This window comes from Methanosarcina sp. Kolksee, from assembly GCF_000969945.1.
GTDB classification, from domain to species: Archaea; Halobacteriota; Methanosarcinia; order Methanosarcinales; family Methanosarcinaceae; genus Methanosarcina; species Methanosarcina vacuolata.
The window spans coordinates 4440106-4497776 of record NZ_CP009524.1; the positions used below are offsets into that span (position 1 = coordinate 4440106).

General features: G+C 39.5%; 40 protein-coding genes (2 of these 40 only partly in view). 20 read left to right on the forward strand and 20 right to left on the reverse strand.

All coding sequences use genetic code 11. From position 1 onward, the window contains the following. From MSKOL_RS18370 to ppk1, 3 genes are all read left to right on the forward strand, one after another. On the forward strand, positions 1-406 hold the final stretch of the coding sequence (locus MSKOL_RS18370) for an alpha/beta hydrolase (RefSeq protein ID WP_231592314.1). It extends 566 nt beyond the left edge of the window; the window shows 406 of its 972 coding nt (coding positions 567-972); its start codon lies beyond the left edge, outside the window; it ends in the stop codon at positions 404-406. Positions 407-459: 53 nt separating this feature from the next. Then, the gene (locus tag MSKOL_RS18375) at positions 460-2619 is read left to right on the forward strand and encodes an endonuclease MutS2 (RefSeq protein ID WP_082091197.1); all 2160 of its coding nucleotides are present in this window, start codon (positions 460-462) and stop codon (positions 2617-2619) included. A 543-nt stretch (positions 2620-3162) separates the two neighbouring features. After that, the gene (gene ppk1 / locus MSKOL_RS18380; protein WP_082091198.1) at positions 3163-5349 is read left to right on the forward strand and encodes a polyphosphate kinase 1; all 2187 of its coding nucleotides are present in this window, start codon (positions 3163-3165) and stop codon (positions 5347-5349) included. Between the two features lie 300 nt (positions 5350-5649). Here ppk1 and MSKOL_RS18385 read toward each other — a convergent pair whose 3' ends face one another. Further along, positions 5650-6006, reverse strand: a complete 357-nt coding sequence (locus MSKOL_RS18385; RefSeq protein ID WP_231592315.1) for a cytochrome b5 domain-containing protein — start codon at positions 6004-6006, stop codon at positions 5650-5652. A gap of 671 nt (positions 6007-6677) precedes the next feature. On the opposite strand from MSKOL_RS18385, the gene MSKOL_RS18390 reads away from it, so the two are divergent. Together MSKOL_RS18390 and MSKOL_RS18395 are read left to right on the forward strand one after the other, a co-directional pair. After that, a complete protein-coding gene (locus MSKOL_RS18390) occupies positions 6678-7175 on the forward strand; it encodes a hypothetical protein (protein ID WP_048158031.1) in 498 nt (165 codons plus the stop codon). After that, positions 7132-7926, forward strand: a complete 795-nt coding sequence (locus MSKOL_RS18395; RefSeq protein WP_231592316.1) for a winged helix-turn-helix transcriptional regulator — start codon at positions 7132-7134, stop codon at positions 7924-7926. The genes MSKOL_RS18390 and MSKOL_RS18395 overlap by 44 nt, the downstream gene beginning before the upstream one ends. Positions 7927-8588: 662 nt before the next feature. Here the strand turns inward: MSKOL_RS18395 and MSKOL_RS18400 are convergent. After that, the gene (locus MSKOL_RS18400) at positions 8589-10418 is read right to left on the reverse strand and encodes a PGF-pre-PGF domain-containing protein (RefSeq protein ID WP_052725609.1); all 1830 of its coding nucleotides are present in this window, start codon (positions 10416-10418) and stop codon (positions 8589-8591) included. A gap of 789 nt (positions 10419-11207) precedes the next feature. On the opposite strand from MSKOL_RS18400, the gene MSKOL_RS18405 reads away from it, so the two are divergent. After that, positions 11208-12857, forward strand: a complete 1650-nt coding sequence (locus MSKOL_RS18405; RefSeq protein WP_048158032.1) for a Ppx/GppA phosphatase family protein — start codon at positions 11208-11210, stop codon at positions 12855-12857. A 92-nt stretch (positions 12858-12949) separates the two neighbouring features. Here the strand turns inward: MSKOL_RS18405 and MSKOL_RS18410 are convergent, their stop codons facing one another. Next, entirely contained in the window at positions 12950-15706 is a 2757-nt protein-coding gene (locus tag MSKOL_RS18410; protein ID WP_048158469.1) for a CHAD domain-containing protein, read from the reverse strand. A gap of 1129 nt (positions 15707-16835) precedes the next feature. Between MSKOL_RS18410 and MSKOL_RS18415 the strand changes: the two genes are divergently transcribed. Beyond that, the gene (locus MSKOL_RS18415) at positions 16836-17957 is read left to right on the forward strand and encodes an ORC1-type DNA replication protein (protein ID WP_048158033.1); all 1122 of its coding nucleotides are present in this window, start codon (positions 16836-16838) and stop codon (positions 17955-17957) included. 637 nt (positions 17958-18594) lie between these two features. Here the strand turns inward: MSKOL_RS18415 and thsB are convergent. Then, positions 18595-20250 carry a thermosome subunit beta gene (thsB, locus tag MSKOL_RS18420; protein WP_048123398.1) on the reverse strand — a complete coding sequence of 552 codons (1656 nt, stop codon included), beginning with the start codon at positions 20248-20250 and terminating at the stop codon, positions 18595-18597. Positions 20251-20462: 212 nt separating this feature from the next. On the opposite strand from thsB, the gene MSKOL_RS18425 reads away from it, so the two are divergent. Then, positions 20463-20660: a hypothetical protein gene (locus MSKOL_RS18425; protein ID WP_048158034.1), complete on the forward strand. Its 198-nt coding sequence runs from the start codon at positions 20463-20465 to the stop codon at positions 20658-20660. A 621-nt stretch (positions 20661-21281) separates the two neighbouring features. Next, the gene (locus MSKOL_RS18430; RefSeq protein WP_048158035.1) at positions 21282-22304 is read left to right on the forward strand and encodes a serine hydrolase; all 1023 of its coding nucleotides are present in this window, start codon (positions 21282-21284) and stop codon (positions 22302-22304) included. Between the two features lie 473 nt (positions 22305-22777). Here the strand turns inward: MSKOL_RS18430 and MSKOL_RS18435 are convergent, their stop codons facing one another. From MSKOL_RS18435 to MSKOL_RS18450, 4 genes are all read right to left on the reverse strand, one after another. After that, positions 22778-23539: a DUF169 domain-containing protein gene (locus MSKOL_RS18435; RefSeq protein ID WP_048158470.1), complete on the reverse strand. Its 762-nt coding sequence runs from the start codon at positions 23537-23539 to the stop codon at positions 22778-22780. A gap of 44 nt (positions 23540-23583) precedes the next feature. Beyond that, entirely contained in the window at positions 23584-25203 is a 1620-nt protein-coding gene (gene sepS / locus MSKOL_RS18440) for an O-phosphoserine--tRNA ligase (protein ID WP_048158036.1), read from the reverse strand. A 477-nt stretch (positions 25204-25680) separates the two neighbouring features. Next, positions 25681-26316 carry a haloacid dehalogenase gene (locus tag MSKOL_RS18445; protein WP_229396490.1) on the reverse strand — a complete coding sequence of 212 codons (636 nt, stop codon included), beginning with the start codon at positions 26314-26316 and terminating at the stop codon, positions 25681-25683. A gap of 716 nt (positions 26317-27032) precedes the next feature. Then, complete coding sequence (locus tag MSKOL_RS18450; protein WP_229396491.1) at positions 27033-27314, reverse strand: UPF0147 family protein; 282 nt, start codon at positions 27312-27314, stop codon at positions 27033-27035. A gap of 271 nt (positions 27315-27585) precedes the next feature. Between MSKOL_RS18450 and MSKOL_RS18455 the strand changes: the two genes are divergently transcribed. Then, the gene (locus MSKOL_RS18455; RefSeq protein WP_048158037.1) at positions 27586-28281 is read left to right on the forward strand and encodes an Sjogren's syndrome/scleroderma autoantigen 1 family protein; all 696 of its coding nucleotides are present in this window, start codon (positions 27586-27588) and stop codon (positions 28279-28281) included. A 302-nt stretch (positions 28282-28583) separates the two neighbouring features. Here the strand turns inward: MSKOL_RS18455 and MSKOL_RS18460 are convergent, their stop codons facing one another. Further along, the gene (locus MSKOL_RS18460) at positions 28584-31397 is read right to left on the reverse strand and encodes a DEAD/DEAH box helicase (RefSeq protein ID WP_048158038.1); all 2814 of its coding nucleotides are present in this window, start codon (positions 31395-31397) and stop codon (positions 28584-28586) included. Positions 31398-31549: 152 nt separating this feature from the next. Continuing rightward, on the reverse strand, positions 31550-33373 hold the full coding sequence (glyS, locus tag MSKOL_RS18465; protein ID WP_048158039.1) for a glycine--tRNA ligase: 1824 nt from the start codon (positions 33371-33373) through the stop codon (positions 31550-31552). A gap of 428 nt (positions 33374-33801) precedes the next feature. On the opposite strand from glyS, the gene MSKOL_RS18470 reads away from it, so the two are divergent. The 5 genes from MSKOL_RS18470 (at position 33802) to surE (ending at position 38214) form a co-directional block, all read left to right on the forward strand. Beyond that, complete coding sequence (locus MSKOL_RS18470; RefSeq protein ID WP_231592318.1) at positions 33802-34266, forward strand: pentapeptide repeat-containing protein; 465 nt, start codon at positions 33802-33804, stop codon at positions 34264-34266. After that, positions 34229-35404 carry a pentapeptide repeat-containing protein gene (locus tag MSKOL_RS18480; protein WP_231592680.1) on the forward strand — a complete coding sequence of 392 codons (1176 nt, stop codon included), beginning with the start codon at positions 34229-34231 and terminating at the stop codon, positions 35402-35404. Before MSKOL_RS18470 ends, MSKOL_RS18480 begins: the two co-directional genes overlap by 38 nt. A gap of 49 nt (positions 35405-35453) precedes the next feature. Beyond that, positions 35454-35888, forward strand: coding sequence for a nucleotidyltransferase substrate binding protein (locus MSKOL_RS18485; protein ID WP_048158043.1), 435 nt, complete (start codon positions 35454-35456; stop codon positions 35886-35888). A gap of 549 nt (positions 35889-36437) precedes the next feature. Further along, complete coding sequence (locus MSKOL_RS18490; RefSeq protein WP_048123415.1) at positions 36438-36626, forward strand: hypothetical protein; 189 nt, start codon at positions 36438-36440, stop codon at positions 36624-36626. Between the two features lie 784 nt (positions 36627-37410). Next, on the forward strand, positions 37411-38214 hold the full coding sequence (gene surE / locus MSKOL_RS18495) for a 5'/3'-nucleotidase SurE (protein ID WP_048158044.1): 804 nt from the start codon (positions 37411-37413) through the stop codon (positions 38212-38214). A 305-nt stretch (positions 38215-38519) separates the two neighbouring features. Here surE and MSKOL_RS20825 read toward each other — a convergent pair whose 3' ends face one another. The 6 genes from MSKOL_RS20825 to MSKOL_RS18525 form a co-directional block, all read right to left on the reverse strand. Beyond that, positions 38520-38684: a hypothetical protein gene (locus MSKOL_RS20825; protein WP_197078794.1), complete on the reverse strand. Its 165-nt coding sequence runs from the start codon at positions 38682-38684 to the stop codon at positions 38520-38522. A 49-nt stretch (positions 38685-38733) separates the two neighbouring features. Continuing rightward, entirely contained in the window at positions 38734-39732 is a 999-nt protein-coding gene (gene moaA, locus MSKOL_RS18505) for a GTP 3',8-cyclase MoaA (RefSeq protein WP_048158046.1), read from the reverse strand. A 558-nt stretch (positions 39733-40290) separates the two neighbouring features. Further along, the gene (locus MSKOL_RS21710; protein ID WP_156151170.1) at positions 40291-40479 is read right to left on the reverse strand and encodes a pentapeptide repeat-containing protein; all 189 of its coding nucleotides are present in this window, start codon (positions 40477-40479) and stop codon (positions 40291-40293) included. Positions 40480-40919: 440 nt separating this feature from the next. Next, positions 40920-41441, reverse strand: coding sequence for a chemotaxis protein CheW (locus MSKOL_RS18515; protein ID WP_048158048.1), 522 nt, complete (start codon positions 41439-41441; stop codon positions 40920-40922). Between the two features lie 28 nt (positions 41442-41469). Continuing rightward, entirely contained in the window at positions 41470-43539 is a 2070-nt protein-coding gene (locus MSKOL_RS18520) for a methyl-accepting chemotaxis protein (protein ID WP_048158472.1), read from the reverse strand. A 542-nt stretch (positions 43540-44081) separates the two neighbouring features. Beyond that, a complete protein-coding gene (locus MSKOL_RS18525) occupies positions 44082-44456 on the reverse strand; it encodes a response regulator (RefSeq protein ID WP_048123420.1) in 375 nt (124 codons plus the stop codon). Positions 44457-45556: 1100 nt separating this feature from the next. Between MSKOL_RS18525 and MSKOL_RS18530 the strand changes: the two genes are divergently transcribed. From MSKOL_RS18530 to fhcD, 5 genes are all read left to right on the forward strand, one after another. Further along, on the forward strand, positions 45557-45922 hold the full coding sequence (locus tag MSKOL_RS18530; protein WP_048123422.1) for a response regulator: 366 nt from the start codon (positions 45557-45559) through the stop codon (positions 45920-45922). Between the two features lie 255 nt (positions 45923-46177). Continuing rightward, complete coding sequence (locus tag MSKOL_RS18535; RefSeq protein WP_231592681.1) at positions 46178-46669, forward strand: response regulator; 492 nt, start codon at positions 46178-46180, stop codon at positions 46667-46669. Between the two features lie 157 nt (positions 46670-46826). After that, the gene (locus MSKOL_RS18540) at positions 46827-48704 is read left to right on the forward strand and encodes a chemotaxis protein CheA (protein ID WP_048158049.1); all 1878 of its coding nucleotides are present in this window, start codon (positions 46827-46829) and stop codon (positions 48702-48704) included. Between the two features lie 335 nt (positions 48705-49039). Then, positions 49040-49960, forward strand: coding sequence for a protein-glutamate O-methyltransferase CheR (locus MSKOL_RS18545; protein WP_048123426.1), 921 nt, complete (start codon positions 49040-49042; stop codon positions 49958-49960). A gap of 1222 nt (positions 49961-51182) precedes the next feature. Beyond that, entirely contained in the window at positions 51183-52076 is an 894-nt protein-coding gene (gene fhcD / locus MSKOL_RS18550) for a formylmethanofuran--tetrahydromethanopterin N-formyltransferase (protein WP_048123428.1), read from the forward strand. A gap of 212 nt (positions 52077-52288) precedes the next feature. Here fhcD and MSKOL_RS21715 read toward each other — a convergent pair whose 3' ends face one another. The 4 genes from MSKOL_RS21715 to mfnA all read right to left on the reverse strand — a co-directional run. Then, complete coding sequence (locus MSKOL_RS21715) at positions 52289-52456, reverse strand: pentapeptide repeat-containing protein (RefSeq protein WP_082091265.1); 168 nt, start codon at positions 52454-52456, stop codon at positions 52289-52291. A 284-nt stretch (positions 52457-52740) separates the two neighbouring features. Next, the gene (locus MSKOL_RS18555; protein ID WP_048158050.1) at positions 52741-54291 is read right to left on the reverse strand and encodes a TraB/GumN family protein; all 1551 of its coding nucleotides are present in this window, start codon (positions 54289-54291) and stop codon (positions 52741-52743) included. A gap of 514 nt (positions 54292-54805) precedes the next feature. Further along, positions 54806-55900, reverse strand: coding sequence for a CBS domain-containing protein (locus MSKOL_RS18560; RefSeq protein ID WP_048158051.1), 1095 nt, complete (start codon positions 55898-55900; stop codon positions 54806-54808). A gap of 727 nt (positions 55901-56627) precedes the next feature. Continuing rightward, positions 56628-57671, reverse strand: the 3' portion of a protein-coding gene (mfnA, locus tag MSKOL_RS18565; RefSeq protein WP_048158052.1) for a tyrosine decarboxylase MfnA. The gene runs 144 nt beyond the window's last position; the window shows 1044 of its 1188 coding nt (coding positions 145-1188); its start codon lies off the right edge, out of view; the stop codon is at positions 56628-56630.

Genomic DNA, 57671 nt, shown 5'->3' on the forward strand with positions numbered 1-57671 from the left:
TCAACCTGAAATTAACCCGGAAAAGCTTGCAATCCTTGGAGAAAGTAACGGTGGAAGATTTGCAGTCCTTGCCTGCGCTCTTAATCCTTCCCTTAAAGGAGTTATCGGTATCAGCACTGCGGGGTACGGCACTGAAGAAATTGATTCTTCCCTTGCAAGTGATTCTGAAGCTTATCAGTTCTATCGTTCAATTGATCCGGATACCTATCTCTCTACCCTGCCGCCTGCAAAATTAGTGCTGATTCATTCTTCTAATGACCCGGTAATCTCCCACGATCTGGCGCTCCGGACCTTTGATCTTGCAAAAGAGCCAAAAGCGATGTATAATGTTACTGAGGCAACGCACGGATATACGGCCTCAATGCGCCCTTATCTTGAAAAAGAACTTGCCCTTCTTTTGAACTAAATAACAAGGGCTTAATACCCAGTTGAATTTATTGAAACAAGAGTATCTTGCATATGAAAAGTATTTTGGGTATGAAAACTTCTCAGCCGCTCTCAAGCCTGCGGGAAATTCATGGAATCGGTGATCGGGTAGCCGATAGGCTGATTGAGCATTTCGGAACTGAAGAGGCGGCTCTTCAGGCTATTTGCGAGGGTGATATAGCTTCGCTTTCTGAAGTCAACGGGATCAGCCGCAATTTTGCCCTTTCCCTTGCCCGGTATGCCAAGTCCAGGGCTGAAGGCTGCTCAATTTCCGATTTTCTCAGGACAAAAGAAGCTCTGAGTCTTTATTCTCACCTGCTTGAGCTGATAAAAAGTTTTGCCCATACAACGCATGCCAGGGATAAGCTAAACCTTTTTTACCCATTACCTGCTTCGCGCATGGATCTTATCCAGGAGAGGCAGGCTTTCGTAAGAGAGTATCTTGAACTGGGAAATGCATTCCCCGAGAATTCCGAATTTCTTAAATTGCTTACTAGAGTCAGTGAACTTAGGCCTGTTCCCGGGAACCTGAGAGTCAGGGACCGGATAATTCTTTGCGGAGATTCAAAGACCCTTGAAGCAGCCAGAGAAAAGTTCCAGGGCTTCTTGCCTGTACAGGCTGTAGAAAACCTATCGGAATTCGTGGATCTTGCAAGAGGTTATTCCAGCGTAATTGTTTTTGATGATACTTATCTTGGTTTTGATCTACCTGAAGACATTGAACCCGAATATTTCCATGACCTTTCCAGAGCTGAACTCTGGCAGGTCTTGCCTGAAAAAGAACTGGCGTTTTTTGCACGGAATCTTGACTGTATCCACGCCTGCCTGAGTATCGTATCAGCTCTCCGCTCAGAAAACTTTGAGCTCTTTGAGGAGTTTTCAAAAGAGAAGCTTGATACACTCGATACCGCACTCTCAAAGCTCGGTGAGGATGGTAAACCTGTTGAAGGTTTTGACCCTGAACTTGACAGGCTCGGAGCAGCCCTGCAAAACCTGGACCCCACATTGACTTTGGCCCTGAATGAGGCTAACCAGCGCATGAACCATGCCCTTGAGGCAAGCTCGCTTACTCTAAGCGGGCAGGAACTTGTCAGGCTTGTGAGCGGGGGAATGGAGGTTAAAGACCTTCTTACAAAGGAACTTAATAGAATCTATAAAACTGAAACTGAAACCGTCAAAGAAGAGCTTGCTGAAAAGTTAGGGCTTCAAAAGCAAGAAAAACTAATGCTTGATTCACTTTTTCCTGATGAAATTTCCTACCCTCTATATGCAGAACAGTCCCAGTTGCAGCTTCTCAGGCAAAAGTTGAACAATAGCCTTGAGAAAACAAGGCTTGCCAGGAAAAGGGAACTTGCAAAAACGCTTTCAGGTTTTCACCAGCCTGTAGAAAAACTTGTCAGGAAAGTTCTGGATTTTGACCTTGGCTTTTCAATTTCCTGTTTTTCAACAAAATTCCATCTTAATCTGCCCGAGCTGATTCCCGAAATCGGAATAGGTTTTACAGACGGAGAAAACCTCTTTTTAAAAGCTCGTTATGGAAAGATCGATCCTATCAGTTATTCCATCGGAAAAACCGGATTTTCCCCGGCAGGCCTGGAAAACAGGGTTGTGCTCTTGAGTGGAGTAAACTCAGGCGGTAAGACTTCCCTGCTCGAGCTCCTTGCCCAATGCGTAATTCTTGGGTACATGGGCTTTCCGGTTCCTGCAAAAAAACTTGAACTCGGGCCTGTAGAGGAATTCTACTATTTTGGAAAATCAAAAGGAACTCTCGATGCAGGAGCTTTCGAGACTACCCTCAAGCAATTCTCGGTGCTCTCCGAAGCCTCAGAAAAACTGGTGCTTGCGGACGAACTGGAATCGATCACTGAGCCTGGAGCTTCTGCACGAATTATAGCAGGAATTCTTGAATATCTGTCCAGAAATGAACAGAGTCTTGGAGTTTTTGTCTCTCATCTTTCGGAACTTATCCTTGAAAATACCGGAACGGAAGTAAGAGTAGATGGGATTGAGGCAGATGGACTGGACTCCAACCTTGAGCTAATCGTAAACCGGAATCCTGTATACAACCGTATTGCTCGAAGCACTCCCGAGCTGATTGTGGAACGGCTGTTCAGAAAGACCACTGGAAAAGAGCAGGAGTTTTACTCACATTTAAAGGATAAATTTAAAACTGGCTCAAAAGTAAACCTTTAGAGAAATTTCAGTGAATTTCCTAAATATATTAATAGAAAATTTACCTGGAAACTTCCAATCTTTTCTTGTAATCTTCCAGTACTTTTTCCTTCTGACGTAGTATCTCTTTTTTGTTTTTGTCAATAATTGGCTTCAAGAGATAATATTATAAATCTTTAGTTCTATATACTAATAAATAGTAGTGAGTTGGAGGAGATTCCTTAGATCCCTGAAATCCAGCCGATACAAAAGTTTATATATGTTTTGGTGTCAATGCATGTCCGATAACTTAATAAGGAGATTGCGCTTCCCTTATGTAAGGAATTCAAAACTCTAATCGGCTAACAAGGTTGATGTTGTCAAGGAAAAAGTTCTCTAAGGCTAACTATATGCTAAGTTGTTTGAGTGAACCCGGGGGATATCTTCTTTTCAACCCAGTAAAACCGGGTGACAATCAAGTAATGAAATTGAACATGAGATCTACAGAGATCCTATCTTCAGATCTTTTATTATTTTTAAAGACGAGTCTGAATAAATGCAAAACCCAGGTCACGCGTGATAGCAATGGAGCGGAACTTCCCCATTCAGTGTGCAGATTTTGATAGGCTGATGATGGATAACGTTGAAGGAACTCGGGTAGAAGTTTCCGGTATGCCTGACCTAAGCGATCCATGTTTATATACGGACCGCGAGTACAGCTGGCTTCAGTTCAATGACAGAGTACTCGAAGAGGCTTTTGATGATCGCAATCCTCTGCTTGAAAGAGTCAAGTTTCTTTCGATCTTTGGAAGTAATCTTGATGAATTTTTCATGGTCAGGGTTTCAGGCGTCGAGAAAAGAATAGTGGAAGCTATGAAAGAGGATCAGACAGATGAGACAGCACAGGAACAGCTCCGCGTCATCCGGGAAGAGCTTCTCAGGCAGCTTCCTCTCAATGACAGTTGCTGGAATGAAATGCTTGAGCCTGCTCTCAGGAAAGAAGGAATTGAAGTCCTTAATTACTTTGAACTTTCTAAGAAAGAAAGAGAAAAGTTGAGAGATTATTTCGAGAGAAATATTTTCCCTTTACTTACTCCTCTCGGTTTTGATTCAGGACATCCTTTCCCTCATATTTCCAACCTCAGCCTTAACCTTGCAGTATTAATTGATGATCCGGATTACGGGGAACGTTTTGCCAGGGTCAAGATCCCTCCGATGTTTATGCGACTAATCGTTGTTCCTGAAGGAGAACAGGAGAAAATAACTTTCAGTCTGGAAGATCTGAAAAAAGGGCGTTTTGTCTGGCTTGAACAGCTTATCGCTGCAAACCTTGACCTCCTGTTTCCCGGACAGCGCATCCTTGGAGCTTATCCGTTCAGAATCACACGCGATGCAGACCTTGGGTTTGATGAGGATGGAGACAAAGATCTTTTGACCGCTGTAAAACAGAGAGTCGGAAGGAACTACTTTGGGTCGGTTGTCAGACTTGAGACCGACTATACAATGCCAACAAAAGTCTCGGATATTCTTCTTAAGAACCTGGAACTTTCTCCTTCCCTTATGTTCAGGTCTGCAGCTCCGCTAGGACTTTCAAATCTTATTAAACTTGCACAGATCAACCGTCCTGACCTTAAGTATGAACCCTTCGAGCCAAAAAAACATTCCCAGCTAGCAAACAGGGAGAAAATTTTTACAACTCTGAAAAAACGAGATGTTCTTCTCTATCATCCATATGACAGTTTCGAATCTGTAATTGATTTCGTGGAAGAGGCTGCCGACGATTCTGATGTTCTGGCAATCAAAATGACCCTTTACAGGGTGGATGATAATTCCAGAATAATTCAGGCCCTTATGAAAGCTGCAGACCGGAGAAAGCAGGTAGCAGTTCTTGTGGAGCTTAAAGCTCGTTTCGATGAGGAGAACAATATAGGCTGGGCAAAAGAACTTGAGCGCAAAGGGGTTCATGTAGCTTACGGCTTCCCGGGACGTAAGACTCATGCCAAGATGTGCCTGGTAGTCAGAGCCGAAAAAGAAGGTATCAGGTATTATGTGCACATGAGTACAGGTAATTATAACGCAGCCACAGGAAAGCTGTATACCGATATGGGCTACTTCACAAGTGACCCATGCATAGGTAAAGATGTCTCTGACCTTTTTAATGCCCTTACCGGATATTCAAGAAAGGACCATTATATCAAACTCCTTGTAGCTCCCCAGACTCTAAGACATCAGATTTTGGAGCGCATCAGGCGTGAAATTGATCTTCACGAAAAATGTGGGAACGGGCATCTGATCTTCAAGATGAATTCCCTTGTGGACTACCAGTGCATCCGGGAACTTTATAGGGCTTCTCAGGCCGGAGTGAAGGTAGACCTTATTATCCGGGGAATTTGCTGCCTCAGGCCAGGTATTATTGGACTCAGTGAAAATATTAGGGTTACCTCGATAGTTGGCCGTTTTCTCGAACATTCCAGGATATATTATTTCAGGAACGGAGGAAAAGAAGAGATCCTTATGGGAAGTGCAGATCTTATGCCTCGCAACCTGGACAACAGAGTAGAAACTCTCTTTCCGGTATCTTCCGAATATATTCCTGTCTTGAGAGATGTAATCCTTGGCATTCACCTCAAAGATAATGTAAAAGCTCGCCTTCTGCTTCCTAACGGCAAGACTGAGAGAATCTACCCGCAGCCTGAAGAAGAAGAACTGGACTCTCAGTTGTGGATGCTTGAGAATAGCAGAAGCTGGGATTTAAGCTTTAAGAAAGACTGAGAAAAGAATTTCTTCTTTTCTTTTTTCCTTACTTTTTTCACCTGTTTTTCCTGAAATAATTTCGCTTTGAAACTGTTTTATCCTGAAATAATTTCGCTTTGAAACTGCTTTATCCTGAAATAATTTCGCTTTGAAACTGTTTTATCCTGAAATAATTTCGCTTTGAAACTGTTTTACTTATATTCATCTTAAGGATGTGCCGGTTGTGTTTACTGACATATAGGCAAAAAGTGATAGCATGAGACAAAAAATTTGACGAATGGGCGTAAAAAGCTGTTATAAAGTTATCATAATTTTGTATTATTCCTTCAGAGTCCCGACAACAGGATATTTCTTTAATATTTCAGCCCCGTGTGGTGTCCTGTCCAATTCTTCAGTTATATCTTTCCCTGCAGGGCATCCTTCATGATTGCCATCTTTCCAAAGATAACTATCAGAAGAGACATCATAGACCTGACCTTGATAAGCGACATATATCGTTTCATTTGTACCGTCGTACTTTGCGAGTTCTTCAACTGTATATTCTTTTATTCCTGTCTCTGTCACATTTTGTGTTTCAGTTGTGTCTTCTCCATTTGGAGTATCTGCATCAGCTTGAGTTACAGCCTTTTCTGGAGTTACCAGTTCATTTCCCACGCATCCTGTTGCGAGGAACATGCAACACAAAACTAGCAATATAATTAGTTTTTTTCTCATTATTTTACCCATCCAATATCTGGTACTGTATTTGTTCCTGATCTCAATTTGTTCCTGATCTCAATTCATGTAGTTGGTATCTAAATAGTTGTTAAGTTGTCAATCTATTGTTTCAGTTAGCTTATTGACTTATAAGTCTAGAGTGTTAATCGTCTGAAAAAGAGATAAACATACTTACCGAATAGAGGTAATAAAAGCAGTTTGATTAAGCTTTATAATTCAGTTAATCTTTAAATAAAGCTTAATTATGGATTTTTAAATTTAAGAAAAATTTTTTAGTAGAGTTGCACTATGTGTTTCGTTTTTACATTGATGAATCATGGTTATCGAAGAAAAAATAATATATGCGCTTAAAAAGACGGAGATTAGGCTGTAAAACAATAACTACCAAAGAGTAATTGATTTTGTTAGTTTACTTTATAAGTTTATCGGACATCCTGGTTTTAGAAAAAATAAGACTATTTGCTTGAAAAACAAAAACCGTATGCTAGGCACCTTTGATAAAATTTAGATATTAACCGTTAAATATTATATATTTTATATATAATATAATAATATTGGTCGCTTTAATATGAGAACTATTAATCAAAATATTTATATTTCTATCTTCCTACATCTTTTTTGATGATTTTATGACGACCTCATATAACGAAAACCCAGACCAGGAAGTTAATTTGACTCCTCCAGAACAAGAATATATTGTTGAACTTTTGAAAGATGATTTTGTTTGTACCCAAAGTGCTTCATCTTCAATATCAACTGAGGAAGATGTAGAACTGCTAGAATTCACCGAAGCATCTGAAAACATCTTTGAAATATCCTTAACAGGAATCTCCATAGTGAAAGGACAAACAAGATATAATAAAGCATACGTAGGCTCAAAAGCACTTTATCTTGACATATCTTTGAGTTGGGGAAGTGCGAGAAATATCCTGAGCCTTACTATATATTCTCCTACAGGCGTCTCTTATGGGGCTTATAAACCACAATCAGGCTCAAATTCAATAGTCTTACGTGTAAGACCAAAAACAGGGACATATCTACAAGGAGGATACTGGAAACTCAACGTGTTCGGAGCATCAATCAGTGGAACTGAGTACTATACGCTTAAAGCTGCCTATCATACCTAAGCTTCAAAATGTAGTAATTCTTTTTTTATTATTTATCTTTTTAATAGCAACAGCTGAGGCTACTGAATATACTGTAGAACCCATTTCAAGTGATCAATTTGGGGTTCCAATTAATGGAGAAAAGGTTGTAGAAGTTCAAGTTATCGAAATACCCTACTGGCAGTTTCTTTTGTGGCTGGTCACAGTGAACATCTTAGCGGCAGTTGACTTACTATATTCTAAAAGAATAATTTTCTCAATAGCGGGATATAAAATTGTAAACTCTAAAAACGTACTTGACAATCCCAGCCGTCTTAACATCTACACCTATATTAAAACCAATCCTGGAGCATATATTAGTGAGATTGTAGGAAATGTCGGTTTAGACAGGGAAAGTATAAAATATCACATAAAAGCCCTTGAAGCTCAGAACAAAATCGAAGCCTATAGAGAGGGTGGGAAGACAAGATTCTTCGAAAATAATTTTACTTATAATGAGAAAGAGATAAGAGTTATTTCTGTCCTTCAGAACGTAATGAATCAAAGAATTATTGCAGAAATATTAACTTGTAATTGTAATACAAATATTGCTCTTGCACGTGAACTTGGAGTTTCTAGGGCTACAATCAGCTGGTATATAAAAAATCTCAGAGAAATTGGCCTTATAACAGAAACAAAAGAAGGAAGAAATACGATTTACAGAATAAATCATGTATATGAACTCGTTGTTGAAAAACATATTAAGCAGTTACAGAGCTCTTACAATAACTAGTGTCGAGTCAACCGCAAAACGTCGTATAAAACCGATTATTTACTTTTTTTCTAGAACATTTTCCAATATATGTTACTGACCGCCCTTTCTTTTTTGGTTCTATTTCGGATATTTACGGGCATATTGTACTTAATTCCTCTTTTTCGGTTATTTTTCTGGCTCTTCGTTGTTTTGTGTGGATATCCTCATAATATTCTCATAAAAACCAATACGGTCTTGAGTTGAAAATCATCTTATCCATACGGAATAGCGGAGGGCCATTTTCTGGCATTACCGATTCTGATCTCTCAGGAGGGTTCAAGATTTGACTCAATTACAAAATTAGTCTTCTGTTTACGGGTTTCAACAATTCACCTTCACTAAAAAAAATCAAATTGCGGGCGGCCACCCCACCCTAAAGGATGGGGTATGCTTCGGGCCGCCCGCCCGGTTACTTGGAGACAGATGATTAAGTATCCTTTAACAAGGTTTCCTTAACATAAGTGATTGAAATTTTGACCCTCGGTTTCCTATCAGATTTGATGTATCTATAAAAGGAAGCTATGGTTTAGATATTCAAAGAGAAATACGAAGAGGCGAGGGTTCACTTCATCCCCAATCTAAAGAATGGGGTATTCGTGACCCTCTGCGCTCCCGTTGTAATAAAATCCGGTAAAAAATTATTAGATTTTTTTCTTTATCACAAAGTATTCCACAAGAATCAAGAACAGGGGCAGAGAAATTGCCAGAACTATTTTGGCTTTCCCCATAGGATTTTCGGTTTTGCCATCCGTTTCTGCGCTTCCGTTGAAGGCGCTCGTGTTTGTTTCACCATTCCAGCTTCTCAACACTTCCTCTTCTGCTAGTCCATTGACTTCCGATATCTTTTCCGTATCTGTGGAATAACTGGTTATTGCAAAGCAGGAGAAACCAGGTGTTTTCGATTTAAAATAAACGTAATCCGTATCTTCTTTTACTTTTTCGGTATCTAGACGCTCCCAGCCTTCGTTATACCATTGAAGAATTATCTGGGACTGACTAATGTTATTCTCTTCAAGCCATGACTTTTCAACTTTGAACTCTATAAACCCATTTTCAAAATAATTGGCGACTCCTGCTCCATAATTTCCTACCCAGATATTCACATATTTATATATCTTACCAGAAGGGGCTCCTGAGACAAAAGTAGATTTATCTTTGAGCATTTCTACAGTTGTAATTGTCTTCTTTAATGTCTTTAGTGGGTCAAATTCGATATATGTAATGCATGTGGCACCTTCCAGAAAATCGAACTTGATATGATAGCCACTTTGAACGTTCCCGGTGGCAAGCTCCTTTGCCTCTACATTGCTTACTGGTTCTTTAGAAAGACTGACGCCTCCTGAACCGCCGCTGGAAGATCCTGAACTCTTACTTCCGGAGCCGCTGCTGGAGGAACCTGAACTTTCACTTCCTCCGTCATCGCTTGAAACTGTTTCTTTATATACGGTTGCTGTTTTTGTGAACTCATTATTGGTTTCATTGCTTTCAGATACAACGCTTCCTGAATCTGCGGTTGCTTTCACTTCGATTTGCCCTTCGTTTCCGGGAGTCCAGAAAAAAGTGCCTGTTCCGGCCTCACCTGCTGCAAGAGCTAGTATCGTTGTAACTCCGGTATAACTTTCATTGTTTCCCTTGATGTCATACTTAATTTCACTGCTTTCAGCAGCTGCAGAACCATTATTCTTCACTGTTACCGTAAAGGTTATATTCTCCCCAGGATGCGGTTCTTCAGGACTCAGAGAAATCGATTCTATTTTCAGGTCTGGAAGCTCACGTTTTACGCTTATGGTTTTTGACATTTCATTGTTGTCTTCATTACTTTCACTAATGATATTCCCAGAATCTGCGACCGCTGTTACACTCATGTTCTCTTCATTGCCAGGAGTCAGCGAAAATCCTGTAATTGTACTTTCTCCCGCTGAAAGTTCAGGGATAGAGAGTTCTCCTGAAGTTCCGTTACTACTGTATTTTGCAGTACTATTACTGGCAGTTGCCTCTCCCACATTCTTTATTTTCAAAGTAAAGTTCAGAAGTTTTCCGGTTTCAGGTTGTGTTGATGATTCTGGATACAGGTCTTCAATTATCAGATCCGGAAGTGAGTCCTGTACTATATCCACAGAAATTTCTTTCTCACTATTCTCTACGTTTTCTAAAGAAACCTTTATTGTTACAGTTCCTTCATTGTCAGGAGTTGTCCAGGTGTGGGAAATTAATATTTCTGATCCAGCCTCTATTGCCGGGACTTCTTCTTTTTCTTCGGTTTCATCAATGATATATATTATATTCGTTGGCTCTGAGGTTTTATTTCCTGTGTTTTTAACTAATGAATTAATAACAACCGTACTGTCGGGTTTTGGATAATCAGGATCAGTGGAGAGTTTTTCCAATATAAGATTGGAGGTTAATGTACTATTTGTTGAATTTCCGTTGTCTGCAAATTGTCCATCTGCAGCAGATACTATACAGGGCATTAATCCAGGAATTATTACTAGTCCTAATAATACAGAAATTAAAGAATTTAAAAAATGAGATTTCATTTTAACTGGCCTCCTCCCTTAGCAGTGTCACGAATTAGTTGCAAATTTGAAGTCAAATTTTTGCGTAGGATGGGAAAATTGACCTTCAGATATGGAATTGCTACATTATAACTTCTTGATATCTATGATTTATAGCATGAAAGTTCTTTCAAGTACTTTCATTTCTTTGTGCCTATTATTCGAAGAATTTTATGTGTGTTAGCATGAAAATACTGCCATCTGCAAGTACTTTCATTGGTTGTGCATGTTATTCAAAGAGTATCATGTTCGTTTAGTTAAACTGACACACTGCCCAAAAAACAAAATGACAAAACTAAAAACTAAATTTTTGCAGCCTTAATGTGTCTATAAACTTAAATGGCATCTAGTTTATATTAATACAGGGGTTCCTGCCCGCTAGTTCGACACGAAATATAAAAATCATTATAAATTTGTACATATACGCGTTTTTTCAATAATAACTGGCTTAATTTTTCCTTAATCAAAATACAAAAAAGCCTGAAAAAGAGCTCTCTTAATATTTTTTATATATTATGTATATAAATAATCAATTGTTACATTATATAGAAAGGACGTGTACAGAAATAATAACGATTACAAATTTTCGGCACACTGCCAAATACTCTAAAATAGAATAAAAATATGAACTAATAATGCGAAGCTTATTTTGAGTTTCTCGATTCCTTCGAGAAAAACGAAAAACAGGGCTTTCAGGTGGTAATAATGGAACCCGAGAAAATCTCCGAAGGCAGAGTTGTTGCGTTTATCGATATAGGCACTAACTCTATCCGGCTTCTCCTGGTCCGGATCAATCCCAATGGGTCTTACCTGCCCCTGACTAAGCAGAAGGAAACAGTCAGGCTCGGGGACGGAGAATTCATAGACAGGATTCTGCAGCCAAAGGCAATGGAACGCGCAGTTGTTGTCTGTAAAAAATTCATGGAACTTGCCAGGGCCTACAGGGCAGAAGAGGTCATAGCTGTGGCTACCTCGGCAACGCGAGATGCGAGTAATAAGGTTCAGCTTCTCGAAATGTTAAAACAGGAGGCAAACCTGGAAGTCTGTACGATTTCCGGAACTGAGGAAGCTCGCCTCATTTACCTCGGGGTTTCAAGCGGGCTTCGGCTCGGGAACTCAAAAGCCCTGTTCATAGATATCGGAGGCGGGAGCACTGAAGTATCAGTAGGGGACCAGACCCAGTGTTATTATCTTTATTCCTTTAACCTTGGAGCGGTCAGGCTGACAAATATATTTCTACCGGACGAAACAGGGCCTGTTTCCGAGGAACAGTATGAGCAGATTAAATCCTACATTCGGCACAAAATTGCAGATATAATAAAAGACCTTTCCGAGTACGATATCAGCTGTTCAATTGGAAGCTCGGGAACAATTGAAAACCTTGCCAGGATCGCTTTTGTCTACCTGCGCAAAACAACCAGTGAAAGCTTTGAGAAACTGGAGTATGAAGACCTGAAGAAAATAGTCAGGGCAATGTGCGCCATACCCCTGGAAGAGCGGCGCAAATTCCCGGGAATCAATGCACAAAGAGCAGATATTATTATCGCAGGGGCTGCAATTATTGAGACTTTTATGGAAGAGATGGGGCTTTCAGAAATCAGGATAAGTAAACGCGGGCTTCGAGAGGGGCTGCTTGTAGACTATATCTCAAAGAGTGAATTCTCCTACATGATTACGCAGATGTCTGTAAGAAAACGCAGTATCATGCAGCTTGGGCTTACCTGCAATTTCGATGAAGAACATGCTCATATCGTTACCAGACTTGCCCTTGAACTCTTTGACAGTATTCAGGCACTTGGGATTTATAAGTTCAGGGAAGGGGAAAGGGAACTTCTTGAATATGGTTCCATCCTGCATGACATAGGGACATTTCTATCATATGATACTCATCAGGCCCATGCCTATCATCTGATAAGAGAGAGCAGTCTTCCAGGTTTCCAGCCTGAAGAAATCGAAATAATAGCTAATCTTGCCTATTTCCACAGGAAAAATACGCCTAAAAAGAAACATCCCAATCTTGTCGGGCTTAATAAAGACATAGTAAAAAGTATAAAAGTTCTCAGTGCTCTGCTCCGCATCGCTGAAGGGCTGGACCGTTCTCACAATGGAGTTGTTTCCCACGTCCGGTTTTACATAGCTTCTACCGACAGCCTGGTCCTGGAAATTCATGCCCAGCGGGAGTGCCAACTCGAAATCTGGGAGGTAGAGAAGCAGAAAAAATATTTTGAGAAAATATTCGGATACAATCTTCAGTCTAAAGTCCTTATAAAGCAGGATGCTGGAGTTCCCTTTGTCCTTGAAGGAGACGCTGAGCTTGAGGAACTTCCAGAGGTCGAAATGTCCTCAAAAAGTTAAGTTAACAATTCTGTATTAGTACAGGTTACTGCATTACGGTTACTGCATTAGTACAGATTTTTCACTTACGTTAATACAGATTTTTCACCACGTTAGTACAGATTTTTCACTATGTTTTCAATTCTTTCCCTGAAATTTCCATTACATATCTTTTCCCAGGCATCGGGAAAGGCATTGAGCAGATTCTGGAGTTCTTCTTCTCTGTATACAAGATAGGCTTCGATTCCTTCTGCACTTCCTTCTGCACCTTCGAAAAATTTATTTTTCCCGGAAGCTTTTTCGCTCTCGACCGAACCCCATTCCCCAGTTCTCAGGTAAGAACCCAGCAGGTCAAGTGCAATTACTGTATCGTGAAGGTTTCCTAGCTGGTCCTGGAAGGCTTTAAGCTCTTTGATCAGGGTTTTTGAGTCTTCTCCAAGTACGCTCTCAAAAAATTCAAGGATATAACGCATTCCCTTGACTGCAATCCTGAGCCTGTGCAGGCGTTCAACAGGAAGATAAAGCCCTTCCACCCATTCGGAGTAAGCCCTGATATCTGCTAAACGTGCGTAGAGAATTGAAGGAAGAACTTCTCTTACCCTATGGGGTAATGAATCATGTTTTTTGTTAGTCGCAGGAAGTATCAGGGTTTCTGGAGAGGTAAGTGCATCTGAAAAGTCTCTTTTGAAAGCCAGGTATTTTTCACTGTCCAGATAATCAAGCATGTTTTTCCTGGCTTTTTTTCGCTCTTCCGTAAGCACTGCAAAAAGAGAATCAAGATCATGTTCATGTTCTGGAGGCAAGGTTTTCAGGTACTTTTCGGCTTTCTCGCGGAAAACGTCCAGATCCCTGACTTCCCCAAGTAAACCAAGCGTTCTCCTGAACCCTTTGAGATGAGGCTCAAGCTGCTCGGAATCAAGATAAGCCTCAAAAACCCTTGCTGCAGCTCTCATTCTGCGGACTGCAACCCTCATATCGTGCAATTCTTCGATATCCTCCCCTTTTATAGTTCCTTCTTCATGAGAGAGCATACAGGAAAATTGATGGGAAAATATTCTGCAGGCAAGCTGCGCCATAGAGTCAGTCGGTTTGATAATTACCTCTCCACCCAGCATACACTTCTTCTTTGCAGCCTGTTTTTCCTTTGCAGCCTGTTTTTCCTTTGCAGCTTGTTTCTCCTTTGCAGCTTGTTTCTGTTCTAGTTTTTTCTCTTCTTCAGCCTGTTTCTCCTTTGCAGCCTGTTTTTTTTCTAGTCTTTTTTCCTCCTTTACTTGCTTTTTTTCTGGCTTTTTTCCCTCTCCGGCCTGTTTCTTTGTTTCTATTTCTTTTGTTTCGGATTCTTTTTCAATTATAACTTTTTCGTACTCAGTAGCCTGAGAAAACAGGAGTTTGTTTCCGTAGAGATATTTCCAGAGTTTACTTTGTGTCTCAAACTTTTTTGCAGTTTTTTCAGTTACATCCCCTATTATTTCTATATCCAGAACGTTTTCAAGCGACCTTATCTTTCCTGGCTGGATTTTGAGGGATTCGAAAAGGTCTGCAATTGACACAATAGCTGCAAGCATCAGAGATTTGTTCTGTAGACCTGGAGGCAGCCCCGTGTGGAAGCCTTTCAAGCTTGAGATTAAACTTTTTTCGCTTATGTAATGGCTTACAAAAAGATCCTGAAGTTCAATGATCAGGGTGAGCATTAAAATTTCGTGAAGCCTGAATCCTTTTACAGGATGTGTGAGAAGAATTTCCCTGCTCATACGTGAACTCTCGCCAGGAAAAATGGAGTTTCCGGTATCCTTCAGGAAGGCTGCAAGTTCAAGGATTTTTCTATCTTCCTGTCCCAGTTCATGGTATACAGACAGACCATCAAAAAGCTTAAGAGCATATTCCCTGCTTTTTTCTGCCCGTTTTTTATTTACTCCGTAATACTCGAGCAGGCTTTCCGGGTTCCATTGTTTAAATTCTAACGCTTTCTTTTCCTTTTTCGAAATACAACTTTTCCCTGCCTGAAAATGAAATTCAGGATCTTTTTCTTTGTAGGTTGTAAAAGGAAAAATAAGAAGCCTCTTTTCTTTAAATTCTGAACGCAGAGCTTTTATTTTGGTTTGGGAAACTTTTAAAAGCGGGCTGAGCTCTTCACAGCTCTGTCCCCTATCAAGTCCCATCAAAATCTGAGCCTGCTTACCATACATGTTTTTCTGGTCTGCAAGCTGTGTGCAAAAAGCTCTTTCTCTCAGGTTAAGGAAGGTTTTTTCAGGAAGGTTCTCCATGAAAAGAAAAGCTCTTTCGAACTTGGAAAAAGGGCTTTCTTCCAGGTTGTAATGCTTGAGCAGGAAAAGTCGGATAGTTTCCAGGTCTTCCAAGCTTCCTTCGCTTTTAAGCTCAACTTCAAACTCATTATAGTGCTTTTCCCTTCCTTTACTTTTCAGGTTTACCTGGTCTAGGTAAGTCTCAGCTATAAGCTTTTTTCCCATTTTTACCTGGCGAATTACCCTTTTCTGTTTGAGGGACAGCAGTGGAAAAAGGTCAAGTCCTGCCGTAAATTCAAAAATCAGATCTCTAATACGGGAATCAGGACATGCGAGTACTGAGATTCCATCAGGCAGGAAACTTACATACTCTTCTCGCCTGTGAGTTCCACCTTCAAAACCTCCCAGGCTTTTAATAGTAACCCAGCTTCCGTCTTCCCCAGATGACTTCCTGACACGCAGGTAGTAACCCGAAGCCATAATAGCCCGATCCTCAGTATCAAAGAAAATATCCTCATTTAACTGGATTTTCGCTTCCAAAAGAGAGTATGAAGCAAGCTTTGAAAGGCTTTCAAGAGCCTGAAAATCCGTTTCTTCCATTACCAAAAATTTTGATTCTATCTCCATACTCTTATTCTCCCACCCAAATCCCCAACTTTTTGTGAAATAGTTTGTCCGGAAGCCTTTTGTAAAATGGTTTGCCTGCAAGCCTTTTGTAAAATGGTTTGCCTGCAAGTCTTTTGTAAAATGATTTGCCTGCAAGCCTTTTTAAAAAAGGCTTGAGTGAAAACCCCCAGAAGGGGGCATGGTTAAGCAAACGATTTAGCAAACGATTTAGCAGACGATTTCATAAATAAAGACTATAAATTTCGCTCTTTCCAGCACGTCGTTATTTCCTGTAATTAAAGGATTATAATTAAGTTAAATGTATAGATGTATGTTTGAAGCTACAATTAAATTAGTTTAGATACTATAAACCACAGGATTTCGATAGAGTTATTTTTTCTAAATTATTCCTCTCCATTGTTTTTATATAATTACTGCTCAAATCCTTATAAATAAATCTAATGTTATTCTTTTTACCTGTTATAGTTTATCAGTGATTGTTACTTTTCAAACTAATATTAGTTGAATCGTCCTATAAAATTGTTTTAATATTTATTTCCTGAAAATAACTACTTCATCAAATAAAATATCTCGGAAATTAGCCTTTTCGAGATTCCTGCCCCATATATTTGGCTCATACCACTGATTCTTATTATTGGCTCGAACTAATAGCTTGTATTACTGGCTCATTAATCCGGCTGAAATATTTCAATTGAGTAACATTGAGTAAACAATTCAAAAAAGCTAAATGCAGTAAAACATATCTACTAAAAATTTAAAAAATATTAGGGAATATTCTCAAAATCCGGCTTATCAGGAACTTAGTTTATTAATACTAAATCTGAACCGATCTTACTAAATAAAGTTTATTCATGTGAAATCTTGTTTGGTTGTTTAGAAATCCTTGCTTGGTTGTTTAGAAATCCTTGCTTGGTTGTTTAGAAATCACTTAATTCAGAATGCAGAACCACCTTATTACTGACTTTGTAACTCGGCAATCCAGGTTCCAGACAAAAATACTTTTACAGTCTCGAACTTTCATATTACTGAGCTTTCAATATTATCGAAGTTTCAATATTATCGAAGTTTCAATATTCGAGCTTTCACTTATTAATGATAAATAGATTAATAACTTATGGAGTAACTTCCTTTGACAGGTAATGATATACTACTCTGGGATGAGACCCTATTTAAGGACCCGTCTGTGCTTGAGCCTGACTATCTCCCTGAATATTTTCCTCACAGGGAGTCACAATTAAATGGGCTCAGATTTGCGCTCAAGCCAGCCCTTCGCGGTATGCGGCCTTTGAATTGTTTGCTTGTAGGTCCTCCCGGAACAGGAAAAACCAGTGCAGTTATGAAGGTATTCGGGGAAGTTGAAGCCCATGCAACTGGTGTCGTTACTGTTAAAGTTAACTGTCAGATTGATTCCACACGTTTTGCAGTAATGTCCAGGATTTACAGGAAGCTTTTTGGAATCTCTCCTCCCAACTCGGGAATTGCTTTCAGGAAAATCTTTGAGGCCGTTGTTAATTTTCTAGTCTCTTCGGAGAAAATTCTGCTTGTTGCTCTGGACGACCTTAATTATCTCTGCTATGAAGGGCATGCTAATGAAGTAATGTACTCGCTTTTAAGGGCACATGAGCAGTACCCCGGAACAAAGATAGGGGTAATTGGAATTGTAAACGATGCTTCGGACCTCTATTGCCTGGATTCCAGAGTGAATTCGGTATTCTTACCTGAAGATATTCCATTCCCGAGGTATGAAAGTGCCGAAATTCTTGATATTCTCAAAGACCGGGTAAAATACGGCTTTTATCCTAAAGTGATTTCTGACGAGTTACTTGAACTCGTGGTCTCGTATGTAGAACAGACAGGAGACCTCAGGGTTGGAATTGACCTCCTAAAACGTTCTGGTTTTAATGCCGAACGCAGGGGAAGCCGAACAATCTCGTCTGAAGATGTGGAAAAAGCGTATGAAGCGTCCAAACTGCTTCATCTATGCAGGGGTATCAGCCTCCTTTCAGGGCCAGAGAAACACTTGCTTGAGCTAATAGCAAAAAAAGGAGAAATCCAGGCAGGTGAACTTTACAAGTCCTTCCATGAATTAACTCAGCTTGGATACACTCGTTTTTATGGAATTGTCAATAAGCTCCAGGTGCTTAACTACATAGATGCGGATTTTACCGGCAAGGGCCAGAGAGGCAGGACGAGAATTATAAAAACAAAATTCAGGGCTGAGGACGTTCTTAATTGTCTTAAGAAAGATTAAGCCCCAAACACGCCAACCCGCAATGAATTGCGGGGAATCCTGGCTTATATATTTAAAATTATCTTTTATCCGATGTTTTTAGTTCCATTTTTTAGTTCCATTAGTTCCATTTTTTAGTTCCATTTATACTTCGTATTCTATTTCCTGATTAATCGATACCAAAGGGCATCTTAAAGTGGAAGGGTATATAGATAATTAAGAGTGTAAACTACCTCTCCCCTCCGTCGGAGTCGAGGAAGGGGACTTACTGCCTGGAAGTAAAACAGTTTTTTGCTTATTATAATACCTTAAAAGCTTTCAAAAGAACTGAATATAGGCTGAAATGAGACTGAAAATAAGCTGAAAAGGGGCAAAATAAGCTAAAACGGGGCTGAAAAGGGCAAAATAAGCTGAAAAAGGAGCGAAATAAACGGAAAAGAAGCTGAAAAGAGATATAAAAAGAGGATTAAACGAAATTTAAAAACAAGCCTGAAAAATGAGAACGGAGATTCACATGGATTTCCGGGAAAACCGAAAATACATGTTTTTCAGGCTTGAAATCTTTCCCGACTAAATATTTTAAAAAAGGAGCAGTGAGAAAAATGCACCTTTTTCGGGTTTAGCCAGTACTTGATTTATCGTCTTATTTTTCAGGAATTTACATCATTCCTGGGGGCATTCCGCCCATTCCGCCCATTCCTGGAGGCATTCCACCTGGCATTCCGCCCATTTCTTCAGGGCTTGCTGCACGGGTAGAAGCTATGATATCGTCAATCCTGAGAATCATAACTGCAGACTCGGTAGCCGCATTGATAACCTGGGTCTTGACTCTGAGGGGTTCTACTACGAAGTTTTCCCACATGTCAACGACTTTGCCTTCGAAAACATCGAGTCCTGCGGTCTTTACACCTTTCTCGTGCTGAGAACGAAGCTCCATAAGCATGTCAATGGGGTCAAGCCCTGCATTTTCTGCAAGAGTCCTCGGAATAACTTCGAGAGCTTCGGCATAGGCTTTGACTGCAAGCTGTTCTCTGCCTTCAAGGGTTGCTGCGTATTCCTGGAGCCTCAGTGCAACCTCAACTTCAGGGGAACCGCCGCCTGCAACAAGCTTTCCGTCCTCGATTGCAACTCCAACCACACGAAGTGCATCCTCAAGAGCGCTGGTGATACTGTCAACTACATGCTCTGTGCCGCCGCGCAGCAGGATTGTTACAGCCTTCGGGTTGTCGCAGCCTGTGACAAAGGTCATGCTGTCGCCGCCAACCTTCTTCTCTTCGACGAGGCCTGCATATCCGAGGTCTTCGGGAGTAATTTCATCCATGTTAGTGATGAGTTTGCCGCCTGTTGCTCTTGCGAGCTTTTCCATGTCGCTCTTTTTAACTCTGCGGACAGCAAAGATACCTGCTTTTGCAAGGTAGTGCTGGGCAAGCTCTTCAATTCCTTTCTGGCAGAAGACAACGTTTGCTCCGCTGCCGATAACTTTCTGGACGATCTTCTTGAGCATCTGTTCTTCCTGGTCAAGGAAGGACTGGAGCTGGTCAGGAGAAGTTATGGAGATTTCCGCATCTACTTCGGTGTCCTTCAGTTCGATTGCGCTATTGAGAAGAATGATTTTTGCGTCCTTAATTTTTTCAGGCATGTTGGGGTGGATTCTTTCCTTATCAATGATCATGCCCCGGATAAGCTCGGAATCCTCTACTTTGCCGCCGACTTTCTTAACAACGTTGATATTGTCTCTGTCAACAGTATTCTTTCCATTTGTGTCCACAACGCTTGTTACAGCATCTACGGCAATCCCTGAGAGGAGCTTTTTGGAGGACTCTGCACCCTTTCCAGTCATTGCGGTTTCAGCAATGCTGACAAGCAGGTCACGGTTGGACATTTCTACTGTCATTGCAAGGGAGTTCAGGACTTCTACGGCTTTATCGGCTGCAAGCCTGTACCCTGATGCGATAATTGTCGGGTGGATTTCCTGCTCGATTAAGTCTTCTGCTTTCTTTAAGAGTTCACCTGCGACCACGGCTGCACTGGTAGTGCCGTCTCCGACTTCTTCATCCTGGGTCTTGGCTACTTCTACTACCATCTTTGCTGCAGGGTGTTCGATGTCCATTTCTTTGAGAATGGTTGCCCCGTCGTTTGTAATTACCACATCGCCCATGGAGTCAACGAGCATTTTATCCATGCCCTTGGGACCAAGGGTTGTTCTGACTGCTTCTGCTACTGCCTTTGCAGCCATGATATTGTTACTCTGGGCATCCCTGCCTCTGGTTCGCTTACTTCCTTCTTTTAAAATGAATATTGGCTGTCCTGCCATGATTTAATCCTCCATTAGTATGAGTTTGAAATAGCTCTACAATTAAAATCGCATTTTACATGTTTGTACTTCTATATAAACTCATCCCGCCGATAGTTCTGGATCCAACATTTCGCAGTATTTTTTTGAAAATAAATATTTTATCTTGATAGCGTTTTTGGACCATAGTAAAGTAATTTGGGCCTATAACGACATTTGGTGAGAAGTGAATTATGCCATTTTTATTTTCTAATATGATGGCAGAGCTCAAAAATGATAGCAGAGCTCAAAAACCTCTTCTTAGGGGTAATTTCCCGGAATATTGTGAAGAGCTCTATTATATGTCAATTGATTGTGATAATGAGTATGTCCCCTTCAAGAGAGGCAAAGATAGTTGGGAAGATCTCTATAATCTTGAGGGGGGTGTCTAAAACCAAATTTCAATCCTTCCGGCCTTTCTCGATTTATGAGTATTCTAAAAACCGAAAAAGCTATAAAAAACTGTAATTTTTCTCACCTCACTAAACAAAATAAAAAACGTTTCAGGGACTTAACTTATGATTTGAAATTAAAAATAAATTAATACTTTATTCTACAAAATATAGTGTATTACCTCTTTTTTTCAAAAAATACGTATAATTCCGATTTAAAACTCTGTTTACTTCAATTTAAAATCATAAAATTTATCTAGAAGTATTGTACTCCTTTTTTTGGTGAACACTTGTGAAATCTCTGTGTATCACATTGAACAAAAAGTCTAAATAGAAATTATTTTTGGAGGTATTAGGCATTTTTGATTTCATATTACCAGTCAAATGTACAGGTATAGATCCTGATCTTAATTGGTTTAATAAGAAAATTATCCAAAAAAAATGCGATATGGGGAATTTACACCTCTTTAAGAAGTTTCATTTAAGAAATTACTGTTATTTGGCTATATTTTTGTCATAAGGAGTTATTAATCTCTTTGTTAATGAAAAAAATGTATTAAAATGCTTAAATGAAAGTTAAGAACAAAAGCACTATAGTATGTATTTTGGAAAGTGTCGATAATGCAAAGAAACTACTGGCCAACTATAAAATGGAAAGCTGTAGACCCGGTAACCTTGAGAATGGATTCAGAAAAGCTTTCAGAGCTTGAACCCATGATAAAAGCCGAGTACAGCAATATAAATGGTATTGTTGTTGTGAGAAATGGATATATTGCTTATGAAAGATACTTTAATGGTTATGGCCCGGATGATACACACCATGTGGCATCTGTAACAAAAAGCATAATATCTGCTCTTATTGGTATTGCCATAGATGAAAGATATATTGAAAATGTAGACCAGAAGGTGCTGGGTTTTTTCCCCGAGTATGTTCCCGATTCTGCTGATTTACAAAAACGAGAAATCACCATACGCCATCTTCTCACTATGACGGCTCCCTATCCATTTGAGGATTGGCACGAACCGCTGGACAGGATGTGTATGCAACCTGACTGGGTAAAATATATTCTGGATATGCTGGGCCAAAAAGGAAGTATTGGAACTTTTAAGTATTCCACTGCAGGGGCGCACCTGCTTTCAACTATCATTACTCGTAGCACAGGAAAAAGTGCCCGTGAGTTTGCCAATGAACGCTTATTTAGACCCATTGGCATGAAAGAAATCCCGGATCATGAAATGAAAGCGTTTGGGTTTGATGATTTATTCGGGAAAAATGTGAAAGGATGGGTTAAAGACCCAAACGGTAACTCTACGGGAGGATGGGGGCTTACGCTGACTCCCCGTGATATGGCACGTTTCGGTTTTCTATATCTTAACCATGGAATCTGGGACAATAATCAGATTATTTCCGGGACATGGATTGACGAATCAACAGCTATGAACCTCAATAAATACGGTTATCTGTGGTGGTTACGCGAAGAAGACGGAGTTTCTGCATATTTAGCACTGGGAGACGGTGGTAATGTTATTTGTTGTATTCCAGAAAAAGACCTGATCATAGCAATTGCATCAGAATTCATTATTAATCCTCTTGACAGGTGGAAATTGATTAAAGAATGTATTATCCCGGCTGCAGTGAACTAAACTTATCACCACCCGGTCTGGAAAAGATATTTTACTGTAATTGATGTGTCGACCTGCCGAATATATAATTTATGCGCTTAAAAAAGTGGAAGTCAGATTACTAATTCCAGAATGAGATTCTTACGAGTTCCAGAATGAGATTCTTACGAGTTCCAGAATGGGTTTTTCTTCCTGATTTCTGGAAGACTATCAGGTATAGAGGCACATATAGTTTCAATCAAAGTTGCGCTGGCGCACCCCGCTGCAAGCAACGGGGTATGTTCGCGCCACCGCTCGAAATTCCGTCAAAGGAAATAGTAACCCTAAACGGTTTAGTTTGAGCAGAAGTTAACAACCGAAAAATGGAATTGATAATTATATAGTCATCAACGGTTACCGGGGAAGTTTCCATCCCCGCAGCAAGCTAGCGGGGTATTCGACTGAAATAATTCGTTATTTGCTCTTGGAAACCAGAGAATTCTTGAATTAACTTTTTACTCCCTCGTTTCCGGAAGTTTTGAGAGAATTCCTTCTATTTCAGATGCTTTTTCAAAAGAAAGCCCAAGAGGAATTTCAAAATCTGCATATCCACTGTGTTTTCTTGATCCCTTGCACCCGAAAGATAGACCCATACCTTCCCTGTATGCAAACACTGTACAGTCTCCGCAGATTGAAGCTGCACCCATTGTATCCATTACTGCCCTTTTTCCTTCCGAGTAGGCACTTGCCTGAACAATGCGCATAGCTTTTTCAGGTTTCAGGAAAAGAATCAGCACATCAAAACGACCTTTATTCAGAGATAAGGGCTCGATTCTCATAAAACAAAACTTTTTTTCCAATCTAGGGAGTGATAAAGCTGCATTTTCCGCAGCCTGCGAGTTTTTATATCTTCCGGAACTCAGGTAGTACGCTGCAGGGCTCTTTTCAGAAAATCCCAGCACATAATCTCCCGGAGAGCAACTCTGTCCTGAAATCAGGAACGCTTCTCCCATACGGGCTTTCTGCACAAGTTCGCAAAAAAGAAAATTGGATTTTTCAGGAAACTTTTCGTCTCCTGTACCAGCTACTATCTCTTCGCTTTTTCCCTCAATACTTTTTTCAGCTTCGCGCCTTTTTTCAGTTTCGTGCCCTACTTTACTCCCGACTTTGTACCCAATTTCGTGCTCTGTTTCGAAGGTTACACATACAGGCTCGCCGATTTCCATCAGCCGGCTGAGCTCCGGATATTTTGAAAAAGGGCTTTGGTCGGTGTGCATATAATTTGCTCCTGTTTTTTCTGGCCTTCCCGCTTTTCTGGCTTTCACACAAATTCAGCTTTTACAGATGTGAAAACCGGGCCTCTCATATCTATTTTTTTCTTTTTGCCTGTGATATAAAGCTGGGCAACAGAGCCTATTCTCAGGTTGACTTCCGATGGAACTTTTGCAATCCTTACTCTGACTATATGCTCGTTTGCTCCTGACAGGGCAGCCTCTTCAATTTCCCTGGCAGCCTGGGCTGCAAATGCTTCTATAAAACGAATTCCCGCCCTTGCAGAATGGTTTTCAAAAGCTTTCTGCCATTTCTTGGTATTTGGAATTCCCATAATATCTCCCTGATAGGCCACAACCTCATTAAAAGCTGCAGGTCCGCAAAGCTTTGTATTTTCTTCGGGCTCAATTACGGAAACTTTTACTTTCCTCCCGCAAATTTCTCCTTCCCAGGCAGGGAATTCACAGGGACTTGGTTCTTCCCCATGCAGTTCGCACTGGGAAACAATAGAATCTGCAATCGCAAGTCCTTCAGGAGTTTCGGGTACTTTATCTACGAAAACCTGTTTTGCAAGTTCACCATCTGACATTTCCCATTCAGTATACTGTGGAATCTGTGGGTAGGTAAGAGAGCGGATATCGGGTGCATCATGAAGAATCATTGCCAGCCTTTCCACTCCAAGACCGAGATTCATTACAGGATACGGAATATCATATTGAGCAAGCGCTGTTGGGGAATAAATTCCGAAAGTTGCAATCTCGATCCAGCCATCAGAATACTTTGAGTTAGAGCCCACAAGTTTTGGATGGAAAGCAAACACCTCGGTCTGCGTGTCAGGAATGTAGTATTTGCTGCGTTTCTCATCAGGCCTGAAAAGGAATTTTTCAAATCCAAACTGAGAAAGGAGTCCTTCTGAAACGGCTTTCCCATGGTCCACAGTCACATCTTCATCCATAATTACGCAGGAAGCCGAGTAGTAGGTCATGAGTCTTGAGGCATCTTCCTGTTGTTCTCGCCTGAAGCAGCGGTCTACGGAGAAAAAGTGGAAGGGAGGCTCTTGTCTTTCAAGAAGGGCACCGAGAGAAATAAACCAGCCGCTGGTCATGTGGCTGCGGAGTGTCTTTGTGCTTGCCTGGGGTACAAGTTCTTTAAATTCCGGAAAAACCCTGTCAATCATATCTGCAACAAGGGCGTCCGAAACTCCAAGCACCCCTGAAATCTCGGGCACAAGGTCGTCTCCTTCTATCTTTCCTTTCTTATACGAATGGAGAACCTGCCTTATCTTTTCTACTCCATCGTCGCCGATATCCCCAAGAATCTCTTTTACCTCTGCGGTGCGCTCATCGGAAATTCCAACGTTCGGCCTTGGCAGGCCTGCAAGATAAAAACAGCGATCCAGGACTGCAAGAGCTTCGCTTCCGAACTGTTTGTGTACCTCTTTATCGTCCACTATAAGAGGGTTCATCATCTCTTCAAAGCCCATTCTTAAATAGGCTTCTCTGAGTTTCTGGATTGTATCGTAAACAGGATGAGCTTTTCCATATTTCAAAGTGGTCCTGGGATAACGTTCGTTCAGGGTAGGTGTCCTGACAAGCTTTTTGCCCTCGTTCCAGGTAAGGTCAAAGTTTTCTTTAGCGTCCCTTTTTATTTTTTCCGGATCAAATTTCATGCATATCCTCTTGAATAGATTATTGGAATTCTATATTATTGGAATTCTATATTATTGGAATTCTATATTATTGGAATTCTAAGTCTGTTAAGTAATAATTAGAACCTGTCAAGTTCAATTGTAAATATTAAGTGTAATTATAAACTGTCAACTTTAATACTGAGACTGTTATGTATAATTCTAAATTGTCAATTTTACTTCTAAGTCTATCAATTTAAATTCTAACTCTATCAACTTTAATTTTAAATTGAGTAACTTGGGAATTCCAGATTCCAAAGTTTAAACAGTTAAACTGCCAGACGGCTAGTAATTGATAAAATAATCAGCGGTTTAATAGTTATCGGATGAGCTGTATAAGTGGAAGCTGTGTATTAGTGGAAGCTGTATATTAGTAAATTGCATTTTATGACCAACTTTGACTTTTGCAGTTCAAAAAATGCTGATTTGCTCATGTTAAGCATCTTTTATCTAAGCTATCTAAAGTTTGGATTCCAGATGTCGCATCGCGGTCTCAAGCTTTTTCTGGCCAATCGCGTTAACAACATCACCACGTGTTTTTTCTATTAAGGAGCGGGATACATCGGTTTTTCGCCTGAGTCCTCCGGTTATGGCATCAGGGTAGTCAAAGTCCATAAGCACTGCATGGATATTTTCCATGATGCCTAAAAACACTTCGGCTTTCTCAAAGGACTCTTTCCTTATAAGGTCCAGAACATGCCTCCTAAGCTCTCCTACAACATCCCCAAGCCCATTGAGGTAAGCTGCATATTCGACTCTTAAATCTTCAGGGGAGGGAAGTTTTTCTCCTTCTTCTTTCAGCAGGCTCCTGAGGACTGAAACCTCCGAATACTCCTGATGGGCATGTTCTACAAAGCCTGCATGATAAATATCAGCGTGCCCTTCGAAAAGAGCTTCAAGTTTCTCAAGCGCATGTCCCGCAGTTTTGATACTTTTATCTGCCTTTTCAAAGTTCTGGTCGTGTAGAGCAAATGATGCTGTCCTGCATTCCCTGACAACTTCCCGGGAAATCTTCAATCCCTCTTCCCTTATACTGTCTTTGGCATCAAAATTTTCTCTTATCCGGGCCGAGATTTCTTCAAGCAAGATTTTCATACCCCCTTTATGTTTCTTAGCCTTTTACACGATTAGTTTTTCCGCCTAAAAACTAATTTTCGACTTAAAACTAAAATAGTTATTATATGTTTTCTATAGGTTTTCCAGAATTCTAAAATCTCATATAAGAAATTCCCTTCAAATATCTTACGTCTGTATATAAATTATTTCCCTGTGTATGCTGAGTTCAGAATTCCTTAAATCTTCCCTTTATATAGCCTGAGTTAGATCTGAGTTTAGAATTCCTTAAATTTCTATTTTTATTCTATTATTTTCCCATTCTATATTTCTCAATTTTTTCTATTCGGCCCTCTTACATTCTTTTGTATTCAGCCCTCTTACGTTCTTTTGTATTCAGTCCTCTTACATTATTGAGTCAACTTATAATCCGATTTTAAGATCCAGAGTTCTAATCCAGTTTCCGGTAAAATATATAAAAAAGAAGGAAAAGGGCTTTTTCCTTGTCGATATCCTCTAACTTCCAGAAGGCAATTCCAAAATCAGCTTGAGGTAGCTAATAGAATAGTAAGGTTGTTACCTTTTAGTTCTTTTTTTAGAATTAGTTAGAGTTCGGGATTTTTTAGCAGGATCATCTCGAGAGATGTTTTTCTTGGAGCTTATCTGTTCCCAGCATGTGCCCCCATACAAATTCTGTTTTTATATTTTAAGAATCTATGTCTATATTATTCATCGATAGGTATTACTCATCTACAGAATTACTCATCTACAGGAATGGTCTCAAGCTGACTTGAGAGGTTCCATATCAAAGTTCTTGTGTGCAGAGGAAGGTTAGGATCGTTGCTTATATCTTCTAGAATGGAAATGCTTGATGCCGCTCTAAGAAAGAGAGGTTCGGATTCGTTGTTCAGTATGTCCATAATTTCATTCACGGAACGCCTGATATTTCTAGGAACTGAAGAGTCACTGGTTATACTTTCTAGGACTTGAAGACATTGTTTTATAACTTCTGCTGAATCATTTGATGACACTCGAATCACCTTCGCAGTCAATTATGATATAAAAACTAGAGCTAATATAGCTAATATAGTATAGATTAGTCTAAGATAGGCTTGTTATATAAAATATTATCGGTGATTTTAAAGGTTGATTTCCTTATAGTCTACCCATTGTGATTCTGTACTTGTTTCCGATTTCTACTTTACACAGGATGAATTAGCTTCATTCAATACAGTGAGTTACAGGAAAAATTTTATAAAATAAGTGAGAAGCAAATGCATAAGAAGCCGTGAACAGAGGAAGGTCAGATCTATGGATTCTGAAAAAGATAAAAAAGTAAAGCGAATAGCCCGTTTCCTTGAACTAGGGGGCACAATGCTTGCTGAACATTGTAAAGTCTGCGGGGCCCCAAAATTCCGTTATCAGGGTAGAGTAATCTGTCCTATATGTGATGTCCAGGAAGAGAAGGAAGCTCCGGAACCAGCTGCAGAAGTCCAGGCTCCGGAACCCACGCCGTCTACAGAAAAAGACAAATCTTCTTTTGATAGTAAGAAGAGAGTCCAGGCACACAGGCAAAAATCAAGGTTCGGAATGAGAGCCTCTGAAACTGCCGAAGAAGAAGAAAAAGCCCTTGAGCCGATAGAAGAGGAAACTCCTGTATTACCTCCTGAAAAAGAAGCAGCAGGAAGGAAAGCACCTGCAGCTCCTAGAGCTTCTACAATCTCTAGAGCTTCCACAATTCCTCGAAGTCCTGCAGTTTCTTCCCCGAGAGGTCCTGAAGCTCCTGTAATCCATGCCGCGCCCTCAGAAAAAGCAGAAAAACCCGCGACAGTATCAAAGGTAGCCGGAGTCCATAGAGACCAAAAAGTACTGGAAGACCTTCTCTTTAGAAAGATGGTCAATGTTGCAGAATCCCTTCAGGATGAAACAGACCCGCGCAGGATTGCAGAAGATTTAGAACTAATTGGAAAAGGGCTTGGGCTTATAGAGCGCTTGAGGCAGTTATAAAGGTAAGAGGAAAAAGAAAAGAAGAGAAGAAAGAGAAAAAAGAAGTCAAAAGGTAACGAAAAGAGAGGAAAAAAGAAAACGATGATGAAATAAGGGAAACAAAGTAAAAAGATAACGAAAATAAGGGAAACAAAGTAAAAAGATAAAGAACAGAAGAGAACGAGGAAGGGTAGAAGAGGAGAAGTCTAGAGAAATTTGATTTTTTCGTACTTTTTTCGTTTCTTTTTCGTTTCTTTTTCGTTTCTTTTTCGTTTCTTTTTCGTTTCTTTTTTCGTTTCTTTTTTCGTTTCTTTTTCCGTCACTTATCCTTTATAGGGAGCCTCAATGAGTTCTCTAATTTTTGTTGCTCTTTTTGGCCCTATTAATTTTACATTCTTTAGTTCTTTAGCATCAGCTTTCATAATAGCCTCTACTGAGCCGAAGTGCAAAAGAAGGTTTCTTGCAGCTTTTGGCCCGATGTCTGCGATCGCGGATACCAGGTATTCCTGCTGCTCAATAAGGGTACTTGCTGACTTTTTCCCGTGAGGGTTGACCTCTCTTTTATTTTCCATCTGCTCACGCTTTGCAAGCATTTTTAAAATTGCAGCAGTTTCTTCTTCATCTCTTGAATATAGCAGCGACACTCCAAAATCAATAGCAATGGATATCAAGGAGCCGTAAATAGCATTAGGGTTTATTTGCCTTGAAGTGAAAAGTTCTGTTCCTTCAATAATAAGAACAGGCTTTTGATATACTCTTGTAAGGTTTGATAACTGCACAAAAAGATTACGTTTTCCATCAACAAGAGAGTTTACAAAGTCATCCGTGCGCTTTCTCTCCACGGCAAGGCGGTCACTTACAACGTAATCACCAATTTCAAGCGTGGTAAAAATAACTTCTACTCCAAGCTTATCAAGAACATTTGCAACCCCACTTTTTGCTTCCCTGAAGTCCACTACCATTTTCAGGGATTCGGGATTGATTTCTATTTTGGATGCTTCTGCAGTAGTTTCGGGTGCGGATTCAGGTTTCTTTCCAGAAAGAGTTTCAAAATAGACAAAGGTTTTTTGTCTTTCTTTTACGTTTTCTTCTCTGCTTTTTTCGTCTCTGCTCTTTCCTTCTCTACTATTTTCTTCTCTGCTATTTTCTTCTCCGCTATTTTCTTCTTTCCCGACCCCACGGTTATCTTCGTTAATTTCTTCATTCGCCCTGTTGCAGTCTGAGCCTGCAGCCATATCTCTGCTGTCTACAGTTAACTCCCCGCTGTCTACAGTTAAATCTCTAATATCTGAAGACCTGCCTCCGATGCCTGCAAAACTACTGCTATCTACAGCCGCATCCTTGTTATCTGGAAAAACGTTGCCATCTACAGCTTTGCCCCTGCTATTTACAAAACCACTGAGATTTACAGCCAGATCACTGCTTTCCTGCATTGGGCCTTTATTTCCCTGCATTACATCTGCATTTTTCAACCTATTTCCTGTTTTAGTCTCACTTTCAGCTTCATTTTGTGCATAGTCCGGAATAAAAGCTTCGGACTCAAAGTCTGATAGTTTCGAACCTTGCTTTGAGTTTTTGGGGACCAGAAGAGCTTCAAGCCCGTGCATGCTGTTTAGCATCTTTTTTTCCTTGCTCTTACTGCTCCAGTAATAGGCTTCGTCGCGTGTACCCTTTGTCACAAGTATAATGACCCTACCTTTATGCTGCCTGCCTGTCCTGCCTTTACGCTGGATGCTCCGAATTTCCGAGGGAATGGGCTCGTAGAATAATACCAGGTCTGTGGAAGGGATATCAAGACCTTCTTCAGCAACTGAGGTAGCTACAAGTACGTTGTATTCTCCTGCTCTAAACTTATCGAGAACTTCCACCTGTTGTTTTTGCGTAAGCCCTTTGTCTTTAAGGCGCGAGGCCTGCCCTACAAAACGGATAGGGGCAATTCCTGGAACTTCTGATAGGGCATTTACTACTATCTCTGCTGTGTCCCTGTAATTCGTAAAAACAATTACCCTGGAATCAGGGCTTTCTTTTAGCTGTTCGGATACGAGTTTCCGGGCAAGCTCTAGTTTAGGATGTTCGACCTCGCATTCCTTTGCTCTATAAAGAGCTTTTCTCATATAGAGATCGTCCATCAGTCTTTTTGAAGCCTTGCTTGCACTGCTTGAAGAGGCTTCAGCATCAAGTTTCTCCAGGTATTTCCTGAAAGGCTCAAGTCCCTGAGTCTCAATCATTTCCACAGCATGGTTCACCTTCACCATTTCAGCAAGCACCGACATCGCAGTAAAAACAGCAGGATCTCCTCCTACCCGAATTTCACCCTGTAATTTCTTCTGGAAAAGCAAAAGATCTTTTTTGGAGACGTACTTCCCACTACCTGGTGAAAACCCCAGGCCTCTTATTGTTACGAGCCTATCATCAAAGATTTTTTCCAGATAACTCCGGATTTCGGCCATTTCGGGGGGAAGCTGGACCTGAAGCCATTCTATTTCTTTTTCCTGAACATAAGGGCGGACATCTTTATCTTTCTCAGTCTTCACCGAGACATTCTCAATGTGTAAAGCCTGACATACTTCAGAGATTTTCTCGTCCGAACTGCCAGGACTTGCAGTAATTCCGAGCACATGAGGGTTTCTTGCGCTCTCGAAGTATTTTTCCGCAATAAAAGTGTAAGCATAATTTCCTACTGCCCTATGGGCTTCATCAAAGGTGATGTGGGTTACATCTTCAAGGCTGATTCTTTTTGTTAGGAGATCGTTTTCAATCACCTGAGGGGTGGATACTATCAATTTCCCCTGAGCCCAGAGTTTTTCACGCTCTGCAGGTGCAATACTGCCAGTAAAAGTGAGAACTTCGTCTTCGGGAAGCGCCATTACTTTTTTGAAAAAAGCTGCATGTTGCTCAACAAGCGGTTTTGTTGGAGAAAGAATCAGGGCTTTTCCCCCGAACCGCTGAAGTCTGGAAACAATTACAAAAAGAGCTATAACGGTTTTTCCAAGCCCTGTAGGAAGAACAACAAGACTTGATCCTTCAAGGGCTTTTCCTGCAAGATTTAACTGATAAAGCCTCTGCTCAACGGTATCGGATTTTATCAGCGGGTGCTTCATAAACCCCGGTTTCTCAGAAAAAAGACTCTCGTTCATTTTACTTCAGGATCATTTATTTCAGATATATCAATTTCAAATTTTTCAAATTAATTTACTCATATTTCAGGCAATTGTAATAAACATAAACAACTAAAAAATTTGCTGCAGGCTTTTTAGCCCACAGCTCAGGAACTTACAGTTTTTAATATTTAGAAATTAAAAGGCTTGCCTGCGGATTCGAAAGTTTTGCCTCTGTAAATAAGTTCGTAGAGCGCATTTTCGATCCCCTGGATTGGAGCCCGGATCTGGCGCATGGAATCTCTGTCCCTTATAGTTACAGTCCCGTCTTTAAGGGTATCGTAGTCTACAGTAACGCAGTAAGGCGTCCCAATTTCGTCATTTCTCCTGTAGCGGCGCCCGATGGTTCCGGAATCATCGTAATTGACAAGCAGGGTCTTTTCCCTGAGTTTTACAATGATATCCTTTGCAGGGTCTGCAAGCTCTTTACGGGTCAGGAGTGGGAGGACTGCAACCTGTACCGGGGCAACTGCACTTGAAAAGTGCATGACAAGCCTTGCTTCCTCTTCTCCTTCAGCTTCACCTTCTCCCTTTCCAGCTTCGGATTCATTTTCAGCTTCTTCCGAGCCTTTAAGCCCTGATTCGGCAACCTTCTGAGCCACGTTTTCTTCGTCATAAGCGTGCTCCATGATGCCATAGAAGATTCTGTCGATTCCATAGGAAGGTTCGATTACGTGAGGGATGACGTTTTCTCCGCTGACTTTAACGGTTTCTTCTGCAAAGTCCACTGCATCCGAACTGACTGTCAACTCTTCCCCGTCCACGGTAACTTTGATCTCATCCTTTGAGAGCTCTTCTTCGGAAAGCTGTTTTAAGGCATCTGCAACTGCTTTTGCCTTGCCCTTAAAGAGAGGCCCGAGCTTGCCCATGTTCGGCTTTACAACAAACCGAGTTACCATCTTCGGCTCGTCGTATTCGATATACACGTAAAGTTCGGTCTTGCTAACCCTTGCATGGGCCTTGAGGTCATAGTCCGTCCTGTCAGCAATTCCCACAATCTCGACCCAGCCGAACCTGTCGGTCTCGATCTCAGCATCCCAGCAGTCGATTGCGTAATGCGCCATTTCGTCTTTCAGGTGCTGCCTGAACCTGAGTTTTGCAGGGTTAATTCCAACCTTTGTCAGGAATTCGTTGGTAAGTGCAATGTTGTAGCCCAGGACTTCGTGTGCAATGACTCCGGCCTTCACAGCTTCCCGGACAGTCATCCTGAAGGGTTCGCCTTTTTCCTGTGCTTTCTGGGAATAGAGTACAAGTTCTCTGTCTGCAAAACGCTCGAAATTGGGGTGTTTCTTGTTGCGCGGGTCAACGAAAATCTCGCACTCGGCCTGTGTGAATTCCCTGAGCCGGATTACACCTTGCCTGGGTGCGATTTCATTTCTGTAGGATTTCCCGATCTGTACTGCTCCAAAAGGCAGCTTGTCTCTGTAGAAGCGGGACAGCCTCTGGAAATCGACAAACATACCCTGGGCTGTCTCCGGCCTTAGGTACCCCTGCCTTCCAGTGCCGGGTCCAATTGTAGTTTTGAACATCAGGTTAAATTCGTAAGCGTCGCCGAATTCTCCACCGCACTCCGGGCATCGGATATCGTTTTCCTTTATAACCCTGGTGAGTTCTTCTGCACTCAGGGTTCCTGCGGCTTCCATTACGTTTTGTACAAGGTGATCGGCCCGGAATGCTTCTTTACAGTTCATGCACTCGCACAGAGGGTCCGAAAAACCTCCAACGTGCCCGGATGCAATGAAGACGTCCTCAATCCCGATTGTCGGGCATTCGATTTCCATAAACCCTTCCTGGATAACGTAAAACTCTCTCCAGGTCTGCTCGATTCGCCTCTTCAGTGTGCTCCCAAGAGGCCCATAATCATAAAATCCGCGGCTTCCGCCATACAGCTCAAAAGAGTTCCACAAGAACCCCCGGCGTTTAGCCAGCTCGAATACCTTCTCGTATGTGTCCATTTTAAAAATCCTCGTGAAATTGATTAGGGGATATCAGATAATTGTAATTTTGATCTATAGGAAATACTAGATGGATAAAGGTATCATTATATTAAATTTGCACTGCTCTGGGGTAAGTTGGGTATTATAGATGATCATAGGTACAGATCAAGAAATCAATAACACTGCAAAAAGTCGAGATAAAAAATTTTCCATAATTTTTGAAATTTCAATATGAGTAGAGAGCGTCGCAAAAGTCAAAACAATTCTACAATTGGATAATTGGAACGTTGACTTTAAATATGGTTGTAAGATTTCGCATGAAATTTAGGCAAACACCAACCTTATTAGACATTAATTTATCCCATTTATAGAATCAACTGGACTTTTACGACGCTCTCGAGTAATTTCACAAAATTTAATATATAAAATATCAAAAGATGTGTTAAATGAAATGCCAAAAATTGTTTTTCTGGACTTTGTTATCATTTTTCGTGTTCACTTCCATGCCAGTAGTCTGTCTGGCAGATGAATATAGAGAAATCCAGGCCAGTGAAATTTTAAATCAAATTGAAAAAGGAGAAGATGTAAACCTTACAAATTGCCGCATAATTGGAGAACTCAATTTAAATGAAATTAAGCTTGAAAATATTCCTAATCCAAAGTATAATGAATCATTGAAATCTGGATACTACTACAGTGAAGGGTATTTGGAATCTCACGGAGTAAATATAAAGATTATTAAAAGCAACATCGTAATCCGTAACTCAATTTTTGAAAATAATCTAGATTTCTCAAACTGTCTATTTACTAAATCCTTCTCCTTTGCTAAAGTAAATTGCTCTTCGACAGCTAATTTCAGAAATACTACCTTTGGTGATTCTGCTGTTTTTTTTGGAATGTACTTTTGGTAGTTTTGCAGATTTCTCTTTTACTACTTTTGGCGATTCTGCCAATTTTTGGGATTCTATTTTTGGCAATTATGCCTCTTTTAGGGGATGTACTTTTGGCGATTTTGCCTATTTTTCAGGAGCTGCTTTTGGCGATTCTGCCTCTTTTAGGGGATGTACTTTTGGCGATTCTACCTCTTTTTCGGGATGTACTTTTGACGATTCTGCCTCTTTTCAGCATTCTATTTTTGGCGATTCTGCCAATTTTATGAAATCTACCTTTGGTGATTATACCGACTTTACGGACTCTACTTTTGGCGATTCTGCCGCTTTCGTTTTTGCTACTTTCGGCGATTCTGCCTCTTTTCGGTATTCTACTTTTGGCGATTCTGCTTCTTTTTCGTATTCTGCTTTTGAAGATTCTGCCTCTTTTAAGGAAGTTAGTTTTAGCAATACTTCCGACTTTCAATGGGCAAATTTTGATGACGCTGTCGATTTCTCAGGCACTCTATTTAATGAAGTTACATTAAATGGTACTGATTTCAAAGAAATGCGGGTTAGTTGGAATTCGCTTGAGAACTCACTTGTTTTTGATGGGCCAACCTATGTAAAGTTAATACAAAACTTCCGAAGCCTTGAACAGTTCGAAGATGCAGACGCTGCCTACTACCAATATAGAAAACACTGCCAAGCAGAAAAATTATGGACTCCTTTTTCTAAAGAAGGTTCAAAATGGTGCGATATACTAATGTGGTTTACCTGTGGATATGGTGTAAAACCATTTCGTGCGTTTTACTTAGGTGGTTTAATCGTTTTGTTATTCTCTTTTATTTATCTAGGTTCTCCTACTATTTCATGGTATAATAGAGAAAATGCAGAAAGTGCTCAAAAACCAGTGATTAAAACTCTATTAAGCTTGATTCCTAAAATTAATTGGCCAAATCCTGGTATTTCTAGATTATCGGACAATAATTATTCGAACCAAAAAGTAACCTTCTGGGATAGCTTTTATTTCAGTATGGTAACTTTTACTACAGTTGGATACGGTGATTGGTATCCTAAAGATAACTTCAGAAAATGGGTTATGTTTGAAGGGTTTTTGGGTTGGGTGACTCTAGGTTTATTCTTAGTAACTTTAACGAATGTGATGATGAGACCATAATTTCAGGGGTTCAGTTACTTATAAGGAAACGAACAGCAAAGAATCGTTAATGCAAAACTTAACCCTCAAACTCAAACTCTCAACAAAATGCCTCATTTCTCTCCAAGAAATACTCTCCGAGCCCTACTCCCCAATAATCCGCGATGCCACCTTATTCAGATTCAAGCGCAGCGTCGAAATTTTCTGGAGACTCGTAAAAGACTATCTCTTTGTCCATGAAGGATTTGTCTATGAGTCACCAAAGTCCTGCATGAAAATGGCTTTTCAGGTCGGGCTAATGGATGAGGAAGAAACGGTTCAGGCACTTAAGATGATCGACGAGAAAGAAGAGATTAGGCACGTTGCTGAGCACGTTAACTTTGAGGAAGTTGCAGAAGAAATCTACTGGCAGGTCGGAGAGTGCTGGAAACTAATGGACGAGGTTTGCAGGCGGATCGTTACTAAAGTTGAATCGGATTTTCGGGGTCAATCGGCAGAAAAATAAAAACAAAGTTGTAATAACCGGCTGAAATTCGATTTTTGATTCTGAAAGCGGCGCTCCAATCTTCTTCTTTCGCCTAATTGGGTTTTTTCGCTCTATCCCGTTTTGCAGGGCACAGGAAATTAACTTAGGAACATTTTTTATTGCCTTATCTTCTCAACCTTTAGCTTATATAATCTACTTTGAATTTATGTTTCGATTCTTTTCATCATCAATGCTCGGATTTTATCACATGCCCATCGACTAAAATGTTAATCAGGGCATCTGACTATTATTTGCGTGCTCATATAAAATTCTCTCATACAGGGTCAACAACTTTTAATATCACAAACTTCTAAAGCTAGAGTCGGTGGGGTAAATAATGCATTTTCGATATGAAGATGCCTCTTTGAGATCACGTCGGATAGTGTATACTATGCAGGGTACTTTCGAACATAAAGTGCCTGTTTGAGATCTCGTTGGATTTTTAGAGTACATACTCAGAGCACTTTCTAACAGGAAATGCTTTGAGACAATATCAGATAGAATACATTATGAGTGGGGTTTAACAAAATGCTATCAAAGAGTTTAAAAGAAATCGTAAGATCCGTAAAGGAAAAAAGAATTTTACATTCGGAAAAACTTATAGAGACGACTCACTGGCTCCATAATCTGGAGTTTCTGGTCGTACGAGTGATGATGTTTGCTATAGGTGTTCACCACCTCTATGTGTACACCATAAAAACTGTGTTCGGAGTTTGATATTTCAACTCAGCTGCACAGGTAGACTAATTCCTTTCGGATAAGAAAAACTGCCTGCCACCAGAAAAACGGTTACCGGGTCAATATTGGGGAGAACCCGGTGAGGAGATGGCAGTGATTAGCTAAAATTAGGAAGAAGATTGCCATTCGGAGGAAGATTGCAAGTGCCTAACACGATCGGGATTCATGCAACTCGACAAAGAAATCGCAAACCTGAAGCCCCAGATCGCAAAAGTGTAGCACTTTTCAGGTTTGGGCTATTAGGCTTTGATTGTTAGTTGCATAAGACTTCCTGAAAGAAGGAGGATTGGTACTAATCATCTAAATCTTCTAGCTACATTAAACACCTGATGACTTACTTAGTGTCATTATTTGATACCTCACCGGTTTCAAATGTCATCGGGTTAAAGAATTGCTCTCAGATCACAGAACTGTTGTCAGATCACAGAATTGCTGTCAGGTCATAAAGAACCCTTTAAAATATCGCCTCTGGAATAATAACACTGCCTCTGAACCAATAATAATTTGGTTTGAAGAGTAACGAAGACTAACAATTCCCTCTCCAGAACAGACTTTAAAGGGAAACTCTTCTCATTCAAAAAACGGGGTTTGGCAAATACCAGAGTGCAGCCCCTAAATTAACTTTTTTGTGGTATTTTCTTTATTTTGCCACAATATTTTTTCCTAAAATTATCCTTGAGATATCCTTGAGATATTATCCTTTCAAGTCATGCACTTTCAAGTCATGCGTTTTTTCCATTAATTTTAAATTATCCGGCAACTTATGAGAAAACTCATGGCTCCAAAAATTCTTGTTACCAATGATGATGGCGTATACTCCACAGGTTTGAAAGCTGCTTTTGACAGCGTTTCGGACCTCGGTGAAGTTACAATTTCGGCTCCTGCTGTCCAGCAGAGCGGAGTCGGGCGTTCGATTTCTATCTTTGAGCCTCTAAGGATCACGAAAACAAATTCAGGAGGAATGCCTGCCTACTCTGTGGGAGGAACCCCTACGGACGCTGTAATTCTGGGTATCTTCACGATCCTTAAGGAAATGCCTGACCTGGTGCTTTCCGGCTTTAACATCGGGGAGAATATAAGCACGGATACAATCACCACCTCAGGGACAATAGGAGGAGCCCTTGAAGCTGCAAGTTACGGCGTGCCTGCAATTGCTGCTTCCATGCAGGTGCTTGATGAAGGACAGAAATTCGATGATCCCAGGAACTACCATAGAGAGCGTTTCGAGGCTGGAATTAAGGTGGTAAACAGAGTGGCTCGAAACGTCCTGAAGTATGGCATGCCGAAAAATGTGGATCTTCTGAACATAAATATCCCCTATCACGCTGAAGAAGATACTCCTATAGAGATAACCCGCCTTGCAAGAAAAATCTTTAAAACGGGTGTCGAAGAAAGGCGTGACCCAAGAGGCAGACCCTATTACTGGATTGCAGGCGACCTTATCCGGGAGGAAGAAGAAGGGACTGATGTGCACGCTATCATGCAGAAGGGATACGTTTCAATAACTCCGATTTCCCTGGATTCAACTGCCAGGATAGAGTTCTCAGAAATCGAAAAATATCTCTAAATATCTCCAGACAACTCTGGATTTCAAATTATTCCGATTTGGAAAACTATCTGGAACCTTAAACGGCTGAGAGTTCCAAAAGTTAATCTGAATTACAAAACGGCAGAAGAAAAGAAATGTAATGATTCAAAATTTACCTGAAACGAAAAACGAAAAGAGGAAATTTACCCAAAACGAAAAACGAAAAGAGGAAATTTACCCAAAACGAAAAACGAAAAGAAGAAATTTACCTAAAACGAAAAACGAAAAGAGGAAATTTTGGTTTTTGAGAGATTTTAACTCTCTTTTGTCCAAAAAAGCCCTTTTTATTCGTTCAGTTCATCTCTTTCGATATGAATGGAAATTTCCTTCCATTCGCTATCTATATTATGCAACGTTTCTACCATTGCTTTAATAACGTTTAATACAATTTTCTGGACAAAGTCATTCATCGGGATTTTTGCCCCATCTACTAAAAGTTCAATCTTCACTTTTTTCCTCCTTATTGTTATATTCATCTCTGGATCTACTTTTTTCTCTTTAAGCCTTTTCTCCCTGTTCAGGAATACTGACAGGCATGCAATATGGTTTCCTTCGGCTTACTGCAAGCTTAAGCAGCTTTTCGATCTCATCAGGGCTTTTTGCCTCCCTGACATCCACAAGGTTGTCATTTACCAGCAAACAGGGCTTGAACTTCCCATCTGCTGTGACTCTCAGCCTGCTGCAGTAGGCGCAAAACTCCGAATTGTCCATGGGACGAACGAATTCAACCTCTACCCCATCGATAATGTACTTTCTTCGGTGGTGCAGGTGTCGTATCCTGATTTCACTTGCTTTCTCAGCCAGCTTCTTTTCAAGAGCTTTCGAGTCAATCATGTACTTTGAAAGCCTGGGGTCAACATCCATAAGCTCGATTAGTTGCAGGATAACCATTCCATTATAAGGCCGGACAAACTCCATCATAGAATTAATCTCATCATCGTTTATGCCTTTAAGGAGTACCATATTCAGCTTCACAGGAGTCAGCCCAGCTTCAACTGCACTGTTAATACCTCTGATAACTTTCGTAAGTGAGCCAGGGGGCGCTCCGGTAATTCTTTCGTATTTTTCAGGAACGAGAGAATCCAGGCTTACATTTACCCTGTCCAGGCCCGCAGCTTTAAGGGCTCTTGCTCGTTTTTCAAGCAGAATGCCGTTAGTGGTCGCAGAAACTTCTTTTAACGGAGGAAGGCAGGTAAGGATTTCTTCGAAATCCTTTCGAAAAAGCGGTTCTCCTCCTGAGAATTTTATTTTAGTGACCCCGAATTTTGCAGCTTCTTTAACAATTCCACAGATTAATTCCGGTTTCATTTCGTGTCCTACCGGGCCGCAGGTACAGCAATCTGCACCTTCATTATGGCAGTACATACACGAAAGGTTACACCTATCAGTTATTGATATCCTGAGTCCTGTAACCTTCCGTCCGTAAGGGTCTTCAAGAGTTCTTTTTGAATTTTCTTCTGCAACTTCAGGAGCTTTTTCTGGATTTTTCTGCTTCATGGCTGGTTAAAATCCCCTATTAAATATTTAGCATGAAAATGCTGCCATCTGCAAGCACTTTCATTAGTTGTGAATGTTATTCAAAGAATATCATGTTCGTTTAGCATGCAATTCTTTATTAACTGACAATCTGAGCCTGAATATTTTCCCTTGTTTGCGGGACAAAAATTTCATTTTGGGAACGATCCTGGGAACAATCTATGAAATGATCTATAAATGGGTCAGTCCATAGTAATCCTGCTTTCAAATAAATTGGCATTTCTGAGAAAAGGCCCGGAATGTCTTACTGGTTTAATTGAATAAAGATACTAATATTGACTGAATAAGTATACTGATATGAACAGGATGCTTAAGGTAATATGAATTGAACATATAATGATATAAGTATATGATTACTAGAGTCCTAAACTAATTATTTAATTTTACCTATATAAATGAATACTATAATTATCTAATGAGCTTAAAACCTTAAAATAGGAGCCTCTTTTATCAATATTTTTTTGAATTGAACTGAACTTTCGCTACACTGCCGTTCTTTCCTCAGAGTAGATATAACCTTTACTTAAAATTTATGTGCACGGATGCAAATATCAGGACTTTCGGATTTTCCAAAAAAGAATCAGTCAGAGTGGAATCAGTCAGAGTGGAATCAGTCAGAGTGGAATCAGTCAGAGTGGAATCAGTCAGAGTGGAATCAGTCAGAGTGGAATCAGTCAGAGTGGAATCAGTCAGAGTGGAATCAGTCAGCGTGAATTGACATTCCTTGCATAGATTTTTTGAGTCTTTCTTTTTTACTCATTGGCATGAAAGTGTTTTCAAGTACTTTCATTTCTTTGTGCATGTATTCAAAGAATATCATGTTCGTTTTTCCTGAAAACAACCACAAAGCGCTTAAAACAGCTGCATAATAAATGCAGGTCGTCCAGTGTTATATGGTTGATATTGACATGGTTAAGTATTCATTATGACAAATACTTGCGTTTTTGTGCAAGAAACGCACGTCAGCTCCAGTTGCACTGAGGATCGGAACAAAAGGGCCTGAAAAATACGTTACGAGCACTTTGGAAATAATATCAACCAAATAATCTCCATTGAATTTGAAGAGGACACCACCGTTTACCCAGTTTAAATATTTTCTCTATATTCCAGCTCCATCCCTATTCACTTTCAACTTTAGTAGAGCCAGTTTACTCAGTTGAAATATCCTCATCAGGAGAAGAGAGCTCACTGAGTTCTTCGATTTCTTCTTCTCCAAGCACTCTTGAAAGATTTAGTAGAATAAGAGGCCTGTTCCCTACTTTACCAACGCCTACCAGGTATTCCGTATTGATTTTTGATTTGATCATCTCAGGGGGCGGTTGAATTGAAGAAGGTGGCAGGTTAATGACCCCCTTTACGGAATTTACAAGCATTCCAAGGACCGTATCTTTAACCTCCACTATGATAATTCTAGACAGGCTGTCAGTCTCTTTTGATCTGAAGTCAAACCGCTTGTTAAGGTCTATCACCACGAGAATCTTTCCCCGCAGGTTAATGAGCCCTTTTACGCATTCTGGAGCCTGAGGGATGCGGGTGATCCTCGGAACTGGAATAACTTCGGAGACCTGCATAATATCTACTCCAAACTCTTCACCTGAAAGTTCAAAGGTCACTAAACGAAGATTTTCTTCCAAAAATCCTGAACCTTCATCTGATGTTTCTTCAAACATTTGAATTCCTCAAATTAACTCCAAAATTTTAACTTGACATGTTTTCTGATCCTTCTTTTAAGTCACCAAATTTGAACTTCTCCGTAGCTGTTTTCATTCTTTCCCCAAGCAAAGAAAGATCGCTAGCCATGTTAGCAAGCTCTGACATTGAAGCGCTCTGCTCTTCGAGAGCTGCAGCAGTTTCCTGGGTTCCTGCGGCGGACTGTTCCGAAATTGAGGAAATATCCTCCAGAGTGGAAGTGATTTCTTCAATAGATGCAGACTGTTCTTCTGTAGCAGCTGCAACATCTTCTACCATATTTGTAATTTCATTGATTGTAGTTACAATCCCTGCAACCATTTCAACTGCGTTGTTAACAGACAGGGAACCGGCCTGTACATCTTTTTTACTGGCCTCTATACTTTCCACGGTTTCACTGATACTGTTTCTTATTTCATCGATTAAGCTGGAAATGTCATTAGCAGCACGACCGGATTCGTCGGCAAGTTTTCGGACCTCATCGGCTACAACAGAGAAACCCCGGCCGTGCTCGCCAGCGCGTGCAGCCTCAATTGCAGCGTTCAACGCAAGCATATTTGTTTGATCGGCAATCCTGGTAATAAGAGTTACAATTTCATTGATTTGTTGAGACTTGGAGTCAAGCTCCGTTATCACTTCCTTAGTTTCATCAACAGAGAAGCGAATACGGTCCATTTTTACCAGGATTTCTCTTGAGGCGTTTCCGATGTTATTGACAGAGTTATTGACAAGATTCGTATTTTTAGAAACTTTCTGGGTATTCTCCGCAATTTCCTGGATATTGTGTGTCATGTCCTGCATTGCATGAGTTATATCCACTATTTTTGTACTCTGCACTTCAGCCCCGTTTGAGATTTCAGTTGCAGTGTCAGAAATTTTCCTTGAAGCTGAAGCCACTTCCTCAGAAGAAGCAGACATTTCTTCTGAAAGTGTAGAAAGGTGAACCGAACTTTCCTGAATTCCTTTTATTAGGCTCCGAAGATTTTCAACCATTGATTTAAAAGCTTGTGATAGTTGAGAGATTTCGCTTCTCGAATTTCCTTTAATCTCAACACTAAGGTCTCCCTTAGAAATTTTCTCGGCCGCTTCGAGCAGTTCGTATATGGGTTTTCTGTAGAGGTCCAAAATCACAAAAACAAGTAAAGCACCGATAAGTATTGAAAGAAGAGTAACGAAAAATATTTTATTTATAGAATTTACGATCAGAGTGTTGAGCTTCTCTTTCTGGTCGGCACTGGCGGCTTCAGCATCCCCTTTAATCTGTGAAGCTATGGTTGCCATATTTTTCACATCAATCGCCTGTTTCTGTTTAAGAATCGTCAGGCGATCAAAGTCATTACGGCTTTCTTTGACGTTGGCAATTATTGTGTTTCCAAGCTCAAGGTTTTCAGGTTTTACCATCTGCTGATTTAAACTCTTGGTAACTTCAGTTATATTCTCCATAAGCTGATAGAAGTTTTCCGCATACTGATCTTCGGAAGTAATTATATAATTCTGGTACTGGTTTCGAGCGTCCATTGCAAGTATGCTGATTTTCTGAGCTTCCTGAGCATTGGATAATTTTTGCTGGAGAACTTCGCCTGAAGAACCGTTTTCTACATATTGTTGATATTGAAACATCTGGTCTTGATAAAGTTCATCTGCTTTCTGTAAAATAAGCTCTCCATTTGAGTCAATATCGGTTCTCAGAGCTATCTCTTCATCGTTTGCTTTAACATAGCTATCAAAATTTTCCCTGAATTCACTAGAATTTTTAAGGATAGAATCCATTCGGTCCTGGTTTACAGGATCAAGGTAGCCGAGATATATTTCTTTGGATATAGATGCTTGTGTGGGTATAAGATCAAGGTGTTTGTAAGTGTCTTCCTTATAAACAGGATCACCATAAATAACATAATTTTCCTGAGCTTCCAGGGCTTCCTGCATATTATTTGTGATAAAGGTCATGTTTTGAATGGCCCGGCTTTTCTTTTCAACATCGTTCATACCATGATAGCCTGTGTACCCAACAAAGAAAATCAAAATCAGAAGAAGAGCAAAGCCTATGACTAGATGCCCTATTTTTGTGTTTTTATACATTTTTCTCACCCTTGCCTTCAGCTTCTCCACTTCTATACATTTTCTATACCTCTTCTATACCTCTTCTATCTTCATGGGCTGTTAAAATATCAGTAGTATCCGCAAGGAAAGGTAAATGGGGGAATGTTTCTATGAAGACTGCCTGATCTTCCCAAAAAATTATTCAATACAGACTATTTAAGAGTTGATAAATTTTTTGATATATTAAAAAAGAGAACATGATAGAAAATTATTTTCTGTGATTTTAACCCAGTTTCACTCAATATCTCTTTAGATGTCTACCAAGTCTGATCTTTAGGCAACCGTCTTTTTGTTTTTGCATATATATTGAAACTGTCTTTTTATTTTTGCATATATATTGAAACTGTCTTTTTAATTTCACATATATGTTATAGGACTTACGCACCCGAGCAACATAATGAATTACGGCAAAGACTGTGGATTAAAGTCACATTTTAGACATTTAACGGTTGGATGCTATTGATTTTTCGGTTCAACTGCGTAAATCTGAGGTTCAACTGCGTAAATCCTATATTATATCTTCAAGAGTCCGCTATTGTAAGAAAATATTCGACCTGTGAGCCAAAGTCGCCAAAGTTTATGGGTTTGGCAAGAACAGCATAACATCCAGCCTTAAGGAACTTTTCTTTACATTCAGGATCAGAGTAACCTGTGACTGCAACTACCTTTATACCCCGAGTTTCAGGGTTGAGTTTTATTTTTTGAAGCAATTCAAGACCGTGCATTTTCGGAAGTTCCATATCAAGCAATATCAGGTCAATTTTTGCTTTATTGAGAATTTCAAGAGCTTCAAAACCATTTTTCGCCTTTTTTGGCTCATGTCCAAAGGACTTAAGTAAGTCTGCTTCAACAGTCAGATTAAGTAAGTTATCTTCAACAATCAGGATTTCAGGCACTCAAATCTCCTCCTAAGGGGGGTTGCTTGAAGATTTTGTAAGCTGAACTTTTTGTAAATAAGATTCATAAACGAGATTTTTTTTGTAAACAAGATATTATAAATGAAATTTTGTCAAATAAATGCTAAGTAATGGATTTTCTAACGCATTGAGTTTTCTAATGCATTGAGTTTTCTAATGCATTGAGTTTTCTAACGCATTGAGTTTTCTAGTGTCGCGTCAATTTTCAAGGATTCACTGATTCCGAATAATTGTAATTGATTTTATGCGACATTTTGCAGTTGATTCGACACTAGTGAATAATGAATTTTTTAAGTAAGGTCTGAAACAAGAAAATGTAAAATGAAAATCTTTCCTTGTATCTTTACATGTATACCTTAGTCTTCCCTAAAACCAGGGCCATAAAGTTATGGAGATATTATTCTATCTTCAACAAGTATACCTTAGGCCTATAAATTTTCCCGAGGTTAGTTTCAATTTACAATAATATATGAAGTTTAAGAAAATATAAATTTATTTGTTAGATTTAGATTCATATTATCAATATATAAATAGTGATAAAAATAATTTATTTAAATTCAGGGTTCGTTTTGGGTATTACTGTGGTAGAAAAGAACGGAAGTTAATCCCAGATTAAATCTAAAACAAACAGAGAAACGCTTTATTTATAAAACATAATATAATTAATGCATTATTTAAATTTGAAGATCAAAACCGGAACTCGGCTGAAGATTGGGAAAGAGTGGACAACTTTTGCAAATAATTTAGTAGTATGTCAATTAACTAGAGAATCTAAATAAATTTCAGCTTTCTGACATTATAAAGACAATTAAAAAATTTAATATAGCAGGTCTCGCATATATTTTTCTACACAATTTGGATAAATATGTCTTAACAAATAAAATGTACTGGTTACATATGTTAACCCTGAATAATTTTTGAATTAGGTCCTTTGATTCATGGCATAGGTTTGTGCAGAATATGCAAGCAAAAGGCAAACTTCTGCAGAGATAAAAATAAGGTGTCGAACATTCCAAAAAATAAAAGTGTAAATATCATCCGATATTGTCGCTTGTTCAAGAACGGAAGAAGGGAAATGAATGGCCAGAATTATGATCGTGGACGATGCCGAATTTATGCGGATGATTATTAGAGATATTCTTCTGATTCACGGACATGAAGTTGTTGCTGAGGTAGATGATGGGGAAGAGGCAATTCAGATTTATTTCGAAGTAAAGCCCGATATTGTGTTAATGGATATAATTATGCCAGATATGGATGGAAAAGAGGCACTGCAAAAAATTCTTACTATGGACCCTAAGGCAAAAATAGTAATGTGTTCTTCCATTGGTCAACAGGCCCTCATAACTGAATCAATGAAAATAGGAGCTATGGGCTTTATAGTAAAGCCTTTTGAGCCTGATGGAATGCTCGATGTAATAAGAAAAATTGCTGAACCGAATTAGATCCAATTTGAGTCTGATTGTAAATCAGTACTATTAAATCAAATTGCATTAACTGAAACTGCATTGAATAAAACAATTGAAGCTGTATTGAATAAAACAATTGAAGCTGTATTGAATAAAACAATTGAAGCTGCACTAATTATGTCAAATTAGACTTTTGTTAAATAAAAATTACAAGACGAAACTATCAAAAGACGAACTATTAAAAGACAAAACTATTAAAATAAATATTATATTTGAAGAAAAGTGCTTGAGATGACTATCCGCGCACTTATAGTGACTGATTCTGCTTTAATTCGCAAATTCCTTTCCGATATTCTCAGTCAGGACCCGAATCTCAGAGTTATAGGAACGGCATTCAATGGAAAGGACAGCCTTGAAAAAATTAAAAAATTAAGGCCTGATGTCGTTCTTCTAGACAATGTTATGCCTATTTTTGACGACCTTAAGACTCTTGCGCGGGTTATGAAAGAGTGCCCAACTCCTGTTGTAATGATTTCAGCCCCTGGGGAAAGAGCTAAGGAGATTACGCTTACAGCCTTTGAATACGGAGCAGTGGATGTAATCAAGAAGCCTGAAGGGATTCTCAGTCAGAGAATACCAGATATTGCAGAAGAAATTTGCAGAAAAACCCGTGCAGCTGCAAAAGCTAATCTTGAAAATCTGGAGTTCATGCGAAATAGGAAATTGGAAAAACCGGACATCAATAAAAGAAAAAAATTAGAGTATAAAGCTGAACAGAAATAGAAACTAAACAAATGTTAGGATTAAACTAGAAATAGAGACTAAAAACCATAATTGAATACGAGACCTAATCTAGAATTCAATCCCATTGAATTCTGTGTTGAAAAATCATAAAAAGGAAAAAAGGAAAATCTGAACTTCCAAAAAAGCAGGGAAAATTATGGATATGTCAAAATATATGGGCATTTTCAGGGCAGAGTCTGAGAAATATATCAAAGAGTTGAGTGATTCCCTGCTGGTGCTTGAGACTGATCCTGAAAATGCGGAACAGATGAATACGTTATTTCGTGCAGCTCATACATTCAAAGGTATGGCCGCAACTATGGGGTTCAAACAAATTGTAGAGTTAACGCATGAAATGGAAAGTTTGATAGACAGACTGCGTACACGGCAAATTGTACTTAATTCTTCTTTGATTGATGTTCTCTTGGTATGTGTGGATGCCCTTGAGGAGCTTTTAGAAAATGTCTGTGAGAGTGAGGGAAATAAGCCCGGAAAAAGAGAAAAAGATGGGGAGACTAAAAACGAGTCCCATACTGATGTCTACGAAGTGTTAAAAACCTTAAGGGAAGTAAACGATTCTCCTGAAAACGCTTCCATTCAAAATGCCGGAGATAAATCCCTGCCTGCAGAGAAAGAAAGTGAAGAAGGCGGAGAAGAAGGTGGAGAAGAAGGTGGAGAAGAAGGCGGAGAAGAAGGCGGAGAAGAAGGTGGAGAAGAAGGTGGAGAAGAAGGCTGCAAAATAAAAGATAACGGAAAAAAATACATTAGAGATAAAGAAGTATCAAAAACTGAAGAAACTAATAAAGTAAAAAATGCCGCGAAAGAAATATATCTACCAGAAAAAGAAGAAAAAACTCCAGCTTATCCAAAATCAAATCCTAAAGTGAAAATTGTTCATAACCCCAGAATCAGTACCGAGCAGCTCGATAAATTGATGAATCTCGTGGGCGAGCTCGTAATTAACCAGAGCAGAATAAACGAGCTTACGCGCAACCTGCAATCCAAGGAGCTTGAGGCTGCACTTTCAGATTTTCATAAACTAACAAGAGAACTGCAAGATGAAGTGATCGAGGCAAGAATGGTACCTCTGGAACATATTACCTATATCTATCCCAGAATGATCAGAGATCTTGCACGCGTACAAAATAAAAAAATTGATTTTATAATCAAGGGTAAAGAAATCAAGCTCGACAGAACTATTCTCGAAGAAATTGGGGATTCCCTGGTTCACCTGTTAAGAAATGCAGTAGATCACGGAATCGAAATTCTGGAGAAGCGTGTGAAACTTGGGAAAAAAGAGAATGGTACTATACTGGTTACAGCTTCAAGACAGGAAAATTTTGTCCTTATTAGAATAGAAGATGACGGATGTGGAATAGATACTAACGAAATCAGGAAAGTTGCATTAAAGAAAGGAATTATCTCAAGAGAAAGTGCGGAGCAGCTTCAGGAAGAGGAAGCAATGCAGCTTATCTTTACTCCAGGTCTCAGTACCTCTGATAGTGTTACCGATATCTCCGGAAGGGGAATCGGGATGGATGTTGTAAAAAACAGAGTTGAACGCCTTGGAGGATCTGTAAAAGTTGAGTCAAAGCCTGGACTTGGTTCCAGGTTCGAATTGAAACTCCCTTTAACCGTTGCGGTTTATCAGGCCATGCTGGTAAGAGTTGAAAAGGAAAAGTACGCAATTCCCTTCACAAACATAGTGAAAAACATTGAAGTTAGCTCACAGGAAATCAAGCATATCAAAGGACAGGAAGTCATTTTAATAGACAATAAAATTCTTCCACTTTTAAGATTGAGAAGGCAGTTTCAGCTACCTGATGATGACAACGAGAACAATATTTTCGTAGTTATGGTTGAAAAACACGGGCAATATATTGGAGTAGTCGTAGACGAGCTGCTTGGAAAACAGGAAGTAATAGTAAAAAGCTTCAAAAGTAAGCTTCTTGACAATACCGGAAGATTTGCAGGAGCAACAATTCTGGGCGACGGAAACGTCATTTTAATTATCGATGTTAACTCCCTTATTTGAGATACGTAGGAAGCATCAATGGAGATAGAAAAGCCTGGAAAAAAACCTGGATAAGAAAACCTGGATAAGAAAACCTGGATAAGAAAACCTGGATAAGAAAACCTGGATAAAAAACCTGGATAAAAAAACCTGGATAAGAAAACCTGGATAAGAAAACCTGGATAAGAAAACCTGGATAAAAAACCTGGATAAAAAACCTGGATAAAAAACCTGGATGAAAAAACCTGGATAAGAAAACCTGGATAAGAAAACCTGGATAAGAAAACCTGGATAAGAAAACCTAGATAAGAAAACCTGGATAAGAAAACCTGGATAAAAGTACTGCCGGTGAAAAAATGGATAACGGTCCAGTTAGAAAGGCAAATGATAGTGAAATAAATAAAGAGAAAAATAAAGGGAAAAGTAAAGAGATAAATAGAGGGATAAAAACATATCAAAATCTAGAAAAAGACCCGGGCTTTGAATTATTAAAGAGAACTATTAGTGGAAACACCGGCTTTAACTGTGAACATTATAAGGAAGCTCATTTCAAGCGTAGAATTAACGTGCGCGTTCGCGCCACCAATTCTGAGAGTTATGGAGCATATCTGAAACTTTTAAAGAAAGATCCGGAAGAATACGAATTTCTTCTTGATGCTCTCACTGTAAATGTTAGTGAGTTTTTCCGAAATCCCGAAACCTTCAGAATAATCGAAAAAGATGTCGTTCCCTCTCTTGTTACAAACAGATCAGGACTATTTATCCGATCAATTCGCATCTGGAGTGCTGGTTGTGCGGCAGGAGAAGAGGCCTATTCCCTTGCTATCCTGCTGCACAGGACCCTGAAAAACGACTTTAATAAGTATAGAATAAGAATTATAGGGACGGATATTGATATTCAAAGTCTGGAAAAAGCCAAAAAGGGCATTTATAATGAGAATTCACTTAAAAATCTTGATCCAGGCACAAAAGAACGTTATTTCTTCAAACAGGGAGATAATTATCAGGTAATAGACGAGGTTAAGAATATAACGCAATTTAAACGCCACGATTTAATTTCAGATCCCAGAATCGATCATTTTGATCTTATTGTCTGCCGAAACGTAATGATATATTTTAAAAAGGAGATTCAAGAGCAATTACAGCTTAGTTTCTACAGGGCTCTCGAAAAAGGAGGATTTTTTATAATAGGAAAGTCCGAAACACTGCTTGAGACTGCATCAAGTTTCTTTAGATCTTATAATACAAGAGAGCGCCTGTACATAAAGGAAATCTAAAAGGAAATTTATGGAAGATCAAGAACCTGAGGAATTTGTATTATCCCAAAATTAGTTCACTTTTTTAATTTAGTTTAATAATTATATCATGTATACAGATAACCCAACTATTTCATTTCAACTTCAAGCTTGCTTCATTTTATATGATCGTTCTCCTTTACTCAAATGAGTTGGAATTACTCAACATTTGACTTATGCCTACCTGCTGCTTTATCGCCTATTTAACTTTCGTACAGTTTAGAATCTGTGAAATAATTTTAGGAGACAACACGAGGATACCGGCAAAAATTACGGACGTACAGCAACCCTTGATACTTCTACTGGTGATCTCCTAATAAGGATTATTTTTAAGGACTGTTTTGAGAGAAGAAGCAACATTGATAAATAATTTTAGATTTTTAAAATTCAGATTTTTAAAACAAGTCATTTTTTCAAACTGTTCATTTTTGAATTCACTTTCGTTTCTTCATCTTTTCTCTGAAAACGCACATGAAATTCTTCTAATCAAAGGCACAAAGAAATGAAAGTACTTGGAAGAACTTTCATGCCAAAATTATATATCTGATATAAATATTATAATTCACATTATTAGTTCCATTAATAAAGCAAAAGAAATAAAAGTAGCATAAAACTTTAAATGTGTATCTGAGGCTAGATCCAAGGTAAAGTGACACATTGAGTATACCTACTCTGAGTCTACCTAAGTACACTCTTAGTATATTTTAAGTATACTTTAAGCAACAAATTAAGTTATACTTTAGATAATACCATGAGTGCACTTGAAGTACGTATTATAGTCATGCCTGTAATTGTTGCAACAAAAAAACATCATTATATCTCATTGGGAAGTTGCATTATTTAGCCTCGTGACCATAGTATACATTAAGTATACATTAAGATACATTAAGTACGCTTTAGATGACACTCTGAGCACTGCTCTAAAATTCTTTGAGTAACCCTTTGAGTAAACACTATATTCTCAGTTATTCTGTAAGAGATCTGAAAAGTTCTGAAAGCTTATAGAAGACTAGAAAACAGGGAACCAAACCTGATCATTCGTAAACTAATGTCATGGCAATTTAATTATTGAGCATACTCTTTGGCATAATCTTTGATAGCTTTTCATCAAAAGATGTCGATTCAGAGTTAACATGTGACCAATAAATAAATTTTCAAGATACTAGTTTCAAGATAACAATAATTAAGCAAATGGGAGATTTTTATGGAAATCAACGGAGTAGAAATCGAAGATACATATGCAGAAGCGTTTCCGATCAAGATTGCACGGGTACTCATAACAGCTGCTACCAAGCGCTGGGCCCTTGTAGCAGCTACTGAAGCTATAGGCTTTGCAACATCCGTTATAATGTGTCCTGCCGAAGCTGGAATTGAGAGATTAGCAAGTCCCGGTGAGACTCCCGATGGCAGGCCTGGAGTTTACATTCAGATATGTAATTTTAAATATGAAGCTCTGGAAGGACAATTGCTTCAAAGAATTGGACAATGTGTCCTCACAGCCCCTACAACTGCAGTTTTCAACGGGCTACCTGAGGCTGAAAAGCAGTTTGCCATTGGTGCTAAACTCAGATTTTTCGGAGATGGTATGGAGTCAGAAGTCCAGATTGAAGGCCGCAAGATGCACAAAATTCCTATCATGGAAGGAGACTTCTTGAACGAGGAAAATATTGGAGCTGTAGCTGGAATTGCAGGCGGAAACTTTTTCATCTTCGGAGACTCCCAGATGACCGCCCTGACCGCAGCCGAAGTTGCTGTTGATGCAATTGGAGAGCTTGAAGGTACAATTACCCCCTTCCCTGGCGGCATTGTATCCAGCGGATCCAAATCCGGAGCAAACAAATACAAGTTCCTGAAAGCTACTGCTAATGAAAAATTCTGCCCTTCCATAAAGGATAAGGTTGAAAACACTGAAATCCCGGCAGATGTCAATGCTGTTTATGAAATAGTCATCAACGGGCTTGATGAAGAAAGCATAAAAGCTGCCATGAAAGCAGGAATTAAAGCCGCTGTAACTGTTCCGGGCGTTAAGAAAATCTCAGCAGGAAACTACGGCGGAAAGCTGGGTAAATATCAGTTTAAACTGCATGAGCTCTTCTAAGCTCTAAAACTTTTTCTTTTTTTACTTTTTTCTCTATTCTTGGCTCGTCGCTACTTCGAGTGGGTAACTTGCATTTAACTTCAAACGCACATGAAATTCTTCAAAATCACAGGCACAAAGAAATGAAAGTAGTTGAAAGAATTTTCATGCCAAGAATTTTCATGCCAAATGCTAAGGTAGCATATTAAAGTAGCAATATTAAAGTAGCAATATTAAAGTAGCAATATTAAAGTAGCAATATTAAAATAGCCGTTATTAAAATAGCAGTTATTAAAATAGCAGTTATTAAAATAGCAGTTATTAAAATAGCAGTTATTAAAATAGCAGTTATTAAAATAGCAGTTATTAAAATAGCATATATGATATATGAAAACAGTTATTGTTGAAAATCACATTCAAGCTCAATTTTTTCATATTTGATCTTAATGCTTTCTAACTAAACAATTATTTTCAATCCATACAAAAAAGCGAAGAGCCTATTCTTTTTTTATTTTCTATTTTAGCCCTTATGTAATGATAATCACAGAATATAGGATCGAATATAAAAAAATCAAAGACTTTAGATATCAAAGACTTTTAGATATCAAAGACTTTAGATATCAAAGACTTTAGATATCAAAGATTATATCAAAGACTTTAGATATCAAAGATTATATCAAAGACTTTAGAGTCCAATTGCATTAAACCCAGAAAGTAAAACATCTCTCGGGTCAATGCCAGTTACATGCATCATGACATAAGCTGCAACGAAGGTCCCTGTCATACTTCCTATGTTTGCAAAGCTTGCGACAAGGAGGACTCGCATGAACTTATTTTTGAACATTTCCTTGAAGGTTTCTACTCCTGCCAGAGCTTTTATGTCTGCAGTAGTAGGGTTTCGCTGTTTCGCTTCGACAAGACCAGCAAACCAGCCTGCAGCAATAAGAGGGTGCAGAGTGGTTAGCCAGGCAACCGAAAAAGCAGTCAGAACTGAGTAAGGATGACCACCTGCAAGTAAAGTACCGATTGCACTGAGAGTTCCTGTAATAATAAACCACCATCCGAAGGCTATTAACAGGAGTTTAAGTGGAACACCAGAAAGCAACAGTAGTAAAAAGAATCCAACTATAACGGCGACAAAAGCAAAGCCAACAATCTTTCCAAGACCTATACGTTTCTTTGGAACCTGCATAAGACTATTCAGGGGAGGAACGCTTTTCGGGTTCTTCAGGTACTCAGTTACTCCTGGCTTATGCCCGGCTCCAATTACCACGACAACAGTTTTGTTTCCACCTGCGGCAACCTTAAGGATGCTTCCTGCAAGATATGCATCCCTTTCATCAATGAGAACCTCAGCTGCAGTTGGGGCAAATTCTCTAAGTTCATTTACGAGGCCAGTTACAACGTCGGTTTCTGTAATTTTATCAATGTCTATGTCAGTTCCTTTTCCTATTCCTATTAAGCCACCTAAAAGGGAAAAGATCATCTTGACTTTTTCCAGGAATTTCATTTTTCCCCAGAAACGCTGGAGGGTCACCTGAATATCCCTATCAATTAAGGCAACTTTAGCTCCTGTAGACTCGGCTTCCTCGATTGCAGCAAGCATTTCGGCTCCGGGCCTTACACCCATGTCGTCGCCGATCTTTTTCTGTACATAGGCAAGCAGCCAGTGAATCATGTAATAGTAAACCTTGCCTTCAGTAAGAATGTCCTTGATAGGCACCTGCTTTTCCTGCACATTACCCTTCAGGGAATCATAACGTCCCCTACAAAGCTCGACAGCTACAATATCAGGTTTCAGCTCCCTTATAGCGGCCTTGACCTCGGCAACACTCTTTTCAGAGACATGGGCGGTTCCTATAAGCACAACTTTTGATGGCTGATATTCAGCCTGATGCGCATCCGAAAATTGAGAAGGTGAAGGAATTGAAACTTCGGAAGCTGAATCAGGAATAGGTTCTGCAATAATTTCGGAACTTATGTCAAGCTTGGTTTCAAGCTTATCGGGTTCTATCTTGGATGCTGACACAGAAGTTTTTTCTTCCTGCGGCATGTTAATTGAAGAACCAGAAATTTTAGACTTTCCGACAGAAGTGGAGTTTTCTGCGGATTCGGTCACAAGTTTGTCCATAGAATATATTGACTCCTGAGATGAACTTATTGACTCCTGAGATGTACTATAAAACTTGTAGTCAGGGTCCTTGTCCTGAGAATCTGTAATTTCAGGTTTGCTCATTGTTAATCTCTCTGCTGCGACACGTTAAGATGATGCGTGAAAGCATGTCCCTTAAAGGACTGCAGTTAATTGCATGAGTAATTAAATTCTTCACATAAAATAACCAAGCTATAAAAAAACTTAGCTATAAGCAGATAGTTAACTGGTGGTAATTATCTGCCAGAGATTTATATTTTGCTGCTTTCAGGTTTTATTATTAGATTCATATTTTGTTATCTTTAGGTTTTATACATAATATTTATAATTTTTAATTTATATAATTGTTTATAAACTTATCTAATATATTCCAATACAATTTGGTAAAACATGAGTTATGAAAAATTTAATAGAGTATGATCTTTTGATAAAAATATCTTTTGATGAAACCTTAATGAAACCTTATTTTGACAAGTCCTTTTTGACTAACTCCCTGTAAAACCTCTTTGATAATTTCCTCTTTGATAATTTCCTCTTGATAAATTATACTTAAGAATTTTCTTACTCGGAAATCTCCCTAATCTAGAGTGTTTAAGAATTACTCTGACCTCAGTTTCAGAGTCCTTACAAGATCCGTTCTTGAGAGTATTCCTACAATCGACCCGTTATCAATAACAAGAACTCTTCCAATATTTTTAGAGGACATAAGTCTCAGGACATCAACGGCTTGCGCATCCGGAGATACCGAGATAACATCTCTGGTCATAATATCCGAGACCTGGGCCGCCGGGCGGTCAACAGGAAGAATATGCTGGATGTCCGTAAACGTCACAATTCCTTTCAGGCTGTCCCCTTCCATAACAGGGTAACCCATATGTTTCTTCTCAAACATGAATTTGACCAGGTCGTCCACACTCATGGAAGGACTGACTGAAACCACATTCCTGGTCATAATATCCCTGACCCTAATATTTTCAAGTGTCACCTCAGCCCGAGTAGAGCGTTCCTCTTCAGACGCGCCGACATAAATAAAGAGCGCGATCAAAGGAAACCAGGGATTGCCTACGAGAATTCCAAAAATTGCCATAAGAACAGCAAAAAATTTCCCTACAGATGCTGCACTCTGGGTAGCTTTCACATAGGACATTCTTCTCGCGTAGAAAGAGCGAAGTACTCTACCCCCATCCATTGGAAAAGCAGGCAGCAGGTTGAAGATCCCGAGTATAAGGTTCATAACCCCAAGAATCCAAATAACAAGGTATACCGGGTTTTGAGAAAGCATAGGGTTAGGGGAAATGAAACTTCCGTATACTAAAAGACAGACTAAGCCTATTACAAGGCTTGTAAGGGGTCCCGCAGAAGCCATTTTTGCTTCCTGTTCAGGTTTTCGGGGTATCTTTTCCATAGACGACACTCCTCCAAAAAGGAAGAGAGTGATGTTCTCAATTTTGACCCCGTAACGCATTGCTAGATATGAATGTGCAAGTTCATGTACAAGGATCGAAGCAAAAAGCAGGATGGCAGTCAGGACTGAAAGCGAATATCTTGTGATAGACGGCTCAACTCCTTCAAAACCAAAAGGTTGCGGGTTGATCGCAAACGCATAAGCAAATATGGGTAATATGAGAAGAAAAGTTATGTGCAGCCTGATAGGTATACCCATAACACTCCCGATTTTCACTGACGATTTCATAAAGTAAATACCCCCATTTTCATTTTTATAGTATTAAGAAGACGGCTAAACGTTGAATATGAACTAACGCTAAATCAGGTTAACGCTAAATCAGGTAAAGTTAGATCTGAACTTAAAATATCAGGTTCAGACTGTCGCGAATAACACAGCTCATCAGGAGTCAAAATTTATAGGTAGTTCTGTTCATAAATTCCACTGGAGCTGTTCGTAATTTCACTAAACTCTGCTCTTAAACTCTTCATAAGTCCACTAAACTCTGCTCTTAAACTCTTCGTAAGTTCACTAAACTCTGCTCTTAAACTCTTCATAAGTCCACTAAACTCTGCTCTTAAACTCTTCGTAAGTTCACTAAATTCTGCTCTTAAACTCTTAGTAAGTTCACTAAATTCTGCTCTTAAACTCTTAGTAAGTTCACTAAACTCTGCTCTTAAACTCTTTGTAAGTTCACTAAATTCTGCTTCTAAACCCTTCTAATTAACTTTCCCTCATAAAGTCGTCTTGAAAAATTCACCTGATCAAATTACCTGATATAAAGATAACTGACCTCAGTTATTATTTGGCGATAATTATACATATCTGTTTGTACGTGATGAGACACGACTAATACGCAATAGCAAATTAAAACAGTTGAGCAAAAACCGAAGAAATTATGTAAGTAAGAAAGAAGTAAGATTTTAAATTCTGCTGTTAATTAAAATTCTGCTGTCAATTAAAGTTCTGCTGTTAATTAAAGTTCTGCTGTTACTTTTCTCAGATCTTGCAGGAATTCGTCTATATCGCGGGATGTGTTGTGAGGCATCAGGACCAGGCGAAGAGACCTTGGGTTGCGAGTAATTGAGACGTTCCAACCAAATTTCTTAAGGAGCTGCTCCCGCACAAGATCAGGGTTCGGAACTCTCAGGGCTACCACGTTCATTACAGGCTCGATCAGAGGTTCGAAACCTAATTTTCGAGATTCTTTGACCAATTTAGCAGTAAGCTGCATGCAGTACTGTACATTTTTTCTATATCCTTCACGTCCAAGATACTTCATAATGGCATAAGTGGCCGCGGCCGAAGCTCCACTACGTGTTCCTGTGAGAGTAAACTGAGCCTTTGTTGTAAGATATGGAGTATTTACCTTAAGTGAGTCCATAAAAGAAGGAGATCTGAATAACAGGGCACCCGAGGGAATTGTGGAAAGACCCATCTTATGGGGATCTATTGCAATGGAGGTAACACCTGGAACTTTGAAATCGAAAGAATATGGCTTTTCAAGGAATGGAATCACAAACCCTCCGAAAGCTGCATCAATATGAAGGAAAATCTCATTTTCAAGAGCAAGTTTTGAAAGTTCCTCAATCGGATCTATCTGTCCGAATTCTGTATTTCCTGCTATCCCTACGAGTCCGATAGTGTTTGCATCTATAAGACTTTCCACAGATGCGATATCCACCCTGAATTCAGAATCCAGAAGAGCTCTTTTAACCTTAATCCCCATCATATTGGCGACCTTATCAAATGAGAAGTGAGCTGACTCGGGAACAACTATATTGAGGATCTCACCTGACTTTTTCCCGTCTTCAGTCACGAGGTTTTTCATGCCTCTTATAGCCTGAATATTAGATTCCGTGCCTCCTGTTGTAAGATAACCGCAAACCGAACTCTCACATGAATCTCCGGAAGGAATTTCAACAGATTGAGCATGAAGAAGTTCTCCCAGCATCTGGATAACTTCTTGTTCCAGTCTGTGGGCACCTGCAAAAAGTCCCAGGTCGCCCAGGTTAGCCTC

Coding starts and splice junctions, on each gene's coding strand:
- MSKOL_RS18375 (WP_082091197.1), top strand. CDS start 460: ATGAAAAGTATTTTGGGTATGAAAACTTCTCAGCCGCTCTCAAGCCTG.
- ppk1 (WP_082091198.1), top strand. CDS start 3,163: ATGGAGCGGAACTTCCCCATTCAGTGTGCAGATTTTGATAGGCTGATG.
- MSKOL_RS18385 (WP_231592315.1), bottom strand. CDS start 6,006: ATGTTCCTCGCAACAGGATGCGTGGGAAATGAACTGGTAACTCCAGAA.
- MSKOL_RS18390 (WP_048158031.1), top strand. CDS start 6,678: ATGACGACCTCATATAACGAAAACCCAGACCAGGAAGTTAATTTGACT.
- MSKOL_RS18400 (WP_052725609.1), bottom strand. CDS start 10,418: ATGCCCTGTATAGTATCTGCTGCAGATGGACAATTTGCAGACAACGGA.
- MSKOL_RS18405 (WP_048158032.1), top strand. CDS start 11,208: ATGGAACCCGAGAAAATCTCCGAAGGCAGAGTTGTTGCGTTTATCGAT.
- MSKOL_RS18410 (WP_048158469.1), bottom strand. CDS start 15,706: ATGGAGATAGAATCAAAATTTTTGGTAATGGAAGAAACGGATTTTCAG.
- thsB (WP_048123398.1), bottom strand. CDS start 20,250: ATGGCAGGACAGCCAATATTCATTTTAAAAGAAGGAAGTAAGCGAACC.
- MSKOL_RS18425 (WP_048158034.1), top strand. CDS start 20,463: ATGCCATTTTTATTTTCTAATATGATGGCAGAGCTCAAAAATGATAGC.
- MSKOL_RS18430 (WP_048158035.1), top strand. CDS start 21,282: ATGCAAAGAAACTACTGGCCAACTATAAAATGGAAAGCTGTAGACCCG.
- MSKOL_RS18435 (WP_048158470.1), bottom strand. CDS start 23,539: ATGCACACCGACCAAAGCCCTTTTTCAAAATATCCGGAGCTCAGCCGG.
- sepS (WP_048158036.1), bottom strand. CDS start 25,203: ATGAAATTTGATCCGGAAAAAATAAAAAGGGACGCTAAAGAAAACTTT.
- MSKOL_RS18445 (WP_229396490.1), bottom strand. CDS start 26,316: ATGAAAATCTTGCTTGAAGAAATCTCGGCCCGGATAAGAGAAAATTTT.
- MSKOL_RS18455 (WP_048158037.1), top strand. CDS start 27,586: ATGGATTCTGAAAAAGATAAAAAAGTAAAGCGAATAGCCCGTTTCCTT.
- MSKOL_RS18460 (WP_048158038.1), bottom strand. CDS start 31,397: ATGAACGAGAGTCTTTTTTCTGAGAAACCGGGGTTTATGAAGCACCCG.
- glyS (WP_048158039.1), bottom strand. CDS start 33,373: ATGGACACATACGAGAAGGTATTCGAGCTGGCTAAACGCCGGGGGTTC.
- MSKOL_RS18470 (WP_231592318.1), top strand. CDS start 33,802: ATGAAATGCCAAAAATTGTTTTTCTGGACTTTGTTATCATTTTTCGTG.
- MSKOL_RS18485 (WP_048158043.1), top strand. CDS start 35,454: ATGCAAAACTTAACCCTCAAACTCAAACTCTCAACAAAATGCCTCATT.
- MSKOL_RS18490 (WP_048123415.1), top strand. CDS start 36,438: ATGCTATCAAAGAGTTTAAAAGAAATCGTAAGATCCGTAAAGGAAAAA.
- surE (WP_048158044.1), top strand. CDS start 37,411: ATGAGAAAACTCATGGCTCCAAAAATTCTTGTTACCAATGATGATGGC.
- moaA (WP_048158046.1), bottom strand. CDS start 39,732: ATGAAGCAGAAAAATCCAGAAAAAGCTCCTGAAGTTGCAGAAGAAAAT.
- MSKOL_RS18515 (WP_048158048.1), bottom strand. CDS start 41,441: ATGTTTGAAGAAACATCAGATGAAGGTTCAGGATTTTTGGAAGAAAAT.
- MSKOL_RS18520 (WP_048158472.1), bottom strand. CDS start 43,539: ATGTATAAAAACACAAAAATAGGGCATCTAGTCATAGGCTTTGCTCTT.
- MSKOL_RS18530 (WP_048123422.1), top strand. CDS start 45,557: ATGGCCAGAATTATGATCGTGGACGATGCCGAATTTATGCGGATGATT.
- MSKOL_RS18535 (WP_231592681.1), top strand. CDS start 46,178: ATGACTATCCGCGCACTTATAGTGACTGATTCTGCTTTAATTCGCAAA.
- MSKOL_RS18540 (WP_048158049.1), top strand. CDS start 46,827: ATGGATATGTCAAAATATATGGGCATTTTCAGGGCAGAGTCTGAGAAA.
- MSKOL_RS18545 (WP_048123426.1), top strand. CDS start 49,040: ATGGATAACGGTCCAGTTAGAAAGGCAAATGATAGTGAAATAAATAAA.
- fhcD (WP_048123428.1), top strand. CDS start 51,183: ATGGAAATCAACGGAGTAGAAATCGAAGATACATATGCAGAAGCGTTT.
- MSKOL_RS18555 (WP_048158050.1), bottom strand. CDS start 54,291: ATGAGCAAACCTGAAATTACAGATTCTCAGGACAAGGACCCTGACTAC.
- MSKOL_RS18560 (WP_048158051.1), bottom strand. CDS start 55,900: ATGAAATCGTCAGTGAAAATCGGGAGTGTTATGGGTATACCTATCAGG.